The organism is Ancylobacter sp. IITR112 (assembly GCF_041415945.1).
Taxonomy (GTDB): Bacteria; Pseudomonadota; Alphaproteobacteria; order Rhizobiales; family Xanthobacteraceae; genus Ancylobacter.
The window spans coordinates 3,588,606-3,644,068 of sequence record NZ_JBGCUS010000001.1 but is presented as its reverse complement, the minus strand read 5'-3'; the positions used below and the strand labels follow the sequence as shown (position 1 = coordinate 3,644,068).

At 67.6% G+C, this 55,463-nt stretch carries 51 protein-coding genes, 1 tRNA gene, 1 pseudogene and 1 riboswitch (2 of these 54 cut by a window edge); of the genes and pseudogenes, 31 read left to right on the top strand and 22 right to left on the bottom strand.

The window, feature by feature from the left end; all coding sequences use genetic code 11:
- A protein-coding gene (locus AAC979_RS17330; RefSeq protein ID WP_371348139.1) for a mannose-1-phosphate guanylyltransferase/mannose-6-phosphate isomerase crosses the window boundary here: on the top strand, window positions 1-792 show its 3' portion. 651 nt of this gene lie to the left of the window's left edge; only the last 792 of its 1,443 coding nucleotides appear in the window; its start codon lies beyond the left edge, outside the window; its stop codon occupies window positions 790-792.
- A 6-nt stretch (window positions 793-798) separates the two neighbouring features.
- Here the strand turns inward: AAC979_RS17330 and atzF are convergent, their stop codons facing one another.
- Window positions 799-2,586 carry an allophanate hydrolase gene (gene atzF, locus AAC979_RS17325; RefSeq protein ID WP_371349091.1) on the bottom strand — a complete coding sequence of 596 codons (1,788 nt, stop codon included), beginning with the start codon at window positions 2,584-2,586 and terminating at the stop codon, window positions 799-801.
- A 714-nt stretch (window positions 2,587-3,300) separates the two neighbouring features.
- On the opposite strand from atzF, the gene AAC979_RS17320 reads away from it, so the two are divergent.
- The 4 genes from AAC979_RS17320 (at window position 3,301) to AAC979_RS17305 (ending at window position 7,751) form a co-directional block, all read left to right on the top strand.
- On the top strand, window positions 3,301-4,404 hold the full coding sequence (locus AAC979_RS17320; RefSeq protein ID WP_371348138.1) for an ABC transporter ATP-binding protein: 1,104 nt from the start codon (window positions 3,301-3,303) through the stop codon (window positions 4,402-4,404).
- 48 nt (window positions 4,405-4,452) lie between these two features.
- A complete protein-coding gene (locus AAC979_RS17315; RefSeq protein WP_371348137.1) occupies window positions 4,453-5,499 on the top strand; it encodes an ABC transporter substrate-binding protein in 1,047 nt (348 codons plus the stop codon).
- Window positions 5,500-5,661: 162 nt separating this feature from the next.
- The gene (locus AAC979_RS17310) at window positions 5,662-6,918 is read left to right on the top strand and encodes an ABC transporter permease (RefSeq protein WP_371348136.1); all 1,257 of its coding nucleotides are present in this window, start codon (window positions 5,662-5,664) and stop codon (window positions 6,916-6,918) included.
- A gap of 5 nt (window positions 6,919-6,923) precedes the next feature.
- Entirely contained in the window at window positions 6,924-7,751 is an 828-nt protein-coding gene (locus AAC979_RS17305) for an ABC transporter permease (protein ID WP_371348135.1), read from the top strand.
- Between the two features lie 36 nt (window positions 7,752-7,787).
- On the opposite strand, the gene AAC979_RS17300 is transcribed toward AAC979_RS17305, so the two are convergent.
- The gene (locus AAC979_RS17300; protein WP_371348134.1) at window positions 7,788-9,083 is read right to left on the bottom strand and encodes an NAD(P)/FAD-dependent oxidoreductase; all 1,296 of its coding nucleotides are present in this window, start codon (window positions 9,081-9,083) and stop codon (window positions 7,788-7,790) included.
- A 45-nt stretch (window positions 9,084-9,128) separates the two neighbouring features.
- Entirely contained in the window at window positions 9,129-10,457 is a 1,329-nt protein-coding gene (locus AAC979_RS17295) for an NAD(P)/FAD-dependent oxidoreductase (RefSeq protein WP_371348133.1), read from the bottom strand.
- Between the two features lie 359 nt (window positions 10,458-10,816).
- Here AAC979_RS17295 and AAC979_RS17290 point away from each other — a divergent pair, with 359 nt between their 5' ends.
- Window positions 10,817-11,569 carry an outer membrane protein gene (locus tag AAC979_RS17290; RefSeq protein ID WP_371348132.1) on the top strand — a complete coding sequence of 251 codons (753 nt, stop codon included), beginning with the start codon at window positions 10,817-10,819 and terminating at the stop codon, window positions 11,567-11,569.
- Between the two features lie 166 nt (window positions 11,570-11,735).
- Here the strand turns inward: AAC979_RS17290 and AAC979_RS17285 are convergent, their stop codons facing one another.
- Window positions 11,736-12,014 (bottom strand): hypothetical protein, encoded by a 279-nt coding sequence (locus tag AAC979_RS17285; protein WP_371348131.1) that lies wholly within the window; start codon window positions 12,012-12,014, stop codon window positions 11,736-11,738.
- A gap of 349 nt (window positions 12,015-12,363) precedes the next feature.
- Between AAC979_RS17285 and AAC979_RS17280 the strand changes: the two genes are divergently transcribed.
- Window positions 12,364-12,636: a hypothetical protein gene (locus AAC979_RS17280; protein WP_371348130.1), complete on the top strand. Its 273-nt coding sequence runs from the start codon at window positions 12,364-12,366 to the stop codon at window positions 12,634-12,636.
- A 15-nt stretch (window positions 12,637-12,651) separates the two neighbouring features.
- On the opposite strand, the gene AAC979_RS17275 is transcribed toward AAC979_RS17280, so the two are convergent.
- The 4 genes from AAC979_RS17275 to AAC979_RS17260 form a co-directional block, all read right to left on the bottom strand.
- The gene (locus AAC979_RS17275) at window positions 12,652-13,977 is read right to left on the bottom strand and encodes an NAD(P)/FAD-dependent oxidoreductase (protein ID WP_371348129.1); all 1,326 of its coding nucleotides are present in this window, start codon (window positions 13,975-13,977) and stop codon (window positions 12,652-12,654) included.
- 189 nt (window positions 13,978-14,166) lie between these two features.
- Window positions 14,167-16,503 carry a glucose/quinate/shikimate family membrane-bound PQQ-dependent dehydrogenase gene (locus tag AAC979_RS17270; RefSeq protein WP_371348128.1) on the bottom strand — a complete coding sequence of 779 codons (2,337 nt, stop codon included), beginning with the start codon at window positions 16,501-16,503 and terminating at the stop codon, window positions 14,167-14,169.
- Between the two features lie 165 nt (window positions 16,504-16,668).
- Window positions 16,669-16,824 carry a hypothetical protein gene (locus tag AAC979_RS17265; protein ID WP_371348127.1) on the bottom strand — a complete coding sequence of 52 codons (156 nt, stop codon included), beginning with the start codon at window positions 16,822-16,824 and terminating at the stop codon, window positions 16,669-16,671.
- A gap of 127 nt (window positions 16,825-16,951) precedes the next feature.
- Window positions 16,952-17,449 (bottom strand): ferritin-like domain-containing protein, encoded by a 498-nt coding sequence (locus tag AAC979_RS17260; protein WP_371348126.1) that lies wholly within the window; start codon window positions 17,447-17,449, stop codon window positions 16,952-16,954.
- Between the two features lie 170 nt (window positions 17,450-17,619).
- On the opposite strand from AAC979_RS17260, the gene AAC979_RS17255 reads away from it, so the two are divergent.
- Window positions 17,620-18,021: a DUF2177 family protein gene (locus AAC979_RS17255; RefSeq protein ID WP_371348125.1), complete on the top strand. Its 402-nt coding sequence runs from the start codon at window positions 17,620-17,622 to the stop codon at window positions 18,019-18,021.
- Here the strand turns inward: AAC979_RS17255 and AAC979_RS17250 are convergent.
- The 4 genes from AAC979_RS17250 to AAC979_RS17235 are packed head-to-tail and all read right to left on the bottom strand — an operon-like array spanning window position 18,011 to window position 20,933.
- Complete coding sequence (locus tag AAC979_RS17250) at window positions 18,011-18,808, bottom strand: DUF1295 domain-containing protein (RefSeq protein WP_371348124.1); 798 nt, start codon at window positions 18,806-18,808, stop codon at window positions 18,011-18,013. The two genes, AAC979_RS17255 and AAC979_RS17250, sit on opposite strands and share 11 nt — an antisense overlap.
- The gene (locus AAC979_RS17245; protein WP_371348123.1) at window positions 18,805-19,686 is read right to left on the bottom strand and encodes an alpha/beta hydrolase; all 882 of its coding nucleotides are present in this window, start codon (window positions 19,684-19,686) and stop codon (window positions 18,805-18,807) included. The genes AAC979_RS17250 and AAC979_RS17245 overlap by 4 nt, the downstream gene beginning before the upstream one ends.
- A 3-nt stretch (window positions 19,687-19,689) precedes the next feature.
- Window positions 19,690-20,373, bottom strand: coding sequence for a ChrR family anti-sigma-E factor (locus tag AAC979_RS17240; protein ID WP_371348122.1), 684 nt, complete (start codon window positions 20,371-20,373; stop codon window positions 19,690-19,692).
- Window positions 20,370-20,933 carry a sigma-70 family RNA polymerase sigma factor gene (locus AAC979_RS17235; RefSeq protein ID WP_371348121.1) on the bottom strand — a complete coding sequence of 188 codons (564 nt, stop codon included), beginning with the start codon at window positions 20,931-20,933 and terminating at the stop codon, window positions 20,370-20,372. The genes AAC979_RS17240 and AAC979_RS17235 overlap by 4 nt, the downstream gene beginning before the upstream one ends.
- Before the next feature lie 206 nt (window positions 20,934-21,139).
- Between AAC979_RS17235 and AAC979_RS17230 the strand changes: the two genes are divergently transcribed.
- Genes AAC979_RS17230 through AAC979_RS17220 form a run of 3 tightly spaced genes read left to right on the top strand, consistent with a single transcriptional unit; the run spans window position 21,140 to window position 24,533 of the window.
- Entirely contained in the window at window positions 21,140-22,489 is a 1,350-nt protein-coding gene (locus AAC979_RS17230) for an NAD(P)/FAD-dependent oxidoreductase (protein ID WP_371348120.1), read from the top strand.
- Window positions 22,486-23,268 (top strand): DUF1365 domain-containing protein, encoded by a 783-nt coding sequence (locus AAC979_RS17225; RefSeq protein ID WP_371348119.1) that lies wholly within the window; start codon window positions 22,486-22,488, stop codon window positions 23,266-23,268. The genes AAC979_RS17230 and AAC979_RS17225 overlap by 4 nt, the downstream gene beginning before the upstream one ends.
- A gap of 11 nt (window positions 23,269-23,279) precedes the next feature.
- A complete protein-coding gene (locus AAC979_RS17220) occupies window positions 23,280-24,533 on the top strand; it encodes a class I SAM-dependent methyltransferase (protein ID WP_371348118.1) in 1,254 nt (417 codons plus the stop codon).
- An 86-nt stretch (window positions 24,534-24,619) separates the two neighbouring features.
- On the opposite strand, the gene AAC979_RS17215 is transcribed toward AAC979_RS17220, so the two are convergent.
- Window positions 24,620-24,964 (bottom strand): hypothetical protein, encoded by a 345-nt coding sequence (locus AAC979_RS17215; protein WP_371348117.1) that lies wholly within the window; start codon window positions 24,962-24,964, stop codon window positions 24,620-24,622.
- A 339-nt stretch (window positions 24,965-25,303) separates the two neighbouring features.
- Between AAC979_RS17215 and AAC979_RS17210 the strand changes: the two genes are divergently transcribed.
- The 3 genes from AAC979_RS17210 to AAC979_RS17200 all read left to right on the top strand — a co-directional run bounded on the left by AAC979_RS17210 (window position 25,304) and on the right by AAC979_RS17200 (window position 27,652).
- The gene (locus AAC979_RS17210) at window positions 25,304-25,783 is read left to right on the top strand and encodes a hypothetical protein (RefSeq protein ID WP_371348116.1); all 480 of its coding nucleotides are present in this window, start codon (window positions 25,304-25,306) and stop codon (window positions 25,781-25,783) included.
- A gap of 194 nt (window positions 25,784-25,977) precedes the next feature.
- Complete coding sequence (locus tag AAC979_RS17205; RefSeq protein ID WP_371348115.1) at window positions 25,978-26,679, top strand: Crp/Fnr family transcriptional regulator; 702 nt, start codon at window positions 25,978-25,980, stop codon at window positions 26,677-26,679.
- A gap of 29 nt (window positions 26,680-26,708) precedes the next feature.
- Window positions 26,709-26,940: riboswitch (cobalamin riboswitch) on the top strand.
- 34 nt (window positions 26,941-26,974) lie between these two features.
- Entirely contained in the window at window positions 26,975-27,652 is a 678-nt protein-coding gene (locus tag AAC979_RS17200) for an energy-coupling factor ABC transporter permease (RefSeq protein ID WP_371348114.1), read from the top strand.
- 180 nt (window positions 27,653-27,832) lie between these two features.
- Here the strand turns inward: AAC979_RS17200 and AAC979_RS17195 are convergent, their stop codons facing one another.
- Complete coding sequence (locus AAC979_RS17195) at window positions 27,833-28,012, bottom strand: hypothetical protein (protein WP_371348113.1); 180 nt, start codon at window positions 28,010-28,012, stop codon at window positions 27,833-27,835.
- 461 nt (window positions 28,013-28,473) lie between these two features.
- On the opposite strand from AAC979_RS17195, the gene AAC979_RS17190 reads away from it, so the two are divergent.
- The 6 genes from AAC979_RS17190 (at window position 28,474) to AAC979_RS17165 (ending at window position 35,638) form a co-directional block, all read left to right on the top strand.
- The gene (locus AAC979_RS17190; RefSeq protein WP_371348112.1) at window positions 28,474-30,570 is read left to right on the top strand and encodes a TonB-dependent receptor; all 2,097 of its coding nucleotides are present in this window, start codon (window positions 28,474-28,476) and stop codon (window positions 30,568-30,570) included.
- A 151-nt stretch (window positions 30,571-30,721) separates the two neighbouring features.
- Entirely contained in the window at window positions 30,722-31,972 is a 1,251-nt protein-coding gene (locus AAC979_RS17185; RefSeq protein WP_371348111.1) for a CaiB/BaiF CoA transferase family protein, read from the top strand.
- Window positions 31,969-32,913, top strand: a complete 945-nt coding sequence (locus AAC979_RS17180; protein WP_371348110.1) for a hydroxymethylglutaryl-CoA lyase — start codon at window positions 31,969-31,971, stop codon at window positions 32,911-32,913. Before AAC979_RS17185 ends, AAC979_RS17180 begins: the two co-directional genes overlap by 4 nt.
- Window positions 32,914-32,937: 24 nt before the next feature.
- On the top strand, window positions 32,938-33,801 hold the full coding sequence (locus tag AAC979_RS17175) for an ABC transporter ATP-binding protein (protein WP_371348109.1): 864 nt from the start codon (window positions 32,938-32,940) through the stop codon (window positions 33,799-33,801).
- A 2-nt stretch (window positions 33,802-33,803) separates the two neighbouring features.
- Window positions 33,804-34,592 (top strand): ABC transporter permease, encoded by a 789-nt coding sequence (locus AAC979_RS17170; protein ID WP_371349090.1) that lies wholly within the window; start codon window positions 33,804-33,806, stop codon window positions 34,590-34,592.
- 32 nt (window positions 34,593-34,624) lie between these two features.
- Window positions 34,625-35,638 carry an ABC transporter substrate-binding protein gene (locus AAC979_RS17165; RefSeq protein ID WP_371348108.1) on the top strand — a complete coding sequence of 338 codons (1,014 nt, stop codon included), beginning with the start codon at window positions 34,625-34,627 and terminating at the stop codon, window positions 35,636-35,638.
- Window positions 35,639-35,679: 41 nt separating this feature from the next.
- On the opposite strand, the gene AAC979_RS17160 is transcribed toward AAC979_RS17165, so the two are convergent.
- Entirely contained in the window at window positions 35,680-36,918 is a 1,239-nt protein-coding gene (locus tag AAC979_RS17160; protein ID WP_371348107.1) for a CaiB/BaiF CoA transferase family protein, read from the bottom strand.
- Between the two features lie 275 nt (window positions 36,919-37,193).
- On the opposite strand from AAC979_RS17160, the gene rplU reads away from it, so the two are divergent.
- The 11 genes from rplU to AAC979_RS17105 all read left to right on the top strand — a co-directional run bounded on the left by rplU (window position 37,194) and on the right by AAC979_RS17105 (window position 48,330).
- Window positions 37,194-37,502 (top strand): 50S ribosomal protein L21, encoded by a 309-nt coding sequence (gene rplU, locus AAC979_RS17155; protein ID WP_307022695.1) that lies wholly within the window; start codon window positions 37,194-37,196, stop codon window positions 37,500-37,502.
- Window positions 37,503-37,532: 30 nt separating this feature from the next.
- On the top strand, window positions 37,533-37,802 hold the full coding sequence (gene rpmA, locus AAC979_RS17150) for a 50S ribosomal protein L27 (protein ID WP_244450154.1): 270 nt from the start codon (window positions 37,533-37,535) through the stop codon (window positions 37,800-37,802).
- 144 nt (window positions 37,803-37,946) lie between these two features.
- Window positions 37,947-38,618 (top strand): GNAT family N-acetyltransferase, encoded by a 672-nt coding sequence (locus AAC979_RS17145; protein ID WP_371348106.1) that lies wholly within the window; start codon window positions 37,947-37,949, stop codon window positions 38,616-38,618.
- A 65-nt stretch (window positions 38,619-38,683) separates the two neighbouring features.
- Entirely contained in the window at window positions 38,684-39,718 is a 1,035-nt protein-coding gene (obgE, locus tag AAC979_RS17140; protein WP_371348105.1) for a GTPase ObgE, read from the top strand.
- Window positions 39,719-39,855: 137 nt separating this feature from the next.
- Window positions 39,856-41,034, top strand: a complete 1,179-nt coding sequence (gene proB, locus AAC979_RS17135) for a glutamate 5-kinase (protein ID WP_371348104.1) — start codon at window positions 39,856-39,858, stop codon at window positions 41,032-41,034.
- Window positions 41,035-41,097: 63 nt separating this feature from the next.
- Window positions 41,098-42,810: an ATP-dependent endonuclease gene (locus AAC979_RS17130; protein WP_371348103.1), complete on the top strand. Its 1,713-nt coding sequence runs from the start codon at window positions 41,098-41,100 to the stop codon at window positions 42,808-42,810.
- A gap of 73 nt (window positions 42,811-42,883) precedes the next feature.
- Window positions 42,884-43,900 (top strand): serine hydrolase domain-containing protein, encoded by a 1,017-nt coding sequence (locus AAC979_RS17125; RefSeq protein ID WP_371348102.1) that lies wholly within the window; start codon window positions 42,884-42,886, stop codon window positions 43,898-43,900.
- A 183-nt stretch (window positions 43,901-44,083) separates the two neighbouring features.
- Window positions 44,084-45,256, top strand: a complete 1,173-nt coding sequence (locus AAC979_RS17120; RefSeq protein WP_371348101.1) for an extracellular solute-binding protein — start codon at window positions 44,084-44,086, stop codon at window positions 45,254-45,256.
- Between the two features lie 103 nt (window positions 45,257-45,359).
- Complete coding sequence (locus tag AAC979_RS17115; protein ID WP_371348100.1) at window positions 45,360-46,439, top strand: ABC transporter ATP-binding protein; 1,080 nt, start codon at window positions 45,360-45,362, stop codon at window positions 46,437-46,439.
- A complete protein-coding gene (locus AAC979_RS17110; RefSeq protein ID WP_371348099.1) occupies window positions 46,436-47,446 on the top strand; it encodes an ABC transporter permease in 1,011 nt (336 codons plus the stop codon). The genes AAC979_RS17115 and AAC979_RS17110 overlap by 4 nt, the downstream gene beginning before the upstream one ends.
- The gene (locus AAC979_RS17105; protein ID WP_371348098.1) at window positions 47,443-48,330 is read left to right on the top strand and encodes an ABC transporter permease; all 888 of its coding nucleotides are present in this window, start codon (window positions 47,443-47,445) and stop codon (window positions 48,328-48,330) included. Before AAC979_RS17110 ends, AAC979_RS17105 begins: the two co-directional genes overlap by 4 nt.
- Before the next feature lie 65 nt (window positions 48,331-48,395).
- Here AAC979_RS17105 and AAC979_RS17100 read toward each other — a convergent pair.
- The 7 genes and pseudogenes from AAC979_RS17100 to fdnG all read right to left on the bottom strand — a co-directional run.
- A tRNA-Sec gene (locus AAC979_RS17100) sits at window positions 48,396-48,491 on the bottom strand.
- A 138-nt stretch (window positions 48,492-48,629) separates the two neighbouring features.
- Window positions 48,630-50,477, bottom strand: a pseudogene (selB, locus tag AAC979_RS17095) (selenocysteine-specific translation elongation factor); the annotation flags it as partial.
- Window positions 50,474-51,895: an L-seryl-tRNA(Sec) selenium transferase gene (gene selA, locus AAC979_RS17090; protein ID WP_371348097.1), complete on the bottom strand. Its 1,422-nt coding sequence runs from the start codon at window positions 51,893-51,895 to the stop codon at window positions 50,474-50,476. The gene selA and the pseudogene selB, both read right to left, overlap by 4 nt.
- 10 nt (window positions 51,896-51,905) lie before the next feature.
- Complete coding sequence (gene fdhE, locus AAC979_RS17085) at window positions 51,906-52,817, bottom strand: formate dehydrogenase accessory protein FdhE (protein WP_371348096.1); 912 nt, start codon at window positions 52,815-52,817, stop codon at window positions 51,906-51,908.
- Window positions 52,818-52,909: 92 nt separating this feature from the next.
- On the bottom strand, window positions 52,910-53,641 hold the full coding sequence (locus AAC979_RS17080) for a formate dehydrogenase subunit gamma (RefSeq protein ID WP_371348095.1): 732 nt from the start codon (window positions 53,639-53,641) through the stop codon (window positions 52,910-52,912).
- Window positions 53,638-54,630, bottom strand: coding sequence for a formate dehydrogenase subunit beta (fdxH, locus tag AAC979_RS17075; protein ID WP_371348094.1), 993 nt, complete (start codon window positions 54,628-54,630; stop codon window positions 53,638-53,640). Before fdxH ends, AAC979_RS17080 begins: the two co-directional genes overlap by 4 nt.
- Before the next feature lie 12 nt (window positions 54,631-54,642).
- Window positions 54,643-55,463, bottom strand: the final stretch of a protein-coding gene (gene fdnG, locus AAC979_RS17070) for a formate dehydrogenase-N subunit alpha (protein WP_371348093.1). The gene runs 2,269 nt beyond the window's last position; the window shows 821 of its 3,090 coding nt (coding positions 2,270-3,090); its start codon lies beyond the right edge, outside the window — the gene reads right to left on this strand; its stop codon occupies window positions 54,643-54,645.

The following is a 55,463-nucleotide window of genomic DNA, read 5'->3' as shown; positions in this document are numbered from 1 at the left end:
GACATGCTCGCCCCGGTGCGGCAGGCGGTGGAGCAGGCGTCGAGCGATCTCGATTTCCTGCGCCTCGCGCCGGAGCCCTGGCTGCGGGCGCAGGATATTTCCATCGACTACGCGATCATGGAGCGCTCGGACAATCTCGACGTGGTGCCGTTCACCGGCGCCTGGTCCGATCTCGGCGACTGGGCCTCGGTCATGCGCGAGGGCGAGGCGGATGCGCGCAATGTCGTCGCCCATGGGCCCGTCACCGCCATCGACTGCGCCGATTCGCTGCTGCGCTCGGAAGCCGAGGGGCTGGAGCTGGTCGGCATCGGGCTGAAGGACATGCTGGTCGTCGCCATGCCGGACGCGGTGCTGGTGGCCGACCGTTCCCGCTCGCAGGAGGTGAAGCAGGCGGTGACGGCGCTGAAGACGCGCGGCGCGCGCCAGGCCGAGCATTTCCCCCGGGATCACCGGCCCTGGGGCTGGTTCGAGACGCTGGCGCTGGGCGACCGCTTCCAGGTCAAGCGCATCGTCGTGCATCCCGGCGCGTCGCTGTCGCTGCAGAGCCATTATCACCGCTCCGAGCACTGGATCGTCGTCTCCGGCACCGCCCGCGTCACCATTGACGGCACGCCGCAACTGCTCACCGAGAACCAGTCGGTCTACATCCCGCTCGGCGCGGTGCACCGCATGGAAAACCCCGGCAAGGTGCCGATGGTGCTGATCGAGGTGCAGACCGGCACCTATCTGGGCGAGGACGACATCATCCGCTACGAGGATGTCTATGCGCGCGGGCAGGGGGCGAAGGGATAGCCCCGCTTATTCCTCCGCCAGCGCCGCCCGCCAGCCGCCGCTGGCGGTGATGTCGCGCGCGTCCTTGAGCCCGTGCGGCTCGCACAGGAAGCCCTTCACCGAGTGGCCGTCCTCCAGTTCCACCGTGCCGATGACGAGCGGGGCGGGGATGCCGGCGAGGAAATCGCCAACCGCCGCGCGCGGCAGCGCCCACACTTCGAGGGCGATGGCGGCGCCCTCGCCCTCGGCGACACGCAGCAGGCCCGGCCGGGCGGGCGGGCCGCCGGGCAGGGCGAACAGCCGGTAGTCGCAGCGGGTGCGCGCCTCGCGCAGGAAGCGCCCGCCGCGCCCGGTCAGTTCGCCATTGAGCGGCAGGCCGGCCATATGGGCGCCGCAGACGGCAAGGGCGATCTCGTCCTCGGCGATCTCGTCCTCCGCGCTCTCGTCCTCGGCGCTGCCGTTCTCCGCCACGCGCCCGGGCGCCCCCCCGCGCTCGATCCGCAGCGCCAGCGCGGCGGCGCGGCCATCCTCGCCCGCGCGCGCCAGCACGGTCAGGCTGCCGGGCCGGCCGTCGCGGCGCGGACCCGTCGGCACGGCGATGCCGCACAGATCGAGCAGATTGACGAAATTGGTATAGGTGCCGAGCCGGCTGTTCGGTCCGAACGGGTCGGCGGCAATTTCCTCTCGCGTGACGAAGCAGGGAATGGTCGGCACGCACAGCAAATCGGCGCCCTCCAGCGCCTGCGCGCAGACCCGCCGCAATTCCTGCAGCCGGTACAGCCCCCGGAAGGCATCGACGGCGGAAAGCGCGAGGCCGGGGGTGAGGATCGCCCGCGTGACCTCATGCAGCGTCTCCGGCGCCTCGGTCAGCCGGTTGCCCACCGCGGCCGCGCGTTCGGCCACCCAGGGGCCGCTATAGAGCAGTTCCGCAACGGCATAGAACGGCGCGAGGTCGATCTCGCGCAGCGTTGCCCCCGTCGCCCGCAGCCGTTCGAGGGTGGCGCGGAAATGGGCGGCCTGCGCATCGTCACCAAAGGTGCGCAGGCTCGCGCCATCGGGCACCGCGACCGTCACCGTCCCCCGCAGCGGCGCGAGTTGCGGATGGGGCAGGGGACGCGACCATGGGTCTTCCGGGTCGAATCCGGCGGTGAGGGTGAACAGTTCCCACGCCTCGGCGACGCTGTGGGCGAAGATCGAGATGGTGTCGAGCGTGCGGCAGGCCGGCACCATGCCGGCAGAGGACAGCGCGCCGAGGCTCGGCTTCAGCCCGACAATATCGTTCAGCGCCGCCGGCACCCGGCCGGAGCCGGCGGTGTCGGTGCCGAGGCCGAACGCCACCAGCCCGCGCGCCACCGCCACCGCCGAACCGGAAGAGGAACCGCCCGGCACCAGCGCCGGGTCGAGGGCGTTGCGCGGCACGGGATAGGGCGTGCGCACGCCGACGAGGCCGGTGGCGAACTGGTCGAGATTGGTCTTGCCGAGGCAGATCGCGCCCAGCGCCCGCAGCCGTGCCACCACGAAGGCGTCGGCCGATGCCTCATAGGCGAAGTCGGGGCAGGCGGCGGTGGTCGGCATGTCCGCCACGTCGATATTGTCCTTCACGGCATAGGGAATGCCCCAGAGCGGGCGTCCGTCCGGCGCTCCCAGGGCGCGCGCCTGCGCAAGGGCACTCGCCCGCGCCTCGTGCAGGAAGATGCCGGGATCGGCGAGGGCATCCAGCCGGGCAAAGGCTTCCGCGATCACCGCTTCCGGCCGCAGCCCGCCAGCATAGGCGGCGCGGAGCGTGGGGAGGGTGAAGGCGAGATCGCGCGGCATGGGCAGGCCCTCAAAGGTGACGAAGGCGGCATGGTAGGCAGCGCCGCAACACTCCGCCACAGGCTTAAGCAAATAAGCGATCATTGTATACAGAACGAGCCGACGCCGCGGTGCTGGCCGCCCGTCACGCCCTTGCGGTCGGCCTGAAGTGTTGATGTCGTAGGGGAAATCGGCCGCTGGCCGCCGCGCTGCGCTCGTAAAAGGATCATTCCCGCGCGCGCCGCGCCGCCCGCTTGGGCGGAGGTCGCCTGTGTACAGTGCGGATGACGGTTCGGGCATGCCACGCTGGCGGCATGCCGCCGCCAGCCCGGGCGCGCTCCGCTGCCGTTCGTCGCGCAACCCTCCGCTGACGCAGCGTTTTTCCCCGGCATGGCCATAAAATACGGCAAGCCTAGTTTTTGATCATGTTTTCCTCCGCAGGGGCCGGCGAGGCCGGTGCCCATCTGCGCCAGCCATCGACGGCGGCGGGGGATCAATCCGTGCGGCGGAAGTTCCCGGCTCCCGATAAGATCTCATAACAATCTGATATCTTTATAGTTTTTTTGGGAAGCCCTATCCGGCACGACGCCGGGCAGGGCTTGGCATGGGGTTTGCGGGAGGTAGGCCGGCAGGGTTCCCGGCGTCGCCGCTATGCCGGGGTTCTGCGGTCACGATGCCATGGCCGGCGTGTCGTGCGGCGCTCACCGCACGCCGCACGGCCCCCGAGGAGGAACCATGAAGCTTCCGGTAAGTGCCAGCGAGAGTTTCGTCGAGTTCGCTGGCGTCCAGAAGAGCTATGATGGCGAGGTGCTGGTGGTCAAAGATCTCAGCCTGCGCATCCGCCGCGGCGAATTTCTCACCATGCTGGGCCCGTCCGGTTCGGGCAAGACGACGACGCTGATGATGCTGGCCGGCTTCGAGACGCCGACCTCCGGCGACATCATGCTCGACGGCGCCCGCATCGACGCCCTGCCGCCGGAGAAGCGCAATATCGGCATGGTGTTCCAGAACTACGCGCTGTTCCCGCATATGAGCGTGGCGCAGAATGTCGGCTATCCCCTCAAGGTAAGGGGCGTGGCGAAGGCGGACATCGCCGCGCGTGTCGCCCGGGCGCTCGACATGGTGCATCTCGGCGGCTTCGCCGCGCGCATGCCCGGCCAGCTCTCCGGCGGCCAGCAGCAGCGCGTCGCCCTCGCCCGCGCGCTGGTGTTCGAACCGAAGCTGGTGCTGATGGACGAGCCGCTCGGCGCGCTCGACAAGCAATTGCGCGAACATATGCAGATGGAAATCCGCCATCTGCATGAGCGCCTCGGCATCACCGTGGTCTATGTCACCCATGATCAGAGCGAGGCGCTGACCATGTCGGACCGCGTCGCCGTGTTCAATGCCGGCATCATCCAGCAGGTGGCGCCGCCGGCCGAACTCTATGAGAACCCCGCCAATTCCTTCGTCGCCCAGTTCATCGGCGAGAACAATCGCCTGCCCGGCCGCATCGAGGCGGCGAACGGCACGCTGTGCTCGGTCGTGCTTGCCAATGGCGATGTCGTTACCGCCACGCTGACCGATGCGGCGCGGGTGGGCGAGGACTGCCTGCTCTCCATCCGTCCCGAGCGGGTGAAGATCGCCCCGCCCGGCGCCGCGCTCGATAATCATTTCGAGGCTGTGATCGCCGAGACGATCTACCTCGGCGACCATGTGCGCGTGCGCTGCGTGCTCGACGGCGGCGCCGAAGTGGTCGTGAAGCTCGGCAATGTCGAGGACCGCCCGGTTCTCGCCCCCGGCTCCCGCATTCCGCTGGCATGGCGCGCGCAGGACTGCCGCGCCCTCGACGCGGCGTGAAACCTCCGCCCCCAGACCTTCGCCCCCTCCGATCCAAAGGGAATGACCATGCCGTTGAAGTCGCTGACGATGACCCTTTCCGCGCTCGCCCTCGCGGCGAGCTGCGGCACCGCCTTCGCCGCGGACAGCCTCACCATCACCTCCTGGGGCGGCGCCTACCAGACCAGCCAGGACGAGGCCTATTTCAAGCCCTACACCGCCAAGACCGGCGTGAAGATCACCCAGGAAGAATATAATGGCGAGGCCGCGCGCATCCGCGCCATGGTCGAGTCCGGCAACACCACCTGGGATGCCGTGGATGTCGACGCCGCCACTGCCCAGCAGGGCTGCGACGAAGGCTTCCTCACCCCGATCGACTATTCCAAGTTCGGCGGCGAGGGCGCCTTCGTGAAGGGCTCGACCTTCGAATGCGGCATTCCGACCATCATCTATTCCACCATCTATGCCTATGACGCCGACAAGATCAAAGACGGCCCCAAGACTATCGCCGGCCTGTTCGACACCAAGACCTGGCCGGGCAAGCGGGCGCTGCAGAAGACGCCTTTCGGAAATCTCGAATTCGCGCTGATGGCGGACGGCGTGCCGGCCGACAAGGTCTATGAGACGCTGAAGACCAAGGAAGGCGTCGACCGCGCCTTCAAGAAGCTCGACACCATCAAGAACGACATCGTCTGGTGGGAGGCCGGCGCCCAGCCGCCGCAGCTCCTCGCCTCGGGCGAAGTGGTGATGGCCACCGCCTGGAACGGGCGCATTTTCAACGCCAACAAGGTCGACAAGAAGAACTTCAAGATCGTCTGGGACGGCCAGTTGCTCGATTATGACCTGTGGGCGATCCCGAAGGGCGTGAAGGACCTCGATGCGGTCTACAAATTCGTCGAGTTCGCCTCCAGCCCGGAGGCGCAGGCGGCGCAGACCAAGTACATCTCCTATGGTCCCGCCCTGCTCGCCGCCACGCCGCTGGTCGCCCCCGACATCCTGAAGGACCTGCCGACGGCGCCGGAAAACGCGAAGACCGCGCTCGCCAATGACCCGGTCTTCTGGGGCGACAACAAGGAAGAACTGCTCAAGCGCTTCAACACCTGGATCGCCCAGTGATCCCGGGCGCGCCGGTGACTGGCCGCCGCGCGTCCTGAACACGCGCCCGCTCCCTCGGGGGCGGGCGGAAGGCAAGCCGGGGCTCTCGGTGCCCCGGCCGCTCACCGACCGCGCCGCCCTCCGGGGCAAGGCCGCGGCAGCAACCGAGGGGGATTTCTCGACATGGCCGTGGCCGCCCTTCCGGGCGAGGCCGGACCCGACGCGGACCGCATCTCGCTCAAGACCAAGCTCCGCCGCGCCGAGCGGATGAACCGCGCGCGCTCCTTCTCGCTCGTCGCGCCGCTGCTCGTTTTCGTGCTCGCCGTGTTCGCCCTGCCGATCGGGCTGATGCTGGTGCGGTCGGTGGAGAACACGGAGGTGCGCGAGACCATGCCGCGCACCATGGCGGCGCTGGCGGCCTGGGACGGGCGGGAGACGCCCGGCGAGGCGGTGTTCGCCGCCTTCGCCGACGATCTCGTGCAGACGCAGAAGGACCGCACCACCGCCCTCGTCGGCAAGCGCATCAATTACGAGGTGCCGGGTGCGCGCTCGCGCTTCCTCAAGGCCGGCCGTCTGGTCGATGCCGGCGGCGGCGGGCCGTGGAAAGAGAAGTTCATCGCCAGCGACGCGGAATGGGGCTCGGTGGAATTCTGGGCGATCATGAAGCGCGCCGGCAACAGCTTCACCCCCTATTATCTGCTCACCGCGCTCGATCTCAGGCAGGACGCCGCCGGGGCGGTGACGGCGAATTATCCCGACCAGTCGATCTTCATCGACATCTTCATCCGCACCCTGACGATCAGCCTGGTGGTGACGCTGGCGACGCTGGTGCTCGGCTATCCGGTCGCGCATCTGCTCGCCATCCTGCCCCCGGCGCGGGCCAATGTACTGATGATCCTGGTGCTGCTGCCCTTCACCACCTCCATTCTGGTGCGCACCACGGCGTGGATCGTGCTTTTGCAGAGCAATGGCGTGCTCAACGACATCCTGCTGGCGCTGCACCTGACCACCGAGCGGGTGCAGCTCATCTTCAACCGCTTCGGCACGGTGCTGGCGATGACGCATATCCAGCTCCCCTTCACCATCCTGCCGATCTATTCGGTGATGAAGTCGATTCCCGCCTCGCATCTGCGCGCGGCGCGCTCGCTCGGCGCCGGGCCGCTGACCGCCTTCGTCTCGGTCTACATGCCGCAGACGCTGCCCGGCGTCGGTGCCGGCTGCCTGCTCACCTTCATCCTGTCGCTCGGCTACTACATCACCCCGGCGCTGGTCGGCGGGCCGCAGGACCAGATGGTCAGCTATTTCGTCGCGCTCTACACCAACCGCGAGATGAACTGGGGCCAGGCCTCGGCGCTGGGCGGGCTGCTGCTGATGATGACGCTGGTGCTCTATGCGGTGTTCAACCGCGTGGTCGGCATCGACAAGGTAAAGCTGGGCTGATCGACATGCTGGCACCGTCCTACGCCACCCCGCGCGAGAAACTGGCCTATTTCCTCTTCGCGGTGTTCTGCACCCTCGTCTTCCTGTTCCTGATCGGCCCGATCCTGGTGATCATGCCGCTGTCCTTCTCCAGCGAGCCCTGGTTCACCTATCCGCTGCCGGGGCTCAGCCTGCGCTGGTATGTGGATTTCTTCACCGATGATCGCTGGCGCATCGCGCTGCAGAACAGCGGCATCGTCGCGGTGTTCTCCACCCTCATCGCCACCGCTCTCGGCACGCTGGCCGCGCTTGGCCTGTCGCGCGGCAATGTGCCCTTCGCCGGGCTGATCCTGTCGATCCTGATCTCACCGATGATCGTGCCGGTGGTCATCGTCGCGGTGGCGATGTTCTTCGGCTTCGCGGCGGTGGGGCTGAACAACACCTATATCGGGCTGATCCTCGCCCATGCCATTCTCGGCACGCCCTTCGTCGTGATCACGGTGACGGCGACGCTGACCGGCTTCGACCGCTCGCTCACCCGCGCCGCCGCCTCGCTCGGCGCCTCGCCCTGGACCGCCTTCCGCACGGTGACGCTGCCGCTGATCGCGCCGGGCGTGACCTCGGGGGCGCTGTTCGCCTTCGTCACCTCCTGGGACGAGGTGGTGGTGGCGCTGTTCCTCGCCAGCCCCGACCAGCGCACCCTGCCGCGGCAGATGTTCTCCGGCATACGCGAGCAGATTTCGCCGACCATCACCGCCGCCGCGACGCTGCTTGTCGTCTTCGCGGCGCTGCTCATGCTGACGCTGGAACTGCTGCGCCGCCGCTCCGAGCGGCTGCGCGGCACGGCGGGCTGACGCCGCCGGCCATGCGCCGGCCCGGCCGGGTTTCGCTCAGTTCTGGAAGGTTTCGCGCAGACGGTCCCATTTCAGCCGCGCCTTCACCGCCAGCGGCCAGGCGGCATGGCCGAGGATCGGCCGGATGCGGGTGACGGGCAGGTCGAGCGCCTCGGCCCCGCCCCCGGCGGCGTGGCGGGCGAGCATGCGCCCGGTGGCGGTGGCCATGGCGACGCCGCGGCCATTATAGCCAAGCCCGATGGTCAGCCCCGGCTCCGGCTCGTGCAGATGCGGCAGGTGATCCCAGGTCACCGCCACCTGCCCGTTCCAGCGATGCGTCCAGTCCATCGCTTTCAGCACCGGGAACAGCCGCGTCGCGTGGTCGATCAGGGCGCGGAAATCCTCGGGTGCGGTCGCCGGCCGCAGCACGCTGCGCCCGCCCATGACAAAGCGGCCGGCATCGTCCAGCCGGTAATAGGCGTAGGAGGCCGACATCTCATACAGCACCACGCCATCAGGCATGATCGGCGCGGCGAGTTCCGCCGGCAGCGGCTCGGTGGCGGTGATGGAGGAATAGACCGGGATCACGCTGCGCCGCAGCCCGGGCACGAGATCGTCGCTATAGCCATTGGTGGCGAGGATCACCCGCTCCGCCGTCACCCGGCCGCCCGGCGTTTCGATCAGCCAGAAGCTGCCCGCCTTCGCCAGCCGCAGGGCCGGCGTATCGGTGAACAGGCGCGCCCCTGCCTTCAGCGCGGCGCGGGCGAGGCCGCGGCAATAGGCGAGCGGGTTCACCTGCCCGCCGCGCCGGTCATGCGCGCCGAGGCAATAGGCGCCGGTGCCGGTGAGGCGCGCCATCTCCTTGCCCTCGGCGATCACCACATCGGCGCCGCGCGCCTGCCATTGCCGCTGGAACTCACGCACGCCCTTGGCGGCGCGTTGCGACAGAGCCGCCCTCAGCGTGCCGCCGCGCTTGGGTGCACAGTCGATGCGGTGGCGGGCGATGAGGTCGAAGACGAGGCCGGGCGCCTGATCGCCGAGCCGCACCATGCGTCCGCCGAGATCGGCGCCGAACACCTGTTCCAGCTCCTCCGGTTCCCATTTCAGCCCGGGATTGACCTGCCCGCCATTACGGCCGGAGGCGCCCCAGCCGATCTGGCTCGCTTCCAGCAGCACCGTGTCGACGCCGGCCTCGGCGAGGTGCAGCGCGGCGCAGAGGCCGGTAAAGCCGCCGCCGACAATCACGACCTGGGCGGTGGCGTCGCCGGTGAGCGCCCCGGTTTCGGGGGCCGGCGGCGCGGTCTCGCGGTAGAGCGAGCGCGGCATCGGGCGGCGGGCGAGGGTCTGGACCATGGGCGTGTTCCGGTCGGGGGGTGGCGGATCGAGGGCGCGGGCGGGTCAGAGACCCGCCATGGGGCGCGGCCGCGATCCATCGAAGAAACGCGACAGACGGTAGGGGTGGGGATCGGCTATCGGCGTGGCGCCGGTGACGAGATCGGCGACGAGATGGCCGGCGCCCGGGCCGATGCCGAAGCCGTGGCCGGAAAAGCCGGTGGCGACGATGAGGCCGGATACCGCGTCGACGGGGGAGATCACCGGCACCGCATCCGGCGTGGCGTCGATGAATCCGGCCCAGCTCTGCACGATGCGCGCCTTCGCGAAGGCCGGGAAGCGCCGCTTCAGCGCGGCGAAGGCCTGGTCGAGATAGCCCCGGTCGGGAGCCGGATCGAGCACCCGCGCCGCCTCATAGACCGAGGGTTCGTCGAAGGGGCGCCGCGCGCTCTCGCGCCATTCGGTGACAAAGCGCGGGCCGAGCCGCAGCCGCAGCGAGGCGAATTCCATCTGCAGCGCCGGCAGGAAGGGGAGGGCGAAGCGGAAGCTGTCCGGCACGATCGGCACCACGTTCACATGCCCGTTGGCAAGGGTGTAACCGCCATCTTCCCGGCGCCGGAAGGCGAAATCATGGTCCCACAGCGCCGGCGTGGGGCCGCCCTCCACCGGCGAGGTGCGCAGCACGCTGGCGCGCACCTTGAGCTGCGGCAGGTCGATGCCGACATCGGCGAGGATCCGCCGCGTCCAGGCGCCGCCCGCCACGATGACGGTCGGCGTGGCGATGCGGCCGCGCTCAGTGACGGCGGCGATGACCCGCCCGCCGCCGGTTTCCACCCCGCGCACCGCGCAATCGGCGAGGATGACCGCCCCGCGCTTTCGCGCCGCCTCGGCGATGGCGGGCGCGGCCTTCTGCGGTTCGGCCCGCCCGTCGGACGCGCACCAGAGTGCGGCCGGCGGTGGCTTCGTGTCGCCGGGCATATGCTCCGCCAGCCGGGAACCGGTGACCATCTCGGCATGAATGCCGGCGCCGGCGGCCTCCCTCACCCAGTCGGCGAAGGAGGCTTCCTGCTTCGCGTCATTGGCGGCGAACAGAATGCCGGTCGTGGTGAAGCCGGTGGCGGCGCCGATATGGGCGTCCATGCCGCGCCAGAGCCGCAGCGCCTCGCGGATCAGTTCGAACTCGCGCGGATCGCGCTTGGCCTGCCGGCACCAGCCCCAGTTGCGGCTGGATTGCTCGCCGGCAATGTGCCCCTTCTCGCACAGCACCACCTTGAGGCCGCGCTCGGCGAGATAGAGCGCGCTGGTGGTGCCGATGATGCCGCCGCCGACGATCACCGCATCGGCGTCGGGCGGGCAGAAGGGGTCGGAAGCGACGGGTACGACCTGGGGGCCCATGTTGACCTGTGTGAACGGGTAGCGAGATGCGGCGCTTCATGCGCCGCGTGGGACGGCAAAGCTAGCAAAAGCAGTGCCAGGGCGGGCGGGGCGCGCGCGGGCCCGGGTCGCGCCGCCAAAGTGTACTGCCGTTGCGGGAGGTAAAATAATCTACCAAACGAATAATATAGTACCGCCACGTCGTGTCGCAACGGGCCTGAACTCGACAAAATTGCCGGTAAAATAATGCTATTCTACCCATTATGGTATGGTATTCGCAGTAGATTATCTGCAATCCAGAGAGGTGTTGCTCATTTGCACTACGCGAATCCAACGGATTGGCTACATTGCCGGCATGTGATCCATCTGGGGGAAGCGATATGAAGAATGTACTGCTCGGAGCCGTCCTGATGACCACCGCCATGCCGGTGGCGGCGATGGCGGCGGATCTGCCCTATCCGACCAAGGCTGAAGTCGTGGTCATGGAGCCGATGTTCTCCTGGACCGGCTTCTATCTCGGCGCCAATGTCGGCTATGGCGGCAATGAATTCGAATACCCGTTCTCGGTCTCGTCCGACGGGTTCCCGGTCGCCAGCGGTTCGGCGACGGTCGATTCGAGCGGCTTCTTCGGCGGCGCGCAGATCGGCTATAACTACCAGTTCCTCAACAATGTCGTTCTGGGCGTCGAGGCCGACTTCCAGTGGTCGGGCATCGAAGGCAAGTTCGATGCGGGCCTGAACGTGCCGCTGGCGGGGGCGGGCGCCTCCCTGCAGGCCGGTTCGGAAGTCGAGTGGTTCGGCACCATCCGTGCCCGCCTCGGTTATGCCTTCGATCACCTGCTGGTCTACGGCACGGGTGGCGCGGCCTATGGCAAGGTGAAGTCCACCGTCAGCGTCGTGGCTCCGGGCTTCCTGCTCAGCGAATCCGCCGACGACACCAACTGGGGTTGGACCGCTGGCGCCGGTTTTGAGTACGCCATCAACAACAACTGGACGCTCAAGACCGAATATCTCTACGTCGATCTCGGCGAAACCACCGCGATCAGCGGCTTCCTGGCGCCGGGCGTGTATGGCTCGCTCGATGCCAAGACCACCTTCCACACCATCAAGGCCGGCCTGAACTACAAGTTCTGAGTGCCTTCCCTCCTCGGGCGACAATTGAAAGGGCCGCGCAAGCGGCCCTTTTTCTTGCCCATAATCTCGCTCATGATCTCGCGGGTCTCGCCGGCGCGCCGGATGTCATTTCTGTTCAGTCGCGCTTTCATCACGCGAACCGGCGTCAAACTCGCTCGAAAGCGCTCTAGCGGTCCGGCTCCTGCGCGCGGAAGCTCGGCAGCGCCCGCAGGGCGAAGGAGGCCAGATGCCCGGGGTCGCGCAGCCCGGATTTCGCGCCTTCGAGGATGGCGAAGGCGAGCAGGCTGCGTATGCCCTCGCCAAGCGCGAAGCGCTGGGAGGCCTGGTCGCAGGCGCGGGCGAAGGCCGCGTCGAGCAGCATCACGTCTTCGGGCTCGTAGGCGGCCCCGGCGAGGGCCTCCTCCAGGGCGAACGGGCTGGGGGGCTCTGACATCGCAAAGCGCATGCGCAGGCTCCTTGCAGGTGAAGTGGAGCGAAAGCGCGACGAGACGAGCCCGAACTCTCCCAGCCGTCGGCCTGCTGGTCATCACCGACGATGTCGAAGTGTAACACGGTCCCGGCCTCCGCCGGCCGGCCGCGGATACCGCCGCCCATGGCCCGCTGACGGCGCCGGCGGGCGCGTCGCTTCGGGGGCCATCTCCCTTGAACGAGAGCGGAACCTTTGGCCTCGCGGGCCGTAGACGGCGAGGCGATGGGGCGATCCCCACCCGCCTCGCGCGCGAATGTGATCCGGACCCGCATCGCATGCGTAGACGACTTCTTAAGGTGCGGAACACTCGAACGAGGCGTGGCACATGGTGAGGACGATCCAGGCGAAGGGGTGGCTGCGCGCCAGCGGCTTCGGCTCGGCCACCGCCAGCTTCGAAATCCGCTTCGAGCGCGACGGCGCCGTCGGCTCGGTCCGCTCCGAACTCGCCGTCATCACCGAGGCCCGCGCCGCCGGCCGTGCCAATCTGGTGACGGAAGCGGGCCGCTGGATCGCCATCCGCCCGCTGGACACGAACGGCACCCTGCTTACCTTCCGCGTGCTGGACGACGAGGCGACGGTGAACCGCTGCTTCGGCTGAGAAGCGGGCGCCTGATCACGCCGGCGGGCGCGGCTCCTGCGGGGCGGGGGCGGGGCTGCGCGCGGGGACGACATCGCCGGTGATCAGCCGCGCGGCGCGCTGATAGGTCAGGTAGTTCCACAGCCAGGAGAGGGCGACGGTCAGTCGGTTGCGCGCGCCGACCAGAAAATAGACGTGCACGATCCCCCAGAACATCCAGCCGAGAAAGCCGGTCAGTTCGAGCCGTCCCAGCTTCACCACCGCCGCATTGCGCCCGATCGTGGCGAGATCGCCGGCATGCCGGTAGCGGAAGCCCGGTGCCTGGCCCCCGGACAGCCGCGCCCGGATCACCTCGGCGACATGGTCGCCCATCTGCTTGGCAGCGGGCGCTATGCCGGGCACCGGCCGCCCATCTGCCTGGCTGACAGCGGCGGTGTCGCCGATGACGAAAATGTCCGGCTCGCCCGGCAGGCTGAGATCGGCTTCGACATGGCAGCGCCCGGCACGGTCGGCGGCGACGCCGAGCCAGTCCGCCGCCGGCGAGGCGCGCACTCCCGCCGCCCAGATCTTGGTCGCCACCGGCAGGCTCTCGCCCCCCTCCAGCGTGACATGGTCAACCCCCATGTCGATGACCGGGCGCCCTGTAAGCACCTCGACCCCCATCGCTTCCAGCCGCTCGCGCGCATGCTCGGACAGCCGCTCCGGCAGGGCCGGCAGCAGCCGCGGACCGGCCTCGATCAAGAGGATGCGGGCGGTGCGCGGATCGACCCGCTTGAAGTCCGGCGCCAGAGCATGACGGGCGATTTCCGCGATGGAGCCGGCGAGTTCCACGCCCGTCGGTCCGCCGCCGATGATGGCGAAGGTGAGCAGCCGGCGGCGGATCTCCGGCGAGGAGGTCACTTCGGCCCGCTCGAACGCCAGCAGGATACGACGGCGCAACTGGGTGGCGTCCTCGATGTCCTTCAGCCCCGGCGCGAAGCGCGCCCATTCCGGGTGGCCGAAATAGGAATGCGTCGCCCCGGTAGCCAGGACAAGGACATCGTAGCGGATCGGCCCCTCGCTGGTGAGGAGTTCGCGGCGTGTGCGGTCCACGCCCTCGGCCTGTGCCATCAGCATGGTGATGTTGGGCTGGCGGGAGAGGATGTGGCGGATCGGCCAGGCGATATCGGCCGGCGACAGGGTGGCGGTGGCCACCTGGTAGAGCAGCGGTTGGAAGCAGTGGTAATTGTGCCGGTCGATCAGCGTCACATCCACCGGGGCCTTCGCCAGTCCCCGCGCCACCTCCAGCCCACCGAAGCCGGCGCCGACAATGACGACATGGGGCCGGGGCGCCGGGTCCGGTTTTGTCTCACCCTCGCTCACGCCGCCCCTCCCCGTGGATGGCCGCTCCGCGCGCCAGCCTGGCGCTTGATCCGATCAGGCTAAATCAACCTGATCGGCGAAAAGTCTTCCGCGCATGTTCGTGCGAAGCGGTTTCCGCTTCGCACGAACGATAGGCCTCGCTTCAGGAACCGGCCGCCGTTGCGGGCGGATGGTCCCGGCGGAACTGCTTTAGCGCGGAAGCCGGTAGGCGATCACGTAGTCGCCGGCCTTGGTGCCGATGGAGCCATGCCCGCCGGCGACCTGCACGATATATTGCCGCCCGCCCGACTCATAGCTCATCGGTGTCGCCTGTCCGCCGGCCGGCAGGCGCTGCTGCCAGAGCTGGGCGCCGGTGGCGACATCATAGGCGCGGAGATAGTCGTCGATGGTGGCGGCGAGGAAGGCGACGCCCGAGGCGGTGAGCAGCGGGCCGCCAATGCCGGGCACACCCATCGGGATCGGCGGCAGCGGCACGGCTGCAGCATCGCGCACCGTTCCGTTCTTGTGCATCCATGCTTTTTCGCCCGTCCTCAGATCGACCCCGGCGACATAGCCCCAGGGCGGCGCCTGGCAGGGCAGGCCGAGCGGCGAGACGAACGGTCCCATCCGCACGCCGTAATCGCCGCCGGCATTGACGTTCAGCCCCGCCTCGCCGGCATTCACCTGTTCGGTGGCGGAAATCTCGGAGGAAGGCACGAGCTGCGAGGTGAAGGCGAGATAGGTCGGCATGGCGAACATCACCTGCCGTACCGGATCGACCGCCACCGAGCCCCAGTTGAAAGTGCCGAAATTGCCGGGATAGACCAGCGTGCCCTGCAGCGTCGGCGGGGTGTAGCGGCCTTCATAGCGCAACTGACGGAAATGGATGCGGCAGGCGAGCTGGTCGAGCAGGCTCGCGCCCCACATATCCGTCTCGCGCAGCGGTTCCGGCGCGAAGCTGAGCGCGGAGACGGGCTGGGTCGGCGCGGTCCACTCCCCTTCAATGGCCCCACCCGGGGCGGGCACCTCGCGCACGGGCAGGATCGGCTGGCCGCTGCGCCGGTCGAGCACATAGACATCGCCCTGCTTGGTCGCCTGCACCAGCGCGGGCGTGGTGCCCTGGTCCGTGTCGAGGTCGATCAGCACCGGCTGCGCCGGCACATCCATGTCCCAGAGGTCATGATGCACGGTCTGGAACACCCAGCGCACCGCGCCGCTGGCAATGTCGAGCGCCACGACCGACGAGGAGAAGCGCTCCACCGCCGGGCTGCGATGCGCGCCGAGCTGGTCCGGAGTCGCATTGCCGAGCGGGATATAGACCAGGCCGAGAACAGGGTCGGCGCTGAACACGCTCCAGCTATTGGGCGAGTTCGCCGTATAGGTCTCGTCCGGTCCGAGCGGGGTGGTGCGGTCGGGATTGCCGGAATCCCAGGCCCAGAGCAGCGCGCCCGTCACCGCGTCATAGGCGCGGATCACGCCGGAGGGCGATTCCACGGCGTAATTGTCGTTGACCGAGCCGCCGATGATGACGCGGTCATTCACCACGGTCGGCGGCGAGGTGGAATAGTAGAAGCCGCTCTTCTGGTTGGGCATGTTGGCCCAGAGATTCACCGTGCCGTTCTCGCCGAAGCCGGGGCAGGTCGCGCCGGTCCGCGCGTCGAGCGCGATCAGCCGGGCGTCGGAGGTCGGAAGGTAGACGCGGGCGGTGCAGGCCGGCGCGGCCGCGAGATCGGCCTCGATGACGGCGGGATCGCGGTAATAGGAAAGGCCGCGGCAGGTCTGGTGCTGGCGTTGCGGGTCGAGCCCCTCATCGGCATCGAAGCGCCAACGTTCCTCGCCAGTCTCGGCATCAAGCGCGATGGCGATGTGATGCGGGGTGCAGAGATAGACGAGATCGCCGACCTTCAGCGGCGTCACCTGATAGGTGGTCTCGTTCACATCCTCGGGCCCGCGCACATCGCCGGTCCGGTAGGTCCAGGCCACTTCGAGCTGGGCGACATTCTCTGGCGTCACCTGCGCCAGCGGCGTGTAGCGCTGCCCGGCAAGCGTGCGCCCGTAATGGTGCCATTCCCCATCGGGCACGGCGCCATCGGGAGCCGTGGCGCCCCCTGTCTGCGCCTGCAGCCGGCCGTCGATCCGATGCGGATCGCGCAGCAGCGCGGCGCCGGCGACGCCGATGCAGCCGACCAACACAAGAGCCAGCAGCACACGGCCGGCATTCCAGCCGCGTCGCCCGACCGCCCAGGGGGTCAGCAGCCACAGGCCGAGCAGCACGATCAGCCCGCCGCGCGCCGCCAGCGGCCACCAGTCGAGCCCCACTTCCCACACCGCCCAGCCGAGCGTTGCGGCGAGAAGCACCGCATAGAGCAGACGCGCGCCAGCGTGTCGGCGCCCGGCCAGCACCGCGCAGATAACGAGGCCGATCCCGAGCACCGCATAGAACGGGCTGCCGCCGAGCGTGATCAGCCACACCCCGCCCGCGGCGAGAAACAGGCCGATCAGCCCGAGCAGGACAGCAGTGACAAGGGCGGGAGCGGAGGCGCGCATCGGCCAGCCTTTCGGTCCGGGGGATGGGTGCGTGGCGCCCGACCCAGGACGGCGAGACCGACCGGAGCCGTCGCTCATCGCGACGGAGCCGCGCCGGCAAGGCGGCACGTGCGCCGGGTTAACCGGCGAGCCGGCGATGCGTTCCGTTCCCCGCGCGATCGCCGGTCAGGCCGGGACCGTCTGCGTGAGGGCGGGGAGGGGCGAGCCCAGGCTGCTGCGTGGGTTTTCGTCTTCCAGCACGAAGAACGAGCTGATGAGCCAGATCACGGCGATGGCCGCGATGAGGGCGAGGGCCAGACGCAGCGCGGTTCGCTGGGACATGATGTCTCCTCTCTGTTTCGGCGGTCTGGGCGTGGACGGCACGCGATTTGCCGGCAAATCATCTCGCGCGACGTCTGCCGACCGCGCGGCCGCGAGGCGCCGGTTGGGCCGGCGCCTCGCGCCGGCGTCACGCGGCCTTCAGCGCCTTGGCGTTCGCCACCTTGTCGGCGAGCTTGGTGAGGGCGTCGTCGGTCATCGACTCTTCCTTCAGCGTGGCGTCGAGCAGCGTCACCGCGTCCTTCATGCCGAGCACCTGCGCCCAGCGCTTCAGCGTGCCGTAGCGGGAGATCTCGTAATGCTCCACCGCCTGGGCGGCGGCGGCGAGGCCGGCGTCGAGCGCGGGCTGGCCCTTGAATTCGTCGAGGATCTCCTCGCCTTCCTCAAGGATGCCTTCGATGGCGGCGCAGGTCTTGCCCTGCGGGCGCTTGCCGATCAGCTCGAACACCTGCTGCAGGCGCTCGATCTGACCCTCGGTCTCGTCGCGGTGCTTCTCGAACGCCGCCTTGAGTTCCGGCGACTGCGCGCCGCGTGCCATTTTCGGCAGCGCCTTCAGGATCTTGCGCTCGGCGTAGTAGATGTCCTTCAGGGTCTCGTGAAACAGGGTTTCGAGGTTCTTCTCGGCCATTTCGGTCTCCGTCGCGTGATGTCCCCAAGCCTCGCGCCGACAACGGCGGCTGTGACGCTTCGTTCCCGGGCCTTGCGGCGGCTTTTTGCGGCTGCAGTGGGGAACTGATCCGCGCGGCGCGGCGCGCCGTACCCGCTGGCACACCCTTCTCGCTCCCGGAGCGCGCGCCCATGCAGTTCTTCGTTGCTTATGTCTCGACCGGGCTTGTCTTCCTCGCCCTCGACGCGCTCTGGCTCGGCTTCATGGCGAGCCGCGTCTATCGCCCGCTGATCGGCGATCTCATGGCCGAGCAGCCGAACTGGCCTCCGGCGGCGCTGTTCTATCTGCTCTATGTCGCCGGCGTGGTCGTCTTCGCCGTGCAGCCGGCGCTGGCTTCGGGCCGCTGGACCACGGCGCTCGCCCTCGGCGCCTTTCTCGGCTTGCTGGCCTATGGCACCTATGATCTCACCAACCACGCCACGCTGCGCAACTGGCCGGCGGCGATGACGGCGATCGACCTTGCCTGGGGCACCTTCCTCACCGCCGTGGCGACCACGGCCGGCATGCTGATCACTCGCGCCATCACCGAGTGAGCCGCCATCGCGGCCAGAAGGCGTTGACGCGGCGCTGATAGGCGCGGAATGCCTCGCCGCGCGAGCGCAGCATATGCGCTTCCGTCGGCGGAATGCCGGAGGCATGGACCAGCAGCACATACATCAGCGCCGGCGCCAGCAGCGCCACGAGGCCGGGGAGATAGGTGAGCGCGAGGGCGATGGCGGGGTAGGCGGTCCAGCCCAGCCACTCGAAGAAATAGTTCGGGTGGCGCGTGAGCCCCCACAACCCGACATCGCACACGCGCCCGCGATTGCCGGGATCGGCGCGGAATTGCGCAAGCTGGCGGTCGGCGACGGCCGCGCCGGTCACGGCGCCGAGAAACAGCGCGACGCCCAGCACGTCTCCCGGCCGCCAGAAGGGCAGCGGGTTATGCGCCGCCGCCGCCACCGCCACGGCGAGCACGAACCCCGCCAGCGCCTGTACCTGCAGGAACAGGAACAGGCGCTGCGCGGCGGCCTCGCCCCATTGCCGGCGCAGATCGGCATAGCGCGGGTCGTCATGGCCGCGCCGCGTCCGGTTGAGGATATGGGTGCCGAGACGCGCCGACCACAGCCCCACCAGCGCCGCCACCAGAAGCTGGCGCGGCGCCCAGGGCGTGGCGCCCAGCGGCAGCAGGGCGGCGGCGACGCCGGCAAGGCCGGTGGCATAGGACCAGATCGTGTCCACCCAGCCATGATTGCCGCTGCGCTCGGCCGCCCACCACGCTCCCGCCATGGCGAGGCTGAGGAAAAGCGCGATCGCGGCGAGCGAGAGGATCAGCGTCATCGGGCGCCTCCGCGCGCCGGCACCGCCGCGACGAAGTCGGTCACATCGTTCAGCGCCGGGGCCAGCAGGCGCAGCGGCGGCGAGAACGCGCCGATGATCAGCCGGTGATCGACGCCTTTGTAGAGTCTGACATCTGCCTCGCCGCCCTTGGCGCGGATGCGCTCGGCGAGGCGGGTGCTGTTGCCGGGGTCGACCGTGGTGTCGCGCTCCCCGGCGGCCAGAAAGGCCGGCGGGGCGGCGCGGGTGGCGAAATGGATCGGCTGGCTGCGCCAGCGCTCCGCCTTCGGGCCGAAGATCGCCTTCAGCCGCGCGCTGCGCAGGGGAAGGAAATCATAGGGTCCGGCCAGCCCGACCAGCCCGGCCACGTCGCGCTGCGGGTCGAGCCCGACCGCGCCGAGCCATTTCGGGTCGAGGCTCAGCAGCGCGGCGATCTGCGCCCCGGCGGAGTGGCCCATGAGGATGAGCCGGTCTGGGTCGCCGCCATAGCGCGCGGCATGGGTTTTTGCCCAGCGCACGGCCCGCGCGCCATCCTCGACAAAGGTGGGAAAGCGCACCTGCGGGTAGACCCGATAATCGGGAATGATCACGACCATGCCGCGGCTCGCCAGCGCGGCGCCGACGAAGCGGTACATGGCCCGCTCGCCGGAATCCCAGCTCCCGCCATAGAAGAACACAACGACCGGCAGATCGGTGCCGTTGCCGGAGGCGGGGCGGTAGACATCGAGCCGGTGGCGCGCCCCCTCGGCATAGGCGAGGCCGGTGTCGACCCGCGCCGGCTCCAGGCGGGAGAGCGCATTCAGCACAGCGACCGGACCCTCGGCGGCGCGGGCGGCAAGGGTCATCAGCAGGACGAGGGAGATGACCAGCGCCGCGCGCATCCGCTAGAGCCGGACAAAGGGCTGGACCAGCCGGCCGAAAAAGCCGTTCAGCCGCATGCTGCCTTCCAGCGCGGCCAGGCAGATGCACTCGCCTTGGGGATCGACGATCGGCTGGTGCTCGATGTCCTGGTCCATCTCGCTGAGATCGCCCGGCCCGTAGCGGCCGAACCCGTCGGAGAAGGAGCCGGAAATCACCTGGGTGAACTCGGTGCCGACATGGCCGTGCTCAGGCAGCTTGCGGCCCGGCCCGACGCGCAGCAGCGTCAGCCGCGCCTGCGGGTCTTCCGGCAGCCGCACCGTGCTGGCGCGCACGCCGAGGCCGATCCAGCGCCAGGGGCCGATCTCGCAGTCCTGCAACGGCGCCGGCAGTGGAATGCCGCCCGGCAGCGTCGCCGGCTTGCGCGCCGTCATCGTCGCCTCGGCATGAACGGGCCCGGCAAGCGCGTCCGGCGCCCTGTCCTCAAGGTCGATCGCGCGCAGCGCGGCGGCGAAGGCGTCGGGCGCCATCGGCGCCGGCGGCATTGCCTCCAGCAGCGCGCCACCCACCGCCTCGAACGCGGCGAGGCGCGACCGGCAGCACGGGCAGGTGGCGAGATGGACCGCGAGCACCCGCGCGGGTCCGGCGGGTAGCTGGCCGGCGGCATAGCGCAGCAGCGTTTCGTCGGTTGCGTGGTGGCGGATCGTCATGCGTGGCCTTCCAGAAGAACGCGCAGCCGGCCGAGGGCGAGGCGCACGCGGGATTTGACGGTGCCCAATGGCAAGCCGAGCTCGCGGGCGATTTCAGAATGCGCCTTCTCACTGAAGAAGGAGAGGCGCAGCACGGTGGCTTGTTCGTCGGAGAGCGTTTTCAGCGCTTCGCGGACGCGCGCCTCGCGCTCCGCCGTCAGCAGCAAGGTCTCGCCCGACGGGGCGGTTTCCACCTCGACCGGCTCGTCCTCGCCGGCCGCGGCGGTGCGGACCCGGCGCAGATGGTCGATGCGCAGATTGCGGGCGATGGTGAAAATCCAGGTCGCGGCGCCGGCGCGGGCCGGGTCGAAATAGGACGCCTTACGCCAGACCGAGAGCATCACCTCCTGGGCGATCTCCTCCGCCGTGTTCGGCGGCAGGCCGGAGCGCCGCAGAAAGGCGTTCAGCCGCGGCGCGAAATAACTGTAGAGGCGGGCATAGGCCTGGCGGTCGCGCTCGCCGGCGACCTTGACGATCAGCCGCGCGAGTTCGTCGCCATCCGGGACGCCGTCATCTTTCATCAGCCGCGTCACCTCCCGCCTCCGCCTGGGTGGCGCGGCCGGGGCGGGCTCTGTCGTTCGGGCAGGGTCGAGCGAGGCATTCATGCACCCTTCTACGCAACGGCCCGGCTGCCGGATCATTCCGCTCGCGAGTGATCCGGCGCCCTGCCGTTCGCGTACATTAGACAACCTTCGCCCGCCGCTCCACAGCCCCAGGTTTTCGCGTCATGAACATTCGTCAGGACTTCGTGCCCGGCTCGGCGCTGTCCATCGCGGTCGTCGGCGCCGGCATTTCCGGCCTCTCCGCCGCCTGGCTGCTCGGCAAGCGGCACGCGGTCACGCTGTTCGAGACCGAGGGCCGGCTCGGCGGCCATTCCAACACGGTGGAGGCGGCGGGGGTGCCGGTCGATACCGGCTTCATCGTCTATAACGAGAAAACCTATCCCAACCTCACCGCACTGTTCGCCCATCTCGGCGTGGCGACGCAGGCGACCGACATGTCCTTCGCGGTGTCGCTGGATGGCGGGCGGCTGGAATATTCCGGCGCCAATCTGCGCGGCCTGTTCGCCCAGCCGCGCAACATCGCCTCGCCGCGCTTCCTCTCCATGCTGGCCGACCTGCTGCGCTTCTACCGCAACGCACCGCGCGATCTCGCCACCCTGGGCGATGAGAGCCTCGACGCCTATCTCGACGCGCACCGCTACGGCGCGGCGTTCCGCGACGATCATCTCTACCCCATGGCGGCGGCGATCTGGTCGACACCCGCCGCCGAGGTCGGGCGCTACCCGGTCGCGGCCTTTGTGCGCTTCTGCGAGAATCACGGCCTGCTGCAGCTTGCCGACCGCCCGATCTGGCGCACCGTGACCGGCGGCAGCCGGCGCTATGTCGCCCGGCTGCGCGAGGACTTCACCGGCGAGGTGGTGTGCGGGGGCGCCGTGCGCGGGGTGCGGCGGGAGGCGCGCGGGGTGGTCGTCACCGATGCCGCCGGCCGCGAGCGCCGCTTCGACCATGTCGTCATCGCCACCCATGCCGACCAGGCGCTGGCGCTGCTGGACGCCCCCACCGCGCGCGAGCGCGACCTGCTCGGCGCCTTCCGCTACAGCCGCAACGAGGCGGTGCTGCATGAGGATGCCCGGCTGATGCCGCGCCGCCGCGCCGCCTGGGCGGCGTGGAATTACCTCGCCGACCGCCGCGCCGACCCTAAGCTCTGCGTCACTTACTGGATGAACTGCCTGCAGAACCTGCCCGCCGACCGCCCGCTCTTCGTCACCCTGAACCCGACGGAGCCGCCGGCGCCGGGCTCGGTGCACTACCGCGCGAGCTATGAGCACCCGCTGTTCGATGGCGGCGCCATGGCGGCGCAGCGGCGGCTCTGGTCGCTGCAGGGCGAGGGCGGCGTGTGGTATTGTGGCGCCTATTTCGGTGCGGGCTTCCATGAGGACGGCCTGCAGGCGGGGCTGGCGGTGGCCGAGGCGCTGGGCGGAATCCGGCGCCCCTGGAGGGTGGCGGCGGAGTCCGGCCGCATCGCCCTTCCCGCCGGCTACGCGCCGCAGGCGCTGGCGGAGCTGGTTGCATGAGCGGGGCATCGGCGCTTTATGCCGGCGAGGTGATGCATGTGCGGCTGAAGCCGCGCCGGCACCGGCTGGCCTATCGCCTGTTCTCGCTGCTGCTCGACCTCGACGAGATCGACGGGCTCGACCGCCGGCTGCGGCTGTTCTCGCGCAACCGCTTCAACGTCTTCAGCTTCCATGACCGCGATTATGCCGATCCGCAGGCCGGCCCGCTGAAGGCGCAGGTGGAGCGGCTGCTGGCCGAGGCCGGGCTGGCGCCCGATGGCGGCGCCATCCGCCTGCTCACCCTGCCGCGCCTGTTCGGCTATGCCTTCAACCCGCTGAGCATTTATTTCTGCCACCGCCGCGACGGCGCGCTGAGCGCGCTGCTCTATGAGGTGAACAACACTTTCGGCCAGCGCCACTCCTATCTCATCCCGGTTGCGCCGGGCGAGGTGGCGCCGCTGCGGCAGAAGGCGGAGAAGCGTTTCTACGTCTCGCCTTTCATGGATATGGGGCTGACCTACGCTTTCCGCGTCAACCCGCCGGGGGAGGCGTTGCGCATCGCCATTCTCGCAAGCGACACGGAGGGGCCGGTGCTCAGCGCGGTGCAGACCGCGACCCGCCGCCCGCTGAACGATGGCGAGCTGGCGCGGGCGATGCTCGCCTATCCGCTGCTGACGCTGAAGGTGATCGCCGGCATTCATTGGGAAGCGCTGTTCATCTGGGCCAAGGGCATCGGCCTGCGCCCGCGCCCGCCCGCCCCCGAGGCCCCCGTCACCATCTCGCCCGCGCACCGACACTGAGGAAACGCCGCATGCCGCGTGACGCCGATCTTCTCGCCGATTCCACCCACGACCTCGCCCATGCGCGCGAGCTGCCGGCCGCGCGCGCGGCCCGCGCCGGCTGGCGCGAGGCAGTGCTGGCGCGGCTGCTCGGCCAGCTTGCCGTCGGCACGCTCACCGTGGTGACGCCGGAGGGCCGGCGGCTGGTCGGGCGGGGAGTGCGTCCCGGCCCGGAGGCGACGCTGGTGCTGCAGCGCTGGCGGGCGGTGCGGCGGCTGGTGACGGGCGGCGACATCGCCTTTTCCGATGCCTTCATCGCCGGCGACTGGTCGAGCCCCGACCTGCCCGCGCTCATCGAACTGGCGGCGCATAATCTCCCCGTCCTCGCCGGGCGGATCGACGCCCTCGCGCCGGTGCGGCTGTGGAACCGGCTGCGCCATGGGCTGCGCCGCAACTCGAAGACCGGCAGCCGTCGCAACATCTCCTTCCACTATGATCTCGGCAATGATTTCTACCGGGCGTGGCTCGATGCCAGCATGAGCTATTCGTCGGCCATCGCGCTGCCGCCCGGCCAGACGCTGGAAGCGGCGCAGCAGGCGCGGCTTGCCCGCATCGTCGAGATGATGGAGGTGCGCCCCGGCGCGACTGTGCTGGAAATCGGCTGCGGCTGGGGCGCGCTGGCCGCCGCCCTGGCACGGGCCGGGGCGCGGGTGACCGGCATCACCCTCTCGCGCGAGCAGCTTGCCCACGCGCAGGCGATGGTCGCCGCCGACCCGGCGCTCGACGGGCGCACCGATCTCAGGCTGCAGGATTACCGCGATGTCGGCGAGCGCTATGACCGCATCGTCTCCATCGAGATGCTGGAAGCGGTGGGGGAGGCGTATTGGCCGACCTATTTCGCCAAGCTGCGCGCCTGCCTCAATGAGGGCGGCACGGCGGTGCTGCAGGTCATCACCATCGCCGAGGACCGCTTCGAGTCCTATCGCCGCAACACCGATTTCATCCAGCGTCATATTTTCCCCGGCGGCATGCTGCCGACCAAGACGCATATTGCCGAACACGCCGAACGCGCCGGGCTGGAACTGGCGGAAACCCAGTGCTTCGGCCTCGGCTATGCCGACACCCTGGCCGAATGGCGCGCCCGCTTCCACGATGCCTGGCCGCGCATCGCGCCGATGGGCTTCGACGACGGCTTCCGGCGGCTGTGGGACTATTATCTCGCCTATTGCGAAGGCGGCTTCCGCGCCGGCGCCATTGATGTCGGGCTTTACCGGCTGAAGGGCTGAGCGCGCGGCGGCACGCCTCGCGTGAGCCTGATCGGACCGGGTTGAATCGGCCGGATCGGTAAATCAGTCGCCAAATCGGTGAAGAATCACGCCCCGCGCAGGCCGCGGCGTTCAGCCCCGGGCATCTTCGTCCGCGCGGGCACACGCACCGGCGTGGGAGTCAGCGTAGGCGCACGCCGCCGCTTGCCGCCCGGCCCGGCCTTCTCCTCATCTTCCCCCATCAGCATGATGGCGAAACCCATCTGCACACTGCCGAAGGTGATGCCGACGGCGAAGGTGAGGATGACAAGGGCGATGACGCCGGAAGCGGACTGGCCGACCAGCGTGCCGAGCCGCCCGACATCGAGCAGCACCAGCGTGCCGACGAACAGCGCGCCGAGGCCGACGCCGATCAGTGCGTGACGAAGCAGAAACCGCACGAGATGGGGCATGGGTGATCGCCTTTCCGCCGCGTCGCGGCCGCGTGGCGAGGGCGGCGCCCCGGCCGCGCACGGGCCAGCAGTATAGAGCGCCCGTCCTCAGGTGAAAACATCCATAAAGCCGATGCCGGCACGGTGTCTGCGCCGTGCGGCGCGCGCTGCCGGCGGCGGACCGCGAACGCGGCCGGCGACCTTGCCGCTGCGCTCGCCATCGCGTCTGGCGCGGCCGGCAGGCGGCAGGCGGCAGGCGGCAGGCGGCAGGCGGCAGGCGGCGGTAGGCTGGGACATCCTGTCCACTGTCGGGCGCCGTGCCGCCCGGTACAGTGATGCGGGCTCAGGAACTCCGTCTGCATGGCACGGCCTTTCTCCCGCTTCCACCGTTCGATCGCCGGCAGGGCCGCACCTTACTCGGCCATCCGTGCCCGGGGGCTGTGGCTGCGTCTTCTCTGTGCCCTGCTGCTGGTACTGGCGCTTTCGGTGCCGCGCCCGCCAGTGGTCGCCGCCGCCGAGGCGGGAATCGACCTGTCCCAGTACACCCTGCCCGACGGGACGCTTCCCGACCTCTGCCTCAGCCCAACGGATGCGGACGGCGCGTCGCACGCACCCGCGCATCATCCCGGATGCGATGCTTGCCGCCTGCAGGGCGCCCCGGCGGTGCCCGGCCCGGCGGCGGAGCTCTTCGCCCGCGCCGAATACCGTAGGGTGATGCAGTCTCCGGTGCCGGAGGATTCCGAGGCTGGTCCGGTCCCGCTCTACCGCATCTCGTCACGGGCGCCGCCCGCACTCCGCCCCGCCCTCTTCGCGGCAGGCGGGCGCCTGCCTTGGCTGTGACGCTGCCGGAGCGGCCCGCCTGAGGGCGTCCGGCGCTTGCCGGATCATGCCCCATGTTTCTTACTTCCTCGCTCGCATCCCCGCCCTTTCCGGTGTGCGGGGCGGTTCCGCTCCCGGCGGCCGTCCGGGTCGCGCCGCCCGGCCGCCCGCGCCGCGCTTTCCCGCCGCTCAGAGTGGCGCCGGGAGTGACGGCGGTGCTGCCTGACACGGGGCCCGGCGCGGCGCCGCTCGCCCGTGTGCTGTTGGGCTGTGTGGCCCTTACCCGCCATCTCGATGCCGAGCGCCGGCAGATTCTCGATATTGTCGGGCCGGGCGGGCTGCTCGACCTCGCCGTGCTCGCCCGGCTGGGCGCCGCGGCGGTGGCGCTGACGCCGACGCAGCTTGAGCCGGTGGACTTGGCTCCCGAGGCCCGCCACGCCCTGATGGCGGCCAATCAGGAGATGCTGCTGCTGCGGGCGCTCGGCCACGTCGCCCGGCTCGGCCGGCAGAGCGCGGGCGAGCGTGTGGCGGGCGCGCTGCTCGATCTCTCGGCCCAGTTCGCCGAGGCGGGCGCGACGGTGGCCGGCGCTGGCTTTCCGCTGCATCTGAGCCGCGCGGATCTCGCCGACTGGCTCGGCCTGACGCTGGAGACGGTGAGCCGCTGCATGAGCCGCCTGCGCGAAGAGGGGCTGATCGCCTTCGGCCGGGAGGGTCGGCTGATGCTGACGGATGCCGACGGCCTCGCGCGTATCGCGGCGGGTGAGCGCAAGGTCGAGGCGCTGTATGCCGCCAAGGGTGCGAAGGGTGCGAAGGGCGCGAGAAGCGCCAACGGTGCGAAGCGTGCGAAGGATATGAAGCTGGCCCGCGCCGTGTCGTCCTCGCCGCCGGCCGCGGGCGGAGCCGCTTGCGCGCCGTGAATGCAGGCTGTTCTATGCGCCTGTCGATGCACCCATCGATTCTGCATGGTGTCCGTGCGGCGACGCCGCATGGATGAAACGGGAACGGGGAAGGACGTGGAGCCGCGAGGTTCCGCGCCGAAGCCCCGACCGCCCCCGCGACTGTGAGCGGCGAGCGGCCTTCCATCGAGCCACTGGAACGCGCCTTCGGGCGGTCCGGGAAGGCGGAAGGCATGCCGTGACCCGCGAGTCAGGAGACCGGCCATGCGGATGAACCCCATGCGCGCCGTCGGGTGAGACGGCACAGGAGACCATCATGCATATCGAACCCGGCCTTGTGGCCGAAGGAAAGATCTGGCTCAGCTATGTCACGGCGGCCGGCGCGGGCGCCTATACGCTGAAGCTCGCCGCCGACGCGGTGGCCGAGCGCGGCGTCGTCTCGCTGGCGCTGCGCAGCCTCGCCACGACGGCGCTCGTCTTCGGTTTCTTCGAGATTCTGCCGCACCATCCGGTCGGCGTGTCGGAGGTGCATCTCATCCTCGGCTCGACGCTGTTCCTCATTTTCGGCGTCGCGCCGGCGGCGATCGGGCTGGCGGCGGGGCTCGCCATTCAGGGTCTGTTCTTCGCGCCCTTCGACCTGCCGCAATACGGCATGAACGTCACCACGCTGCTGGTCCCACTGTTCGCACTGGCCTCACTGTCCACCCGACTGATCTCACCGAACACGCCCTATGTGGAGCTGAAGTACCGGCAGGCGCTGGCGCTTTCCACCGCCTATCAGGCCGGAATCGTGGCCTGGGTGGCGTTCTGGGCCTTCTACGGCCACGGTTTCACTGTCGAAAACGCCTCGTCGATCCTCTCCTTCGGCGCGGCCTATATGCTTGTTATCATTGTCGAACCTCTGGTCGACCTTGCGGTGCTGGCCGCCGCCAAGGCGCTGAGCGGCTTGCGCGGCACGCCGCTGTTCGAGCGGCGCCTCTACGATGTGGCGTGAGCCGTGCCGGGCGCGCCGCGTCCGGTAGCGCCGAACGGCTGGATATCATCCGCGACCTCAACGGGCCTGACGCGCGGACCCTTGGACAAAATGTCCAAGGGTCTGTCGTAGGTTAGCTCTGTCAGAGCGTCCGGCGGCCTGCCATGATTCCCTAGGGGAATCGGTGAGATGGCTGGCACTTCACGACGCTTTGGGCTCGGCGTTGGCGCGATGGCGCTGGCGCTTGCCTATGTGCTTGTCGCGCAGATGGCGCTCTCCGGTGTTTTCGCCGGGCGCATATGGGCCAATCCGGCCGCCGCCGCGACCCTTGCCCTCTGCGTCGATGCCTCCGCACCGATCGGTCACGAAAACACGGGCCATCACCCGCCCCACTGTCCATTCTGCACAGCGCCGGATCGTTTCATAATACCCGAAGCGCCGGCGGATGCGGCGCCTGCCCATCTCGCTGTCGTGTCCCACTGGGCACCGGCAACCGTCTGCCCGTCGCTCGCCGCGCTCTTTCGTTGCGCCCATCCTCCGCGCGGACCACCTGGCGCACCCTTCCTCGTCTGATGCAGCCGCGCGGCCTCCCCGGGGCACGCCGATCTTCCCATGTGGCCGCCCGCCGCCGCGCCGATATGCGCGCCGGGCCGCAGACCGATGGAAATGCCATGCCTTCCTTTGCTCTCCTGCTCCGCACCGCTCGGGGCCGCCTTTCCTGCAGGCCGCGCTTATGCCGCTCGACGGCACTTGCCCTGCTGTGGTTACCCGGCGTCCTTGCCGACGCCAGCGCTCAAACCGGCCGGCCGGATGCCAGCGTTGTTGAACAACTGCCCACGGTCATGGTCGTTCGGCCCGCCGGCACGGCCGACTCGGAGGCGCCGCCGGACCTCACCTATGACGGCTTCGTCCCCGCCGACACCGGCACCATTTCGACCTTCCAAGCCAGCAACGCGACACTGTGGACCACCGATTCCGGTTCGCTGATCGACCGCGTGCCGGGGGGCGCATCCTGGGGCGCGGGCGGGGTGTCGAGCCTGCCGGCGGTCAACGGCATGAGCGCCGACCAGGTTCAGGTATCCATTGACGGCATGCTGTTCGGCCCGGCCTGCCCGAACATGATGAATCCGCCAATGTCCTATGTGAACCCGGCCATGATCTCCCAGGTGGCGGTCTATTCCGGCACCGCGCCCGTGAGCCTCGGCGGTGACTATACGGGTGCGCGCATCGACGTGACCGTCGCGCCTCCGGCCTTCACCGACAGCGAGGAAATTGTCTTCTCCGGCAGCGTGTCCGGCTATTACCGCAGCAACGGCAATGTCGTCGGGGTTGATGTTAAGCTCAATGCGGCCAATGAGGTTGGCAGCGTCAATTACACTGGCGGCTGGGTGCAGGCGGACGATTACACATCTGGCAACGGCACGACAATCAAGTCGACAATGTACGAAACTCAGAATCATGCCCTGAGTCTGTCGCGCAAGCTTGACGATGGCCTGGTAACCTTACAGGTCGGCGGCCAGTTCATTCCGTACCAAGGCTATGTCAACCAGTATATGGACATGGTCGACAATAAGAGCTTCTTCGTCAACGGCGCGCTCGAGAAGCAGTTCGACTGGGGTCAACTGGAGGCGAACGCCTTCTATAACCATGTGCGCCACACTATGGGGTTCATCGCGCCGGACAAGACCGGCGACATGCCGATGGACACGAAGAGCACCGACATGGGCTACCGTGTCGCCGGCACGCTGGAGCCGACCGCGATCGACATCGTGCGGGTTGGCAACGAGCTCTATTACAATCAGCTCGATGACTGGTGGCCGCCGGTCGAGGGCTCAATGATGATGGGGCCGGACACGTTCTGGAACATCAATGACGGCCAGCGCCTGCGTGTCGGGGTGTTCGCCGAGTGGGAGCGAGTCCTGTCCCAGAACTGGACCGCCATTCTTGGCGCGCGCAGCGATGTCGTCTGGATGAACACGGGCGATGTACAGGGCTATAATGAGATGATGTATGGCGCCAACGCGGCCGCCTTCAATGCGCTGGACCACGCCCGCACCGACATCAATATCGACGGTTCGGCGATCCTGCGCTACCAGCCGGACGAGGCACGCCAGCTCGACATCGGCCTGGCCCGCAAGACCCGCTCGCCAAATCTCTATGAGCGCTATTCCTGGTCGACCAATGCCATGGCGATGAGCATGATCGGGTGGTTCGGCGACGGCAATGGCTATGTCGGCAATATCGACCTCGAGCCGGAAAAGGCTCATACGGCGAGCCTCACCGCCACATGGCGCGACCCGGTCCGCAAGGCGTGGGAGGTGCGGGTGTCGCCCTATGCCAGCTATGTCGAGGACTATATCGACGTGCGCCGTTGCGCGCTGCCGGGGTGCCTCGCCAACCTGCCGGACAACCTGACCGCCACCGAGGGCTTCGTCTATCTGCAGTTCGCCAATTACGACGCCTATCTCTACGGCATGAACATCGACGGGCGGCTCGACCTGTGGAACGACCCGACCTATGGCAAGGGTGTGTTCCGCGGCAATCTGAACTTCGTGCGCGGCCAGCGCGTCGACGGGGTGAATCTGTACCACATCATGCCGGTCAATGCGACGCTGGCGCTGGACCATGTGCTCGGCAACTGGACCACAACCGCCGAGGTGCAACTGGTGGGCGCCAAGACCGAAGTGAGCGAGGTGCATAACGAGCTGGAAACCAGCGCCTATGCGCTGTTCAACCTGCGCACCAGCTACGAGCAGGGTCCGTTCAGACTTGACCTCGGCATCGAGAACCTGTTCGACACCGAGTACGACCTCCCGCTCGGCGGAGCCAATCTGGTGAATTACCAAGTTTCCTCGATGATGGGCACCTCGCCCGCCTGGGGTTATGCGGTCGCCGGTCCCGGCCGCTCGTTCAATGCCCGGCTGACCGTTTCGTTCTGAAGCCTCACTTAACCCCTGCGCCCCGCGCAGGGGTCCTCCGGGCTCGGTCTGCGTGGGGCTCCTTGTTGCTTCATGTTTGCCTAAAGAGGGGTAGACCCTCACCGTCTTTCGGTTGATAGATCGAAAAAACGACGTGTGAGGAGCGCCTGCCATGGAAGCAACCCGGCCCGGTCCCGTTGAGGGGCCGCTGAGCGGCATCCGTGTGATCGAGCTTGGCAATCTGATCGCCGCCCCTTTTGCCGCCCGGTTGATGGCGGAATTCGGCGCCGAGGTGATCAAGGTCGAGGCGCCGGGCGAGGGCGATCCCCTGCGCAAATGGCGCAAGCTGCACGAGGGCACCTCGCTCTGGTGGTACCTGCAGTCGCGCAACAAGAAATCCGTCGCCATCAATATGCGCCTGCCTGAGGGGCAGGAGGTGGTACGCCGTCTCGTGCGCGATGCGGATGTGCTGATCGAGAATTTCCGCCCCGGCACGCTGGAGCGCTGGGGGCTTGGCTGGGAGGCGCTGAAAGCGATCAACCCCAACCTCGTCATGGTGCGGATCTCCGGCTTCGGCCAGGACGGGCCCTATCGCGAGCGTCCCGGCTTCGGCGCGGTGGGCGAGGCGATGGGCGGCATGCGCTTTACCACGGGCGAACCCGACCGCCCGCCCGCGCGTACCGGCATCAGCATCGGCGATTCGCTGGCCGCCCTCCACGCGGTGATGGGGGCGCTGATGGCGCTGCTGCACATCAAGTCCGGCCGCGGCACCGGGCAGGTGGTGGACGTGTCGCTGTTCGAGAGCGTCTTCAACATGATGGAGAGCCTCGTCCCGGAATATGATGTGTTCGACTTCGTACGCACGCGCTCGGGCGGAGCGCTGCCCGGAATCGCGCCTTCCAATTCCTATCCGACTGCCGAAGGCACCTATGTCATCGTCGCCGGCAATGGCGACGGCATTTTCCGCCGGCTGATGGGAGCGATCGGACGCGACGACCTCGCCAGCGATCCGCGCCTCGCCTCCAATGACGGGCGCGTGCGCCATGTCGAGGAGATCGACGGGGCGATCACCGCCTGGACGAGCCGGCATTCGCTGGATGAGGTAACGGCGGCACTCGATGCTGCCGAAGTGCCGAATGGGCGCATCTATTCGGTCGCCGATATTGTGACCGACCCGCAATATCTCGCCCGCGACATGATCCTGCCCTCGACCTTGCCGGATGGATTGAACGTGAAGATGCCCGGCATCGTGCCCAAGCTTTCCGCGACGCCCGGTACGGTCCACTGGCTGGGGCCGCAGCTCGGCGAACACACCGCGCCCGTTCTTGCCGCGCTCGGCTATAGCGAGGATGAGATCGGCGCGCTGGTCGAAAGCGGCGCGGTAGCGATGGGTGGGGCCGGGGGGCAGGGGCAGCCAGCATGAGCGTCGCCTTTCCCCCACATGTGTTCATCCAGGAAGTTGTGACGCGCGACGGGCTGCAGATCGAGCCACGCTTCCTGCCCACCGAGGACAAGGTCGCGCTGATTGATGCCCTCTCGCAGACCGGCGTCGCCAAGATCGAGGTCACGTCCTTCGTCTCGCCAAAGGCGGTGCCGAACCTTGCCGATGCGCGGGAAGTCGCGTGTGCCATCACGCGCCGGCCCGGTGTGACCTATGTCGCGCTGGTGCCAAATCTGCGCGGCGCAGAGGCGGCGCTGGAGGCGGGCATGGACGAGCTGAATCTCGTGGTCTCGGTGAGCGAGACGCATAATCTCGCCAATATGAGGATGGCTCCGGCCCAGTCGCTCGTAGGCTTCCGCGCTATTGTCGCGGCGGCCTCTGGCACGTGCGTGACACTCAATGGCTCCATCGCTACGGCCTTCGGCTGCCCGTTTGAAGGCGCACAATCGCCGCAGAAGGTGCTGGATCTGGCGGAGACACTTCTCGCCTGCGGCCTGCACTCCGTGACGCTGGCCGACACGACCGGCATGGCCAATCCGCGGCAGGTGGCGGAGCTGGTCTCGGCCTTCCGCGCGCGCTTCCCCGGCGTGCCGCTGACCCTGCATTTCCATAATACGCGCGGTATGGGGCTCGCCAACGCCTTCGCCGCGCTGGAGGCCGGCGCGGACCGATTCGACGCCGCGCTCGGCGGCATTGGCGGTTGCCCCTTCGCGCCCGGTGCCACCGGCAATATCTCGACCGAGGACCTCGTTCACATGCTGGACGAGATGGGAGTCGAGACCGGCGTTGACCTGTCGGCCCTTCTGGCACTGGCGCGCAGCCTTCCGGCGCTGCTCGGCCACGACATTCCAGGCCAGGTTGCCAAGGCCGGCCGCAGCGGCGACCTTCACCCCGCGCCGGCGCATCTGCGCGCCGCCCAGTAGGACCACGACATGGCAGGTGAGCCCATGAATCTTGCCCTCGCGGCGGAGCCATCCCCCCAGGCGGGCCTTTCCCGGACTGTGGAGCACGCGCCGCTCGCAGTCGCTCTCGATGAGATCAGCATCAGCTTCGCCGTGAAGGGCCGGCCGGTGTTCAAGGCGGTGGCGCCGACCTCGCTGCGGGTGCGGGAAGGTGAGTTCGTCGCGATTGTTGGTCCCACCGGCTGCGGCAAGTCCACCCTGCTCAATGCCACGGCGGGCCTGCTGGCACCGGCGGGCGGGACGGTGTCGATCTTCGGCGAGCCTCTGGCGGGCCTCAATTCCCGCGCCGGCTATCTTTTCCAGCAGGACGCGCTGATGCCGTGGAAGACGGCACTCGACAATGTGGCCATCGCGCTGGAAATCGGCGGGATGGCTCGGGGGCAAGCGCAGGCGCAGGCGCAGGACTGGTTGAAGCGGGTCGGTCTCGCCCGCTTTGTCGAACGCTACCCGCATGAGCTTTCCGGCGGCCAGAGGAAGCGCGTGGCGCTGGCGCAGATGCTGATCCGCCAGCCGAAAATCCTGCTCATGGACGAGCCTTTCGGCCCGCTCGACGCGCAGACGCGGCAGATCATGGGTACGCTGCTGCTGCGGCTGTGGGCGGAAGACCGCAAGGCGGTAATGTTCGTTACCCACGACCTTGAAGAGGCGATCGCGCTGTCCGACCGCGTGGTGATCATGTCGGCCGGGCCGGAGGCGCGGATCATCGGCGATTTCCCGATCGACCTCGCCCGTCCGCGCGACACGGCGGAAATTCGTCTCGACCCGCGTTTTCACGAGCTTCATCGGCTGATCTGGAACCAGTTGAAGGCCGAAGTCGCCAAGACATATGGAGAGGAGATGCCGTCGTGAAGCTGCATCCGGCCAAGCTCCTTTTCCTGCAGATTCTCGTTGCGGTGGCGGTGCTGGCCATCTGGCAGATCGGTGCCACGGTGCCGATCGGCGGCGACTATCTGCTGCCCGAGTTCTTCTTCTCCAAGCCCGGCGATGTGCTCGGCCGGGTGGTGGAACTGTTCGTCTCCGGCACCATCTGGAAGCATCTCTGGATCACGCTCACGGAGACCGTGCTGGCCTTTCTCATCGGCGCCGGCGGCGGCGTGGTCGTCGGTTTCTGGTTTGCCCGCAAGCCGCTGGTTGCGGCGGTGTTCGACCCCTATGTGAAGATGGTCAACGCCCTGCCGCGCGTTGTGCTCGCGCCGATCTTCATGCTGTGGCTGGGCCTTGGCATCTGGTCGAAAGTGGCACTGGGCGTCACGCTGGTATTTTTCATCGTGTTCTTCAACGTCTATCAGGGCGTGAAGGAAGTAAGTCCGGTAGTGCTCGCCAATGCGCGCATGATGGGGATGAACGAGCGTCAGCTCTTCCGTAATGTCTATTGGCCGTCAGCCATGTCGTGGATGTTCTCCTCGCTGCATACGGCGGTTGGCTTCGCTCTCGTTGGCGCCGTCGTGGGCGAATACCTCGGCTCCTCCGCCGGCCTGGGCTACCTCATTCATCAGGCGGAGGGCGTGTTCGACGTCACCGGCGTGTTCGCCGGCATGTTCATCCTCGCCGCCTTCGTGCTTGTCATCGACTGGTTTGTCACCCGCATCGAGAAGCGGCTGCTGGTGTGGCGCCCGCAGGCGGCCAGCGAACAATCGTAAACATGCGAACGACAATAAAGGGAGGAAGTACCATGAAACTGCGAAGCCTGTTGCTGGCGGCCTGCCTGCTCGTTCCCGCCCTGGGTGCGGCCCGGGCGGGCGAGATCGAGAAGCCGAACCTCACCATTGGCGTCGGTGGCAAGCCACTGCTGTATTACCTCCCGCTGACGCTGACGGAACGGCTCGGCTACTTCAAGGACGAAGGTCTTACTGTCGAGATTAACGACTTTGGCGGCGGCTCAAAGTCGCTGCAGGCGTTGATCGGCGGCTCGGTGGATGCGGTGACGGGCGCCTATGAGCACACGATCCGCATGCAGGACAAGAAGCAGGACATCCGCGCCGTCATCGACCTCGGCCGCTATCCCGGCATTGTCGTCGGCGTGAGCAAGGATAAAGCCGAGACCATCAAATCTGTAGCGGACCTCAAGGGCGCCAAGATCGGCGTCACCGCTCCGGGATCCTCGACCTATATCCTCGTCCAATATCTGATGATCAAAAACGGCATGTCGCCGGACGACGCCTCCTTCATCGGTGTGGGCGGCGGTGCCTCCGCGGTGGCGGCGATGCAGAAGGGCGAGATCGACGCCATCTCGCATCTCGATCCCGTCATCTCCAAGCTGGAGGATATGGGCGAGTTGAAGATCCTCGTCGACACTCGCACCACGGCCGGTACCGAGGCGGTGTTCGGCGGCCAGAACCCGGCGGCCGTGCTCTACCTGAAGGAGAGTTTCATCAAGGCCAACCCGAACACGGTGCAGGCGCTGACCAACGCTTTCTACAAGACGCTGAAGTGGCTTGAAAAGGCGACGCCGGAAGAAGTGGCGGCGAACGTGCCGCAGGAATACTGGCTCGGCGACAAGGAACTCTACATCAAGGCGTTCAACGCCTCGCGCCAGTCCTATTCGACCGATGGCAACATCGACATGGCGAGCATGAAGAGCGCGCTGAACCTCATCACCACCACTGATCCCAAGATCGACCCGGCCAAGATCGACCTGTCGAAGACCTTCGACGGCTCCTTCCTCGCCAAGGCGAAGAGCCAATAGGGCGCACGCCGCCGGCCGGCTCAGCCTGCCGGCGGCGCGTCTCAGATGATGCCGGCCGCGCGCAGTGCCTGCCGTTCCCTCGGCGACAGGCCAAGCCGCTCCTCCAGCACCTCGTCCGTGTGCTGGCCGAGGAGGGGCGGGGCCGTGGCGTCGCTCGTCGGTGAATCGGCGAGACGGAGCGGGCTGCGCACACCGGGGGCGGTGCCGCCGAGCGCATGAGGGAGCGCGGTTGCCAATCCCCGCGCCAGCGCCTGCGGCTCGGCGAAAGCCTGGGCGATGGTGTTGATCGGCCCGGCGGGGACGCCGGCGGTGTCCAGCATGGCGAGCCATTCGGCGGTGGTCTGCCGTTTCAGCGCCGCGGCGATCAGCGGCACGAGCGTGTCACGATGCGCCACCCGCTCGCGATTGGTGGCGTAGCGTGCGTCTTCCGCCAGTGAAGCGAGGTCAGCGAGGCGACAGAAGCGGGCGAATTGCGCGTCGTTGCCGACCGCAAGGATGAGGTGGCCGTCGGCCGTCTCGAAAGCCTGATAGGGCACGATGTTCGGGTGGGCATTGCCCAGCCGGCGCGGTGCGCTGCCACCGACAAGGAAGTTCAGCGCCTGGTTGGCGAGGCTCGCCACCGCGACATCGAACAAGGCGATATCAATCCTCTGACCGCGCCCGCTCCGGTGGCGCTGTTCCAGCGCCGCGAGAATGGCGATGGTGGCATTCAGTCCGGTGAGGATGTCGACCAAGGCGACGCCCACTTTCTGTGGCTCGCTCTCGGGAGCTCCAGTCACCGACATCAGGCCGGACATGCCCTGGATCATGAAATCATAGCCGGCCCGGCCCGCTTCCGGCCCGTCCTGCCCGAAGCCGGTGATGGAGCAATAGATGAGGCGCGGGTTCAGCGCGGCGAGGCTGTCATAGTCCAGCCCGTAGCGCTTCAGGCCGCCGACCTTGAAATTCTCGACCACCACGTCGCTGTCGCGCGCCAGAGCGTGGATCAGCGCCTGACCTTCGGGCCGCGCCATGTCGATGGTCACCGAGCGCTTGTTTCGGTTCGCGGCGAGAAAATAGGCACTCTCGCGTGTCGGCTTGCCCTCACCGTCCGCCAGCCAGGGCGGGCCCCAGCCGCGCGTGTCATCGCCCTCGCCGGGCTTTTCGATCTTGACCACCTCGGCGCCGAGATCACCAAGGGCTTGCGTCGCCCATGGACCGGCGAGGACGCGGGAAAGATCGAGCACGCGGATGCCGGAGAGGGCCTGAGCGGACGGCGAAGAGTCGGCGGCATCGGTCATCCAAGCATCCTCGGGCTGGGCGCGGGGCGCGCACGATAGCCGCGCCGCCCTGGTTGCGCCATTGGCCTGCGAGCCCCCGGGCACTGTGGCGGCAGGGCTACGCAGGCTCTGTCGCCACCCGGCGACGGGCGCTTTTCCTTGACAGCAGAGGGCTCGCTTTGTAAGGAGCCGGCCTGCGTGGTGGGATGCTGTGTCCCCTGCGCTTCATCAACCGACCGAAAGAAGCCGGTCCAGGCGGCAACGCCGGAGGCCGGCATCGAACGAAAGGACAAAACATGTTCGCGGTCATCAAGACGGGTGGCAAGCAGTATCGCGTCGCCCCCGATGCCCTCGTCACCGTCGGCAAGATCGAAGCCGAGGCTGGCGCCTCCGTGACCCTGCCGGTGCTCATGCTCGGCGGCGACAGCCCGAAGGTCGGCGCTCCCCTCGTGGACGGCGCTTCCGTGACCCTTGAGGTTGTCAAGCACACCCGCGGCGCGAAGGTCATTGCCTTCAAGAAACGTCGCCGTCAGAATTCGCGTCGCAAGATCGGCCACCGGCAGGACTTCACCGTCGTCCGCGTGACCTCGATTACCGGCGCCTGAGACCGCCAGCTAGGAAAGTAGGAGAGCAACATGGCTCATAAGAAGGCAGGCGGTTCCTCCCGCAACGGTCGCGACTCGGCCGGTCGCCGTCTTGGCGTGAAGAAGTTCGGCAGCGAGAAGGTCGTGGCCGGCAACATCATCGTGCGTCAACGCGGCACCACTTGGCATCCCGGCACCAATGTCGGCATGGGCAAAGACCATACCCTCTTTGCGCTGATTGACGGCCGAGTCGAGTTCCGAGCCAAAGCTAATTCCCGCACGTACGTATCCGTCATTCCGGCCGCCGAGGCCGCCGAATAAAGCCGGTGAGGGTTCTTGGAAATCCCGCCGGTCTCGCCCGACCGGAAGGATTTCCCGAACGTCCGTGACGGACACCCGGGGTACCCGACAGGGGAGGCGAGGAAACCGCCTCCCCTTCGTCGTTCCGGTCCCAGGAGCCCTCAGATGACCATTGTCGAAGCGACCCTCGGGTCACCCCTCGTCGAGAGCAGTACCGCCGTCCTCGAAACCGGCCGCCTTGTGCTGCGCGTGCCCCGGATCGAGGACATGACGTGGATCGCCGAACTCGCCGACAACCGAAAGGTGGCGGAGATGACGGCGAACATTCCCCATCCCTACGGCATGGCGGATGCGGCTTCCTTTGTCGCCAACCTGCCGGGCGGGCCGCAGGCGGCAACCTTCGCGATCTTCCTGAAGAACGCGGGTGCACTGCGTTTTCCCGATGCGGCCGGTTTCGGGCCGGCGATCCCGGTCGGCATGTGCGGCTTCAACCGCCGTGACGAGGACGTGCCGGAGATCGGCTACTGGCTCGGCGAGCCCTATTGGGACCACGGGATCGCGACCGAAGCGGTGCGGGCGCTGATCGACCACGCTTTCGCCGACCGCAATCTGCCTGCCTTGGTCGCCTCCGCCCGGGTCGTCAATCCGGCCTCGCGCGGCGTGCTGGAGAAGTGCGGCTTCCAGTGGACCGGCGTGGGGCTCGCCCGGGTGCGAGCGATCGGCGCCTCGGTGCCAGTCGATCGCTTCCGCCTGGAGCGGCGGCTATGGACCTCGCTGCGCGCCTGGGGCGCCACCCAGCCAGCGCGGCTGCACGAGCTTGATGCCGTTCGGCATTGAACCGACCTTTTGTTAGTCTTGGAGGGCTCCCGCCCCGTGGGCGCCCGCAACGTTGAGCCGTACCGATGAAGTTTCTTGACCAGGCCAAGATTTATGTCCGCGCCGGCGATGGCGGCGCGGGCTGCCTCTCGTTCCGGCGCGAGAAATTCATCGAATTCGGCGGCCCCGACGGCGGCGATGGGGGGAGGGGGGGGGATGTGTGGATCGAGTGTGTCGATGGGCTCAACACGCTCATCGACTACCGCTACCAACAGCACTTCAAAGCCAAAAAAGGCGGCTACGGCATGGGAAAGAACCGCGCCGGGGCCAAAGGCGACGATGTTGTGCTAAAAGTGCCGGCGGGCACCGAGGTTCTTGAGGAGGACGGTGAGACCGTTCTGGCCGATCTGACCGAGGTCGGCCAGCGCATCCGCTTCCTGAAAGGCGGCAATGGCGGCTTCGGCAACGCGCATTTCCAGACCTCGACCAACCAGGCCCCGCGCCGCGCCAATCCCGGCCAGGAGGGCGAGGAGCGCTGGATCATCCTGCGTCTCAAGCTGATCGCCGATGCCGGCCTTGTCGGCCTGCCCAATGCCGGCAAGTCGACCTTCCTCGCCGCCACCACCGCGGCCAAGCCCAAGGTGGCGGACTATCCCTTCACCACGCTCCACCCCGGCCTCGGCGTCGTGAAGGTGGACGGGCGCGAATTCGTCCTCGCCGACATTCCCGGTCTCATCGAGGGTGCGCATGAGGGCGTCGGCCTCGGCGACCGGTTCCTCGCCCATATCGAGCGCTGCCGCGTGCTGCTGCACCTTGTCGACGGCACCAGCGAGCATGCCGGCAAGGCCTACAAGACCGTGCGCGCCGAGCTCGACGCCTATGGCGCCGGCCTGGAGGACAAGCCGGAGATCGTCGCCCTCACCAAGATCGATTCGCTCGATGCCGAGACGCTGAAGGCGCAGATGGACCGGCTGAAGCGCGCGGCGAAGAAGAAGCCGCTGGCGCTTTCCGCCGCCACCGGCGAGGGCGTGCGCGAGGCGCTGCGTGCGCTGCTCGGCATCATCGACGAGGGTCGCGCGGAAGAAGCCGACAAGGTGGTGCCGGAACCCTGGCGCCCGTGAGGGGGCTCTCCACCACGCACGATCCCGGATCGGCCGTGCGGCCGTCCGGGATGACGCCGGGCTGACAATTCCCCGCGCCTTGCCGGCCAAATCGGCGTATGTAGCCCGCCGTCTCCCTCTGATCGAAGCCCGCCGCGATGACCCTTTCCACCGACGCCGCCGCCAACGCCCTTGCCGTTCCTGAGGCGACCCCCGCCGCGCCGCAGCTTGCCGGCTTCCGCCGCATCGTGGTCAAGGTCGGCTCGGCCCTGCTGGTGGATTCCGCGCGCGGCGCGCTGCGCCATGCCTGGCTGGCGGCGCTGGCGGAAGATGTGGCCCATCTCCACCGCGAGGGGCGGGAGGTGCTGGTGGTCTCCTCAGGCGCCATCGCGCTCGGGCGCAATGTGCTGGGCCTGCCGCGCCGGCCGCTGAAGCTGGAGGAAAGCCAGGCCGCCGCCGCCGTGGGGCAGATCGCGCTGGCGCGCGCCTGGTCGGAAGCCCTCGCGCATGAAGGCGTCGCCGCCGGGCAGATCCTCATCACCCTGGGCGACACCGAGGAGCGGCGGCGCTATCTCAACGCCCGCTCGACCATCGCGAAGCTCATGGAGCTGAAGGTCGTCCCCGTCATCAACGAGAACGACACGGTGGCGACCTCGGAAATCCGCTATGGCGACAATGACCGGCTCGCCGCCCGCGTCGCCGGCATGACCAGCGCCGATTTGCTCATCCTGCTCTCGGATATTGACGGGCTCTACACCGCCCCGCCGAATGAAGACCCCGAGGCCCGGCTCATCCCCGTGGTGCCGCGCATCACGGCGGAGATCGAGGCCATGGCCGGCGGCGCCGGCACGGAGCTGTCGCGCGGCGGCATGAAGACCAAGATCGAGGCGGGCAAGATTGCCACCACGGCGGGCGCGCATATGGTGATCGCGTCCGGCAAGGTGAAGAACCCGATCCGCGCCATCGAGACCGGGGCGCGCTGCACCTGGTTCCTCGCCCCCGCGAACCCGGTGGCCTCGCGCAAGCGCTGGATCGCCGGCGCGCTGGAACCGCGCGGCGTGCTGCATCTCGACGCCGGCGCGGTGGCGGCGCTGCGCCGGGGCTCCTCGCTGCTGCCGGCGGGGGTGACGCGGATTGAGGGCACGTTCTCGCGTGGCGACGCGGTGGTGCTGCGCGGGCCGGACGGGGCGGAAGTCGGCCGCGGGCTGGTGGCCTATGACCACGACCACGCCGAACGGCTCAAGGGCCGCTCATCGGACGAGATCGCCGGGATCACGGGGTTCGAGGGCCGCACCGCGATGGTGCACCGGGATGATCTGGTGCTGGGGGGTGGGTGAGTCTTGTAATCGCACGCTCGTATGCGATGGTAACCTTCCAAAGCCCGACTCGCGTGGAAGCAGATGCTGAAGACGGTTTTTGTCGAAAATTTTATGCGCCTGAATGAGAGGGTTTCAATAGATCTGGGTCCAGTAACCGTTTTAGTCGGGGCTAATGGTTCTGGAAAATCCTCAATATTGAAGGCCGTCCATTGGTCGATACGCTGTGCAACTCTGAGGGACGCCAGCGGTAAGACTACTCTTGAACAAATGGACTACACTCCGAGTAGGGAGTTCCTTGAGCTCGCGCATAAGAAGCGAATCCAAAACAAGGAAGACCTTCCAAAAATAAAGGTCGGATTCATTGACGATCACGGTAATGAAACTGTCATTAGTATAAATGCTGCGCGCAATGAAGCAGGAGCTCGGACCGTAATTTCGGGTCCGCTAGCTACAGCACTTACAGATGAACAGCCGCAGACTGCATATATCCCAGGCCTGGCTGGCCTTGCAGAGGTAGAAACAGTTCTAGCAAGTCCAGTGTTGCATCGACGAGCAGCTTCTGGCGAAGGGGGTTCTGTTCTCCGTCATATCTTGCTTGACTTGGCAGGAACTGGGTCTGGTTCTGGTTACACGGAGCTAAATGAGCTGAATAGTTGGGTTGGTAAGGTTATAAATGGAGTTCGATTTTGGGTTAAGTTTGACAGATTGCGTGATGTAAACATCGATGCACAGTTCTGGACGCCGGATATGAAGGCCCCAGGTAAAAATATAGCCCAGCAGCGCAAGCCGCTTGAGATGGCGGGAACGGGCTTTCTTCAAGTTGTACAGATTTTTGCTTATTTATTGAAATTTAAACCGAGACTTCTCTTGATCGATGAGCCAGATGCGCATTTGCATCCCGGAACTCAAGAGCTTTTAATCAAATCAATTGAAGAGGCGGCGGTTCAATTTCCTGATACGCAATTTCTACTTACCACACATTCGCCTAATTTAGTTCGTGCGTGCGGGGCCGAAACTAGGGTTCATTGGATAAATGATGGCTTAATACGTTCTGAAGACGAGCAGCGAATTCGTCTGAGAATGGGGTGGGGCGCCTTAGATAAGGAGATAATACTCTTTTCAGAAGATGAGAAGATAAATTTGATGCAATCTCTGATATCTCAATGGCCGGATCTTAGCAGAAAGGTACTTGTCTGGCCAACATTTGGAGCAGGTGGATTGCCGAGTGGAGAGGCATTGGCGAAATTAAGAAAAGCTCTTGGTATCGGCGTGCTTGTGCATCGTGACCGTGATTTCATGTCTGATGAAGATTGTACAGCTTGGTGTGAAAAGAAAGGGTATATTGCGAACGATATTCCCGTGTGGATCACGCCCGGATCAGATATTGAGGCATCATTTGTAAATGATGAACATATTTCTGTCTCCTTTGGAGTAGATAGGGAAGTTGCCAAGTCATTTATTGAACAAGCAATTGTTAATATGGATGCAAGAGAAATTGAGCGCGATTTCAATAACGCGTTAGCGGCTGCAATATCCGGAATTTCTGGAGATAATAGAAGTATAATATCCGAAAGATGGCGTGATCTAGGTGGCGTTGGTAGAGAGACAATTAAAGGGAAGGTGCTTCTATCATCTATAGAAGTGATAATTAGGGCTCTTTATAGGGATACTCCGGAGTCGAGGAGGCTTGCGCTTTTGCCTAGAATCAGATTTGCGACCGCCGATTATCCCGTTTGTCTCTGTCTTAAAGGCAAAATCATTGAAGCAATTGCCGGTGGTGCACGTGGGCGATGACAGGCATTTAAGCCACCCCTCACTCCCCCCTTCGTGACCCCACATCCCCCGCGCCCGCCCTATCTTCTCCGGCATGCACCGTCGTTCCCTGCTTGCCGCTCCGCTGCTTCTGCTCACCCCGCGCCTCGGCCTTGCACAAGATGCGCCCGCGCCTGACGCCGCCCCTCCCGCGCTGAACGCGGTGCTCGACCGCGCCGGCACGCTCGAACCCTTGCGCACCGTGCTGGTCAGCCGGAACGGCGAAACGCTGGCCGCGCGCGGCTATAGCGGCGGGCGGGTGGACCGGCCGACCAACATCAAATCCGCCTCGAAAAGCATTCTTGCCATGCTCGCCGGCATCGCCATTGATAAAGGCGTGCTGGAGGGGACGGAGCAGAAGATCGCCCCGCTGCTGAAGGCCGACCTGCCTGCCGACCCCGACCCGCGCCTTTATGAGATCACGCTCGGCAACCTTCTCTCCATGCAGGCGGGGCTGGAGCGCACCTCTGGCGCCTTTTATGGCGCGTGGATCGCCAGCCCCAACTGGGTGCGCGCCGCGCTGGCGCGGCCTTTTGTCGATGAACCGGGTGGGCAGATGCTCTATTCCACCGGCTCCTCGCATCTCGTCTCCGCCATCCTCACCCGGGCGAGCGGGCGCTCGACGCTGGCGCTGGCGCGGGATTGGCTCGGGCCAATCGAGGGCTTCGAAATCGCCGATTGGGAGCGCGATCCTCAGGGCATTTATTTCGGCGGCAACCAGATGGCGATGCGGCCGACCTCGCTGCTCGCCTTCACTGAAACCTGCCGCAATAGCGGGCGCAACCGGGCCGGGGAACAGGTGATCCCGGAAGCGTGGATCGCCCAATGCTGGCAGGCGCGCACGCAATCGCGCTTCACCGGCGACGCCTATGGCTATGGCTGGTTCACAAGGGCGATCGACGGCGCGCGCGCGCATTATGGCTGGGGCTATGGCGGGCAGATGCTCTATGTGGTGCCGGAACGCGGCGTCTCGCTTGTCATGACCTCCACGACAGACGCCCCCTCCGGCCGCACCGGGCATCGGGACGATGTGCACGCGCTCGCCGGGGACGTGCTCGCCGCGCTGCGGTGAGGGCGGCGCCCGTTTCGCGTGCAGTGCGGCAAGCGCGCCTGCCGAAAAGCGCGGCAGCAGGGTGCCGGCGTCGGCAGCGGACAAGGGGTTCGTCGCTTTTGTGCAACGCAGCGACGGGCGCGCGGCGCTGGCATATTTCATGCTCCACCTCCCCCCGGTCCATGCCATCCCGAGGGGAACGCCGTGACGAAGAAGACAGAGCCGACCAATTCGTCGATCGAGACGCTGCTCGCCGCCCGCAGCTTCACCCGCCGCGTGCTGTTCAAGGGCGCGCTCGCGGCCGGCACCATGGTGGCCGCCGGGCCCTATCTGGTGCGCGACGCCTTCTCCTCCTCCGGCGAGCTGAACCTGCTCAACTGGGCGGACGAACTGCCCGAGCCGGTGATCCCGGAATTCACCAAGAAGACCGGCATCAAGGTCAACTCCACCCCGTTCTCGCAGAATGAGGAGCAGATCAACAAGCTGCAGGCCACCGAGGGCGAGGGCTTCGACCTGTGCGCGCCGACGCGCGACCGTGCGCCCCAGTTCAAGGAACTCGGCGTGCTCGCCCCCTATGACCTCTCCAAGCTGAAGCTCGACCAGGTGCTGCCGGCGATGATGGAAGGCTCCACCAGCGTGTGGACCTGGGATGGCGGGCTCTACCATGTGCCGCATTGCTGGGGCTCGGAGGCGATCGCCTGGCGCACCGACCTCGCCACGCTGGAATACCCGACGCTGAGCTACGGCACGCTGTGGGCGCCGGAGTTCAAGGGCAAGATGCAGGGCCGCCCGCACTCGCTGCTGCTCGGCATCGGCCTGTGGTGGGACAAGACCGGCAAGCTGCCCTCCAACCGCATGCTCGACGCCTTCAAGGACGAGGCGACGATGAAGAAGATCTACGACCCCATCCTCGCCTTCGCCATCGAGAACAAGGCGCAGGTCAAGCAGTTCTGGGATTCCGCCGACAACACCAAGTCCGGCTTCATGGAAAATGGCTGCGTCATCGGCCAGACCTGGGACGGCCCGCCGCTGTCGCTGAAGAAGGACGGCAAGCCGGTGAACTACATGGCCCCGCAGGAAGGCGCCATTACCTGGATCGACGGCTGGTCGATGACCAAGGCGGCCAAGAACACGGCGCAGGCTTATGAGTTCATCAACTTCATCCACACGCCCGAGATATCGGCCATGGTCGCCAATGGCTCGGGCTACAACCCGGTCGTGAAGGGCGCCGATGCCTTCCTGACCGAAGTCGCCAAGAAGAACTTCGCCGAGGCCTATCCCGGCAACGCGCTCGACAATCTGTGGAGCCGTCCGCCGGAGCCGTCCTGGTACGCCGAGCTGCGCACCCAGTATGCCGAGAAGTTCAAGGCGGCGTGAGCTTCGCCGACCGACGCGCTGCCTCACGGCCGGACCTCTCCGGCCGTGAGCGGCACCCGGGCGACCTCTTCGCCCGCCTCTTCCCCGAGTACAGGAAATCCGCATGGCCGCTGCCGTCGAGCTTGAGGGCGTCAATGTCACCTTCGGCGATTTCGTCGCCGTCAGGGAGGCGAACCTCACCATCGAGCCGGGCGAGTTCTTCTCCTTCCTCGGCCCGTCCGGCTGCGGCAAGACCACACTTCTGCGCACCATTTCCGGCTTCATCGAGCCCACGCGGGGGCAGGTGAAGATCGGTGGCCAGGACATGAAGGGCATCGGCCCGAACAAGCGGCCGACCGCGCTGATCTTCCAGAATCTCGCCCTGTTCCCGATGATGACGGTGGCGGAGAATATCGGCTACGGCCTCAGGGTGCGCGGCGTTCCCCGGCACGAGCGCGACGAGAAGGTGAAGAACCTGCTGATCCAGGTCGCGCTCGCCGAGCACGGCCACAAGAAGGTGTCGGAACTTTCCGGCGGCCAGAAGCAGCGCGTCGCCATCGCCCGGGCGCTGGCGGTGGAGCCTTCTGTGCTGCTGCTGGACGAGCCGCTCTCCGCGCTCGACCTCAAGCTGCGCCAGCATATGCGCAGCGAATTGCGCGCCATCCAGAAGCGGGTCGGCATCACCTTCATCTACATCACCCATGACCAGGGCGAGGCGCTGACCATGTCGGACCGCATCGCTGTCATGAATGCCGGCGTGATCGAGCAGGTCGGCGATGGCCGCGCCGTTTATGCCGAGCCACGCACGCCCTTCGTCGCCTCCTTCGTCGGCGAGAACAACCGCATTCGCGGGCGGGTGAGCCATGTGGAAGAGGGCTTCGCTACGCTCGACACGCCGCTCGGCACGCTGAAAGGGCGCAACCCGGTGGGGCTGGGTATCGGGCAGGAGGCGCTGCTGTTCGTGCGGCCGGAAGCAATGCGGCTGCGCGCCAATGGCGGCACCGCCGGCTTCACCGGCGAGGCGCTGGATGTCGCCTATGAGGGCAGCGTCACCCACATCACGCTGCGGGCGAAGAGCGGGCAGAAGGTGACGGCGAGCGTCGGCGCCGGCGTGCCGCTGCCCAGCGTCGGCGAAGAACTGCGGCTCGGCTTCACCGCCGCGGATGGGCTGGTGCTGGCCCTGGGGGAAGGACAGGCGCGATGAATGGCAGCCTCGCCTTCGTCTTCGGCCTGCCGCTGGCGGTCGTTGTGCTGTTCTTCGCGCTGAGCGCCTATGAGCGGCGCATGGGCGTGGCGACCGGCCCCGGCTTCTTCCAGCGCAACGGCCTCGCAGTCGGGCTCTATCTCGTTCTCGCTGTCGGCTTCTGGGCCTTCTTCATCATCCTGCTGCCGCAGCTCGCCATGGTGGACATGTCGTTCCGCCCGAAGCTGCCGCCCTCGCAGATGGGCGGGCCGAAGGACCTCTACACGCTGGAGAATTACCGCTACTTCCTGTTCGGCTCCACCACCTCCACCGCCGAATGGAACTGGCTGCACATCAAGGCCTTCTTCCTCACCATCGGGGTGAGCATCATCATCACCCTGATCAATTTCGCCATCTGCTACCCGCTGGCTTTCCACATGGCACAGTCGGCGAGCGCGGCGCGGCTGCGCATCCTGCTGCTGCTGCTGATTTTGCCCTATTGGGTGAACGAGATCCTGCGCGCCTTCGCCTTCCGGGTGCTGCTCTCCTCCGGTGGCATCATCAACCAGATGCTGATGGGCGCGGGCCTCACCTCCGAGCCGATCGACTTCCTCGGGGCCGATGTCGGGCTCTATATGGGCCTTTCCTACGCCTATCTCCTGATGATGATCTTCCCGCTCTACAACGCCATTGAAAGCCTGGACAAGAATCAGGTGGAGGCGGCGCGGGATCTCGGGGCGCCGTGGTGGCACATCCACGCCTTCATCGTGCTGCCGCATGCCAAGCCGGGCATCGCCTCGGGCTGCACGCTGGTATTCATGCTCACCGCCGGGGCGCTGGCGGCGCCCCTCGTGCTGGGCGGGCCGCGCACGCTGTGGTTCACCCCCATCGTCTATGATCGCTTCTACCAGGCCTTCAATTGGCCGCAGGGGGCGGCTTATGCCTTCATCCTGCTGGTGAGCTGCATTCTGTTCGTGCTGGTGGTGCTCAAGGCGTTCCGGCTCAGCCTTGGAGAAATCACGCGATGATTCCGGGTCCGTTCCAGCGGGTGATGTTCGCGCTCTACACGGTGATCTTCTTCCTCTATCTGCTGGGGCCGTTGGCGGTGATGGCGGTATCCGCCTTCAACACCCCGCAATACCCGCAGGTCTGGCCGATCGAGGGGCTGACTCTCGACTGGTTCGCGGCGCTGTTCGCCGACCAGGACATGATGACCGGCCTGAGGATGAGCCTGTGGATCGGGCTGCTGGTGGTGTGCATTTCCGTGCCGATCGGGCTCGCCGGCGCCATCATCATGACGCAGATCCAGCCGCGGGTGCGCTCGCTCTATTATCTCGTCGTCGTCTCGCCGGTGCTCACTCCCGGCATCATCATCGGCATTTCCACCGTGGTGTTCTGGCGTCAGTTCACCGGGCAGACCGGCACGCGCTTTCTCTATGACGGCGTGGTGCTGACCGTTCTGGGCCAGGCGAGCTTCATCTCCGCCTATTGCATGCTGATCATCCTCGCCCGGCTGCAGCGCTTCGACCGCTCGCAGGAAGAGGCGGCGCTGGACCTCGGGGCGAGCTACCCGCAGGTGTTCCACCACATATTGCTGCCCTTCCTCAAGCCGGCGCTGGCCTCGGCGGCGGTGCTGGCCTTCCTCTCCTCTTTCGAGAACTACAACACCACCACCTTTGCCATCCTCTCCGACAAGACCCTGACCACCGTGCTCGCCGGGCGGGTGCGGCAGGGCTCGACGCCCGCCATCTCCGCGCTGGCGGTGGTGATCGTGGCGGTGACGGTGATCGGCGCCATCGCCTATGAGATCTATAAGCGACGGGCCGACGCGGCCGCCGCGCGGCGCCAGCGGGCAGCGCTGGAAGCGGAGGAGGCCGAGCTTACCGGCGCGCCGACGCCGGCCATGGGGTGAGGGCCTCCGCCGGGTCGGACAGCGAAACTCTACTGGCTCGGGCCAGAGCCCGGCGGCGAGGGGGGTGGCGGAAGAGAGTGGGAGTCGAACCCACCAGGGACCGTCTCGCGGCCCCTTCCGGATTTGAAGTCCGGATACCTCACCGGAGGTAACGCTCTTCCAGAAGGCATGTCCGCGCCCCGGGCGGGGGCGGGCGTAGCAGTGTCGTCGATCGCCCCGAACAGGTCCAGCCGGTGGCGGTTGATGCGGCGCAGATCGCCACGCCGCAGGGTGACGCCGTGGCGGTCGAGACATTCGAGAATCTGGATCGCCACCTTGCGGCCGACGGCGTGGCCGCCGGCCTCGATGCGGTCGCGGAAGGCGGAGGCGGTGAAGTCCCGGCCCGGCGCGGCCTGCGCCAGCGCCTCGGCGAGCGCCACCATCTCCGCCAGGGTGGGGCGGAGGAAGAAATGGTCATGCGCCACTTCGTCCACCTTGCCCATGCGGGCGAGCAACTTCATCAGCCGGCGGATCTCGCTCTCCGCCTCGCCCGTGAGCGCGGCCAGGTCGCGTACGCGCGGGGGGCGGAAGCGGCCAGTGCCGCCGAGGGCCGGGGCGATACGCGCCCACAGCGCCTCGTCGCCATCGGTGAGGCGCACCTCATGGTCGGGAAGCCGCACCCAGGCCCCCTCGCGCACCAGCGCGCCGGCCTCGGCGAGCCGGTGCAGCGCCTCGGAGAAGACGGGCCGGACGAGGCGCGGGACGAGGGCGAGGCGCAACTTTTCCGCGCCGATGCCGGGCAGGTCGGAATTGGCCGCGTGGAACTGCGCCAGTTCCGTGCGCAGCGCTTGCGTGTACGCCAACCAATGCGCGGGGGAGAGCACGGTCAACGTGTCGCCACTGGCGAGGACGGTGAGGCCGAGCCGCGCGGCGATGTCCTCCGGCGCCTGCGCCGCAAGCGCCCGGTCGCGGGCGAAGGCGGCGAGGTCGAGATGATGGGGCGGCACCGCCAGCAGGCCGGTCACCGCAGCGTACGGGTCGGCTTCGCGCAGCGCGGCGAGCTGGGCAAGGCGCGCGGGAGCGCGGCGTTTGCGGGCCGGGGCGCGCAGGTCGATGAGACGACCGCCGCCGATGCTGCGCTGCGCCGAGGTGTCGCGAATGACATAACGGTCGCCCACGGCGGCGGCGATGGGCCGTTCCAGCACGATCTGCACGAGGCCGGTCGTGCCGGGGGCGATTGTGTCGTCGGAGAGCGGGACCAACCGCCCCCCGATCTCGCTCGCGCCGTGGTGGAAGCGCACCGGAAACCAGGCACCGAGCGGTTTCGGCTCGCTCGCCAGCACGGTGAGCGTGGCGTCGATGCGCTCGGTGGGGGCATGCAGCGCGGGGGTGAGCACCATGTCGCCGCGCTTGATCGCCTCCGGCCGGATCGCCTCGCCGGCGAGGTTGAGCGCGCAGCGTTCGCCGGCGCGGCCTTCCTCCGCCTTGCGGTTCTGCGCGTGCAGCGAGCGCAGCCGCGCGGGCAGGCCGGATGGGCTGACCATGAGCGGATCGCCGACGCGGACCCGGCCGGACAGCACGGTGCCGGTGACGACGGTTCCGGCACCGGCGAGGGTGAAGCTGCGGTCCACCGCGAGGCGAAAACGTCCCTCCGCCGGGCGGGTCTCGGACTGGCGGGCGGCGTCGATCAGTGCCGCGCGCAACGTCTCCATACCCTCGCCGGTGCGGGCGGAGACGGGGAGAACCGGCGCGCCCGCCAGCGCCGTGCCGTCGAGCAGGGCGGCGATCTCCGCCGTCACCGCGGCGCGGCGGTCGGCATCGGCGAGATCGGCCTTGGTCAGCGCCACCAGGCCGTGGGAGATGCCGAGCAGCTCGATGAGCGCGAGATGCTCGCGGGTCTGCGGCATCACCCCGTCATCGGCGGCGACAACGAGCAGCGCCATGTCGATGCCGCTCGCCCCTGCCAGCATGGTGTGGATGAACTTCTCATGGCCGGGCACGTCGATGAAGCCAAGCGTGCCGGCCTCGGTGGCGAGATAGGCGAAGCCGAGGTCGATGGAGATGCCGCGCGCCTTCTCCTCCTTCAGCCGGTCGGTGTCGGTGCCGGTCAGCGCGCCGACCAGCGCGGTCTTGCCATGGTCGATATGGCCGGCGGTGCCGATGATCATGCCGGCACCTCAAGACCGGCGAGGCTGGCGAGGAAGCCGGCCTCGTCCTCCAGGCAGCGCAGGTCGAGAATCAGCGCGCCCTCGCTGATGCGGCCGATGACCGGGGCGGGCAGGGCGCGCAGCGCGCCCGCCAGCGCGTTGAGCCGCCCGCCGGAAGCTTCCGCCGCCGGGCGGATGGCGAAGCCGGCGCTGGGCAGGGTTTCCAGCGGCAGCGCGCCGGAGCCGATCTGGCTGGTGCAGTCGACGATCTCGATGTCGAATTCCTCGCCGAGTGCCGCGGCGACCGGCTCGGCCAGTTCATGGGCGCGGGCGGCGATCTCCGCTCGGGTGCGCGCCAGCAGCCGCAACGTCGGCAGGCGCGCGGCGAGCCGCTCCGGGTCGCGGTAGAGCTTCAACGTCGCTTCCAGCGCGGCGAGGCGGATCTTGTCGACCCGCAGCGCCCGCTTCATCGGGTTCCTGTTGATGGCGGCGATAAGGTCGGCACGGCCGACGATGAAGCCGGTCTGCGGCCCGCCGAGCAACTTGTCGCCGGAAAAGGTGACGATGTCCGCCCCCTCCGCCACCGCCTCCCGCACCGTGGGTTCATGGGCGAGGCCGAGGCGGGCGAGATCGAAAAGCGTGCCGGAGCCGAGATCATTGACGAGCGGCACGCCGCGCGCCCGGGCCATCTCCGCCAGCTCCCGCGCCGGCACTTCCTTGGTGAAGCCCTCGATGCGGTAGTTCGAGGTGTGCACCTTCAGCACCAGCCCGGTCGCCTCGTTCAGCGCGCCGGCATAGTCCCGGGAGTGCGTGCGGTTGGTGGTCCCGACCTCGACGAGCTTCACCCCCGCGCGGGCCATGATGTCAGGCATGCGGAAGGCGCCGCCGATCTCGATCAGTTCGCCGCGCGAGACGATGGCCTCGCGTCCGAGGCCCAGCGTGTTCAGCACGAGAAGCACGGCGGCGGCGTTGTTATTGACCACGGTGGCGTCTTCCGCCCCGGTGAGGTCGATCAGCAGGTCGCGCACATGGTCGTCGCGCTCGCCGCGCTTGCCGGTGGCGAGGTCATATTCCAGCGCCACGGCGGCGCGCATGGCCTGCGTCGCTGCTTCCACCGCTTCTTCCGACAGCACGGCGCGGCCGAGATTGGTGTGCAGCACCGTGCCGGTGAGATTGTAGACCGGGCGCAGGCGCGAGCGGGCGCCACGCTCCAGCGCCTCGGTGGCGGCGAGAGCGACATGGTCGGCCGAGGGCAGGGCCGCGAGCCGGCCCGCCAACAGGCAGGCGCGCAGTTCCTGCAGCGCGGCGCGGATGGCCGAGGTGGCCGGGGCGCGGCCGAACATCTCCACCGCGCTCTGGCCGGCGGGCGTGGCGAGCACGCGGTCGACCGAGGGCAGGTCGCGCGGGCTGGGGGAGGCGGGACGGGAGGGCGCGTCCATGGCCACGCCCTCAATAGCCGAGCAGGAAGGGATTGAAGGCGGCGCGGCGATAGGGCCCCTGCCGCATCATCAGATCGAGCCCCAGCGTGCCGATATCGTCCGCCACCGGCTCGATGGTGACATCCTTGTTCTGGTACATCACCTTCACATAGGTGCGGCACTCGTCGCAGGTTTCCGCCTTCACCGTGCCGGGGCTGCCGTCGATTTCCTGATAGCCGATGCCCTTGGTGGTGCCACAGGCGCAGCAGCGGATGCGGACATAGTTCCACAGCGTCGAACAGAGCGAGCAGGCGCAGAAGCGGTTGCCATGGGCGTTCGGCCATTCGACGATGAGCGAGGCCACCGGCGGCCCGCCGCAGGCCGGGCACACGCCATCGCCCACCGGCACCAGCTTTTTCGCGTCGAGCGTCGCGGCAAGACGGGCGAAATGCACCTGAAGCCCGGCGGCGACATAGACATGCTCGGCGAGGCGCTCCACCGGCAGATCATGCGCCAGCACGTCGCGCACCATCTGCGCCCGCACGGCGCCATCGGCGAGGCGCACGCGGGTGAGCGCCTGCCCGGCTTCTTCCGGCATGCTCACGCCGGCAGCGGCGTCGAACAACTGGTCGAGCGTGGACTCCAGCGTGTCGTCGAGCCGGGTGGCGGCGCGCTCCAGCGCTGGCATTTCGAAGGCGCGGGCCTGCTCCAGCTTCTCCGGGTCGGGCGCCTCCACCGGCGGCAGGGACGGCACGATGGCCTGCTGCGCCTCGATAAGGCCGGCGACGAAATCGAGATAGGGCTTGAGCGGGCTCACCGCCGCATAAGTGCGCAGCCGCTTCGCCCGCACACCGAACAGATGCGCGGGGTCGGGCAGCACCGCGAAGGGCGGGGTGGAGACGGTGCCGATCACGCTGGGATCGGGCTGAAGGTTCTGCGACATCACTCAACCTCACGAACCGCACGGGCCACGTGGAACGGAAGGGCCCCGCCCCGGACAGGCAGGCGTCCGGGACGGGGACGACAGCGAGCGCGCTATTCCGCCGGCGTCGGCGGGCGCTTGCCCGGCCGGGTGCCGACCAGTTCACGCAGCCATTTGCGGTGGTGGCGCCACGCCCAGCCGCCGGTGACCTTGCCCCGGGTCATGGCGCCAATGGTGCCCTTGACCCAGATGGCGGCATAGACATGGATGATCCACACGCAGATGATCGCCACCGCCGCAATGGAATGAACGAGGATGGCGACGCGCTTCTGCTCGATGCTGGTGTAGGGGTAGAAATACTGGTCCCACATCACCACGCCGCTGGCGATGAGGATGACGATGAGGGCCGACATACCCCAGAAGACGAATTTCTGACCGGCATTGTACTTGCCGATTTCCGGCAGCCGCTCCTCCCGCCCGCGCAGCACGTCACTGATGCGGGCGAGCCAGGTGCCATCCTCGCGCGCGGGAAGATTGGCCTTCCAGAAGCGCAGGAACAGCCCCGCGAAGGAGAAGAACAGCACCACGCCGATCCAGGGATGGATCGCCCGCGTCCATTGCCCGCCGCCGAACAGGCCGGTGAGGAAGAACAGGCTCGGCGTGAACAGGGCGAGGCCCGACAGCGCCAGCAGGATCAGGCTCAGCGCCGTGATCCAGTGGTTGATGCGCGCGCCGACGGTGTAGCGCGACACCTGGACCGGGTGGCCCGGGCGAACGGCGTCGCCCGGTTCCACATCGTCCGGCAGGTGGCCCGCCTGCGGGGTCTTGAGGTTGCTGGCGCTCATGGCGTCCTCCCCTCGCTGTGGCCGGCCGAGGCGGCGGTCGGCGGCGGCGGGGTGCCGTCGGCGAGCCGCTCGGCATTCTCCTCATCCTCTTCCGACACCTTGTTCGGCCCGGCGACGACATAATGCAGGAAGCCGGCGGCGGCGGCGAAGCCCATCACGGCGAGGCCGACATATTTGGTCACGCCCTTCCACGCATCGACAATGGGCGAGATGCGCGGATTGTCCGGCAGGCCGGCATAGATGGACGGCGTGTCGGCATGGTGCAGCACATACATCACATGGGTGCCGCCCACGCCCGGCGGATCGTAGAGGCCGGCGTTCTCGAAGCCGCGCGACTTCAGGTCCTTGATGCGGAAGTCGGCCCACTCCTTCATCTCGTCCTTGGTGCCGAAGACGATGGCCTGGGTCGGGCATGCCTTCTGGCAGGCCGGGCCCTGGCCGACGGCGACACGGTCGGAGCAGAGCGTGCATTTATAGGCAGTGTGGTCGACCTTGGAGATGCGCGGGATGTTGAACGGGCAGCCCTTGATGCAGTAGCCGCAGCCAATGCAGTTGTCGTGCTGGAAGTCCACGATGCCGTTGGAATACTGCACGATGGCGCCGGGAGCCGGGCAGGCCTTGAGGCAGCCCGGATCCTCGCAATGCATGCAGCCATCCTTGCGGATGAGCCATTCGAGATTGTCCGTCTCGGGGTTCACCCATTCGGTAAAGCGCATCAGCGTGAAGGTGTCCGGCGTCAGGTCCATGGGATTGGTGTAGATCCCGTGGTTGAAGCCGATCTCCTCGGTGAGGTTGTTCCATTCCAGGCACGCGGCCTGGCAGGCCTTGCAGCCGATGCATTTGGAGACATCGATCAGCTTGGCCACCTCGGTCAGCCGCTCAGCGGGCGGCGTGACCGTGGAAGCGCTGCGGCGGAGAATGTCCTTCTCGCCGAAGCGCGGAGTGGCGGCGTCGGTGGCGACGTTGGGATTGGGGATCGCAGGAAACATGATGCCGCCTCCCTATGCCACCACCGGCCCGGTGGAGGGCTCGATGTTGACCATGAACGCCTTGAACTCCGGGGTCTCGATATTCGCGTCCCCGACGAAGGGGGTGAGCGTGTTGGCGGGGAAGCCCTTGCGGGCCGAGCCGACGAAACCCCAGTGGATCGGCACGCCGACGATGTGCACCGTCTTGCCGTCAATGGTCATCGGCTTGATGCGCTTGGTGACGACCGCCTTGGCGTAGAGCTCGCCGCGCTTCGACCACACCCGCACCCAGCCGCCGAGCGCGATGCCCTTTTCCTTCGCCAGTTCCTCGGAAATCTCCACGAACTGTTCCGGCTGCAGGACCGAGTTCACATGGTTGTTCTTGGTCCAGTAGTGGAAATGCTCGGTGAGACGGTAGGAGGTGCCGGCATAGGGGAAGTTGGGATCGCCAATGTCGGCGAAGCTCTTCCAATCGTCCTTGAACACGCGCGCCACCGGGTTGCCGCGGATCTTCGGCGCGATGACATTGGCGACCGGGCTTTCGAACGGCTCGTAATGCACCGGGAACGGTCCGTCCCGCATCATCTTGCGCACCCAGAGCCGCGAGGTGCCCTCGGGGTTCATGATGAAGGGGCCGACATCCCTCGGCTTGGCGGTGGGGGCGATGTCCGGCACGTCGTAGCCGGTCCATTTGGCGCCGTCCCACTCGATCAGCTTGCGCGAGGGGTCCCACGGCTTGCCGTCGAGGTCGCAGGAGGCGCGGTTGTAGAGCACGCGCCGGTTGGCCGGCCAGGAATAGGACCATTTGAGGAACATGCCGGCGTCGCCGGGATCGGAATTGTCCCGCCGCGCCA

What these genes read in the sequence shown, in the direction of transcription:
- AAC979_RS17190 (WP_371348112.1), top strand. Translation starts at nt 28,474, where the DNA reads ATGGTCGTTCGGCCCGCCGGCACGGCCGACTCGGAGGCGCCGCCGGAC.
- AAC979_RS17240 (WP_371348122.1), bottom strand. Translation starts at nt 20,373, where the DNA reads ATGACGATCCGCCACCACGCAACCGACGAAACGCTGCTGCGCTATGCC.
- AAC979_RS17300 (WP_371348134.1), bottom strand. Translation starts at nt 9,083, where the DNA reads ATGGTCCAGACCCTCGCCCGCCGCCCGATGCCGCGCTCGCTCTACCGC.
- AAC979_RS17315 (WP_371348137.1), top strand. Translation starts at nt 4,453, where the DNA reads ATGCCGTTGAAGTCGCTGACGATGACCCTTTCCGCGCTCGCCCTCGCG.
- AAC979_RS17290 (WP_371348132.1), top strand. Translation starts at nt 10,817, where the DNA reads ATGAAGAATGTACTGCTCGGAGCCGTCCTGATGACCACCGCCATGCCG.
- AAC979_RS17160 (WP_371348107.1), bottom strand. Translation starts at nt 36,918, where the DNA reads ATGACCGATGCCGCCGACTCTTCGCCGTCCGCTCAGGCCCTCTCCGGC.
- atzF (WP_371349091.1), bottom strand. Translation starts at nt 2,586, where the DNA reads ATGCCGCGCGATCTCGCCTTCACCCTCCCCACGCTCCGCGCCGCCTAT.
- AAC979_RS17080 (WP_371348095.1), bottom strand. Translation starts at nt 53,641, where the DNA reads ATGAGCGCCAGCAACCTCAAGACCCCGCAGGCGGGCCACCTGCCGGAC.
- proB (WP_371348104.1), top strand. Translation starts at nt 39,856, where the DNA reads ATGACCCTTTCCACCGACGCCGCCGCCAACGCCCTTGCCGTTCCTGAG.
- AAC979_RS17105 (WP_371348098.1), top strand. Translation starts at nt 47,443, where the DNA reads ATGATTCCGGGTCCGTTCCAGCGGGTGATGTTCGCGCTCTACACGGTG.
- AAC979_RS17125 (WP_371348102.1), top strand. Translation starts at nt 42,884, where the DNA reads ATGCACCGTCGTTCCCTGCTTGCCGCTCCGCTGCTTCTGCTCACCCCG.
- AAC979_RS17295 (WP_371348133.1), bottom strand. Translation starts at nt 10,457, where the DNA reads ATGGGCCCCCAGGTCGTACCCGTCGCTTCCGACCCCTTCTGCCCGCCC.
- AAC979_RS17260 (WP_371348126.1), bottom strand. Translation starts at nt 17,449, where the DNA reads ATGGCCGAGAAGAACCTCGAAACCCTGTTTCACGAGACCCTGAAGGAC.
- AAC979_RS17180 (WP_371348110.1), top strand. Translation starts at nt 31,969, where the DNA reads ATGAGCGTCGCCTTTCCCCCACATGTGTTCATCCAGGAAGTTGTGACG.
- AAC979_RS17225 (WP_371348119.1), top strand. Translation starts at nt 22,486, where the DNA reads ATGAGCGGGGCATCGGCGCTTTATGCCGGCGAGGTGATGCATGTGCGG.
- rplU (WP_307022695.1), top strand. Translation starts at nt 37,194, where the DNA reads ATGTTCGCGGTCATCAAGACGGGTGGCAAGCAGTATCGCGTCGCCCCC.
- AAC979_RS17265 (WP_371348127.1), bottom strand. Translation starts at nt 16,824, where the DNA reads ATGTCCCAGCGAACCGCGCTGCGTCTGGCCCTCGCCCTCATCGCGGCC.
- selA (WP_371348097.1), bottom strand. Translation starts at nt 51,895, where the DNA reads ATGGACGCGCCCTCCCGTCCCGCCTCCCCCAGCCCGCGCGACCTGCCC.
- AAC979_RS17305 (WP_371348135.1), top strand. Translation starts at nt 6,924, where the DNA reads ATGCTGGCACCGTCCTACGCCACCCCGCGCGAGAAACTGGCCTATTTC.
- AAC979_RS17255 (WP_371348125.1), top strand. Translation starts at nt 17,620, where the DNA reads ATGCAGTTCTTCGTTGCTTATGTCTCGACCGGGCTTGTCTTCCTCGCC.
- AAC979_RS17280 (WP_371348130.1), top strand. Translation starts at nt 12,364, where the DNA reads ATGGTGAGGACGATCCAGGCGAAGGGGTGGCTGCGCGCCAGCGGCTTC.
- AAC979_RS17250 (WP_371348124.1), bottom strand. Translation starts at nt 18,808, where the DNA reads ATGACGCTGATCCTCTCGCTCGCCGCGATCGCGCTTTTCCTCAGCCTC.
- AAC979_RS17110 (WP_371348099.1), top strand. Translation starts at nt 46,436, where the DNA reads ATGAATGGCAGCCTCGCCTTCGTCTTCGGCCTGCCGCTGGCGGTCGTT.
- fdxH (WP_371348094.1), bottom strand. Translation starts at nt 54,630, where the DNA reads ATGTTTCCTGCGATCCCCAATCCCAACGTCGCCACCGACGCCGCCACT.
- AAC979_RS17235 (WP_371348121.1), bottom strand. Translation starts at nt 20,933, where the DNA reads ATGAAAGATGACGGCGTCCCGGATGGCGACGAACTCGCGCGGCTGATC.
- AAC979_RS17245 (WP_371348123.1), bottom strand. Translation starts at nt 19,686, where the DNA reads ATGCGCGCGGCGCTGGTCATCTCCCTCGTCCTGCTGATGACCCTTGCC.
- fdhE (WP_371348096.1), bottom strand. Translation starts at nt 52,817, where the DNA reads ATGTCGCAGAACCTTCAGCCCGATCCCAGCGTGATCGGCACCGTCTCC.
- AAC979_RS17270 (WP_371348128.1), bottom strand. Translation starts at nt 16,503, where the DNA reads ATGCGCGCCTCCGCTCCCGCCCTTGTCACTGCTGTCCTGCTCGGGCTG.
- AAC979_RS17185 (WP_371348111.1), top strand. Translation starts at nt 30,722, where the DNA reads ATGGAAGCAACCCGGCCCGGTCCCGTTGAGGGGCCGCTGAGCGGCATC.
- AAC979_RS17130 (WP_371348103.1), top strand. Translation starts at nt 41,098, where the DNA reads ATGCTGAAGACGGTTTTTGTCGAAAATTTTATGCGCCTGAATGAGAGG.
- AAC979_RS17195 (WP_371348113.1), bottom strand. Translation starts at nt 28,012, where the DNA reads ATGGCCCGTGTTTTCGTGACCGATCGGTGCGGAGGCATCGACGCAGAG.
- AAC979_RS17210 (WP_371348116.1), top strand. Translation starts at nt 25,304, where the DNA reads ATGGCACGGCCTTTCTCCCGCTTCCACCGTTCGATCGCCGGCAGGGCC.
- AAC979_RS17320 (WP_371348138.1), top strand. Translation starts at nt 3,301, where the DNA reads ATGAAGCTTCCGGTAAGTGCCAGCGAGAGTTTCGTCGAGTTCGCTGGC.
- obgE (WP_371348105.1), top strand. Translation starts at nt 38,684, where the DNA reads ATGAAGTTTCTTGACCAGGCCAAGATTTATGTCCGCGCCGGCGATGGC.
- AAC979_RS17215 (WP_371348117.1), bottom strand. Translation starts at nt 24,964, where the DNA reads ATGCCCCATCTCGTGCGGTTTCTGCTTCGTCACGCACTGATCGGCGTC.
- AAC979_RS17175 (WP_371348109.1), top strand. Translation starts at nt 32,938, where the DNA reads ATGAATCTTGCCCTCGCGGCGGAGCCATCCCCCCAGGCGGGCCTTTCC.
- AAC979_RS17310 (WP_371348136.1), top strand. Translation starts at nt 5,662, where the DNA reads ATGGCCGTGGCCGCCCTTCCGGGCGAGGCCGGACCCGACGCGGACCGC.
- rpmA (WP_244450154.1), top strand. Translation starts at nt 37,533, where the DNA reads ATGGCTCATAAGAAGGCAGGCGGTTCCTCCCGCAACGGTCGCGACTCG.
- AAC979_RS17115 (WP_371348100.1), top strand. Translation starts at nt 45,360, where the DNA reads ATGGCCGCTGCCGTCGAGCTTGAGGGCGTCAATGTCACCTTCGGCGAT.
- AAC979_RS17220 (WP_371348118.1), top strand. Translation starts at nt 23,280, where the DNA reads ATGCCGCGTGACGCCGATCTTCTCGCCGATTCCACCCACGACCTCGCC.
- AAC979_RS17145 (WP_371348106.1), top strand. Translation starts at nt 37,947, where the DNA reads ATGACCATTGTCGAAGCGACCCTCGGGTCACCCCTCGTCGAGAGCAGT.
- AAC979_RS17200 (WP_371348114.1), top strand. Translation starts at nt 26,975, where the DNA reads ATGCATATCGAACCCGGCCTTGTGGCCGAAGGAAAGATCTGGCTCAGC.
- AAC979_RS17165 (WP_371348108.1), top strand. Translation starts at nt 34,625, where the DNA reads ATGAAACTGCGAAGCCTGTTGCTGGCGGCCTGCCTGCTCGTTCCCGCC.
- AAC979_RS17230 (WP_371348120.1), top strand. Translation starts at nt 21,140, where the DNA reads ATGAACATTCGTCAGGACTTCGTGCCCGGCTCGGCGCTGTCCATCGCG.
- AAC979_RS17285 (WP_371348131.1), bottom strand. Translation starts at nt 12,014, where the DNA reads ATGCGCTTTGCGATGTCAGAGCCCCCCAGCCCGTTCGCCCTGGAGGAG.